Source organism: Mesorhizobium sp. WSM1293 (genome assembly GCF_000513875.1).
Taxonomy (GTDB): Bacteria; Pseudomonadota; Alphaproteobacteria; order Rhizobiales; family Rhizobiaceae; genus Mesorhizobium; species Mesorhizobium ciceri.
Window position 1 is genome coordinate 1 of record NZ_KI911319.1, and the last position, 47,766, is coordinate 47,766.

At 63.2% G+C, this 47,766-nt stretch carries 41 protein-coding genes; 13 read left to right on the forward strand and 28 right to left on the reverse strand.

Going from position 1 to position 47,766, the window contains the following annotated elements:
- Positions 1 to 168, forward strand: a 168-nt coding sequence (locus tag M729_RS1000000138125; RefSeq protein WP_084652770.1) for a DUF680 domain-containing protein, incomplete at its 5' end; no start/stop codon positions are given.
- Between the two features lie 79 nt (positions 169 to 247).
- On the opposite strand, the gene ugpC is transcribed toward M729_RS1000000138125, so the two are convergent.
- The 5 genes from ugpC to M729_RS0130350 form a co-directional block, all read right to left on the reverse strand.
- Positions 248 to 1,360, reverse strand: coding sequence for a sn-glycerol-3-phosphate ABC transporter ATP-binding protein UgpC (gene ugpC, locus M729_RS0130330; protein WP_013528265.1), 1,113 nt, complete (start codon positions 1,358 to 1,360; stop codon positions 248 to 250).
- Between the two features lie 24 nt (positions 1,361 to 1,384).
- A complete protein-coding gene (locus tag M729_RS0130335) occupies positions 1,385 to 3,049 on the reverse strand; it encodes an alpha-glucosidase (RefSeq protein ID WP_027163781.1) in 1,665 nt (554 codons plus the stop codon).
- A gap of 4 nt (positions 3,050 to 3,053) precedes the next feature.
- Entirely contained in the window at positions 3,054 to 4,208 is a 1,155-nt protein-coding gene (locus M729_RS0130340) for a carbohydrate ABC transporter permease (RefSeq protein WP_027163782.1), read from the reverse strand.
- 1 nt (position 4,209) lies between these two features.
- A complete protein-coding gene (locus tag M729_RS0130345) occupies positions 4,210 to 5,223 on the reverse strand; it encodes a sugar ABC transporter permease (RefSeq protein WP_027163783.1) in 1,014 nt (337 codons plus the stop codon).
- Between the two features lie 228 nt (positions 5,224 to 5,451).
- Positions 5,452 to 6,807 carry an ABC transporter substrate-binding protein gene (locus M729_RS0130350; protein ID WP_013528261.1) on the reverse strand — a complete coding sequence of 452 codons (1,356 nt, stop codon included), beginning with the start codon at positions 6,805 to 6,807 and terminating at the stop codon, positions 5,452 to 5,454.
- A 361-nt stretch (positions 6,808 to 7,168) separates the two neighbouring features.
- Here M729_RS0130350 and M729_RS0130355 point away from each other — a divergent pair, with 361 nt between their 5' ends.
- On the forward strand, positions 7,169 to 8,191 hold the full coding sequence (locus tag M729_RS0130355; protein ID WP_027163784.1) for a substrate-binding domain-containing protein: 1,023 nt from the start codon (positions 7,169 to 7,171) through the stop codon (positions 8,189 to 8,191).
- 119 nt (positions 8,192 to 8,310) lie between these two features.
- On the opposite strand, the gene M729_RS0130360 is transcribed toward M729_RS0130355, so the two are convergent.
- Positions 8,311 to 9,219, reverse strand: coding sequence for a LysR family transcriptional regulator (locus M729_RS0130360; protein ID WP_027163785.1), 909 nt, complete (start codon positions 9,217 to 9,219; stop codon positions 8,311 to 8,313).
- Between the two features lie 78 nt (positions 9,220 to 9,297).
- Between M729_RS0130360 and M729_RS0130365 the strand changes: the two genes are divergently transcribed.
- Both M729_RS0130365 and M729_RS0130370 read left to right on the forward strand, forming a co-directional pair.
- Positions 9,298 to 10,116, forward strand: coding sequence for a class I SAM-dependent methyltransferase (locus M729_RS0130365; protein WP_024501949.1), 819 nt, complete (start codon positions 9,298 to 9,300; stop codon positions 10,114 to 10,116).
- A gap of 23 nt (positions 10,117 to 10,139) precedes the next feature.
- On the forward strand, positions 10,140 to 10,649 hold the full coding sequence (locus M729_RS0130370) for a hypothetical protein (RefSeq protein WP_027163786.1): 510 nt from the start codon (positions 10,140 to 10,142) through the stop codon (positions 10,647 to 10,649).
- On the opposite strand, the gene M729_RS0130375 is transcribed toward M729_RS0130370, so the two are convergent.
- The 14 genes from M729_RS0130375 to puuE all read right to left on the reverse strand — a co-directional run bounded on the left by M729_RS0130375 (position 10,646) and on the right by puuE (position 26,985).
- Complete coding sequence (locus M729_RS0130375) at positions 10,646 to 12,082, reverse strand: S8 family serine peptidase (protein WP_027163787.1); 1,437 nt, start codon at positions 12,080 to 12,082, stop codon at positions 10,646 to 10,648. The two genes, M729_RS0130370 and M729_RS0130375, sit on opposite strands and share 4 nt — an antisense overlap.
- Complete coding sequence (locus M729_RS0130380) at positions 12,072 to 12,740, reverse strand: hypothetical protein (RefSeq protein ID WP_027163788.1); 669 nt, start codon at positions 12,738 to 12,740, stop codon at positions 12,072 to 12,074. Before M729_RS0130380 ends, M729_RS0130375 begins: the two co-directional genes overlap by 11 nt.
- Complete coding sequence (locus tag M729_RS0130385; RefSeq protein ID WP_027163789.1) at positions 12,737 to 13,303, reverse strand: sigma-70 family RNA polymerase sigma factor; 567 nt, start codon at positions 13,301 to 13,303, stop codon at positions 12,737 to 12,739. Before M729_RS0130385 ends, M729_RS0130380 begins: the two co-directional genes overlap by 4 nt.
- A 296-nt stretch (positions 13,304 to 13,599) precedes the next feature.
- Positions 13,600 to 14,439, reverse strand: a complete 840-nt coding sequence (locus M729_RS0130390) for an alkaline phosphatase family protein (RefSeq protein WP_027163790.1) — start codon at positions 14,437 to 14,439, stop codon at positions 13,600 to 13,602.
- A gap of 97 nt (positions 14,440 to 14,536) precedes the next feature.
- Positions 14,537 to 16,126, reverse strand: coding sequence for an ABC transporter substrate-binding protein (locus tag M729_RS0130395; RefSeq protein WP_024501943.1), 1,590 nt, complete (start codon positions 16,124 to 16,126; stop codon positions 14,537 to 14,539).
- Positions 16,127 to 16,311: 185 nt separating this feature from the next.
- Entirely contained in the window at positions 16,312 to 17,982 is a 1,671-nt protein-coding gene (locus M729_RS0130400) for an ABC transporter ATP-binding protein (RefSeq protein ID WP_027163791.1), read from the reverse strand.
- Entirely contained in the window at positions 17,982 to 18,806 is an 825-nt protein-coding gene (locus tag M729_RS0130405) for an ABC transporter permease (RefSeq protein ID WP_027163792.1), read from the reverse strand. The genes M729_RS0130400 and M729_RS0130405 overlap by 1 nt, the downstream gene beginning before the upstream one ends.
- A gap of 9 nt (positions 18,807 to 18,815) precedes the next feature.
- On the reverse strand, positions 18,816 to 19,775 hold the full coding sequence (locus tag M729_RS0130410; protein ID WP_027163793.1) for an ABC transporter permease: 960 nt from the start codon (positions 19,773 to 19,775) through the stop codon (positions 18,816 to 18,818).
- A gap of 15 nt (positions 19,776 to 19,790) precedes the next feature.
- Complete coding sequence (locus M729_RS0130415; RefSeq protein WP_027163794.1) at positions 19,791 to 21,377, reverse strand: ABC transporter substrate-binding protein; 1,587 nt, start codon at positions 21,375 to 21,377, stop codon at positions 19,791 to 19,793.
- A 154-nt stretch (positions 21,378 to 21,531) separates the two neighbouring features.
- Positions 21,532 to 23,517 carry a CocE/NonD family hydrolase gene (locus M729_RS0130420; protein ID WP_027163795.1) on the reverse strand — a complete coding sequence of 662 codons (1,986 nt, stop codon included), beginning with the start codon at positions 23,515 to 23,517 and terminating at the stop codon, positions 21,532 to 21,534.
- 82 nt (positions 23,518 to 23,599) lie between these two features.
- Positions 23,600 to 24,193 carry a nucleoside deaminase gene (locus tag M729_RS0130425; protein WP_027163796.1) on the reverse strand — a complete coding sequence of 198 codons (594 nt, stop codon included), beginning with the start codon at positions 24,191 to 24,193 and terminating at the stop codon, positions 23,600 to 23,602.
- On the reverse strand, positions 24,190 to 24,696 hold the full coding sequence (locus M729_RS0130430) for an ureidoglycolate lyase (RefSeq protein WP_027163797.1): 507 nt from the start codon (positions 24,694 to 24,696) through the stop codon (positions 24,190 to 24,192). The genes M729_RS0130425 and M729_RS0130430 overlap by 4 nt, the downstream gene beginning before the upstream one ends.
- Positions 24,693 to 25,556 carry a bifunctional allantoicase/(S)-ureidoglycine aminohydrolase gene (locus tag M729_RS0130435; protein ID WP_027163798.1) on the reverse strand — a complete coding sequence of 288 codons (864 nt, stop codon included), beginning with the start codon at positions 25,554 to 25,556 and terminating at the stop codon, positions 24,693 to 24,695. The genes M729_RS0130430 and M729_RS0130435 overlap by 4 nt, the downstream gene beginning before the upstream one ends.
- Positions 25,557 to 25,566: 10 nt before the next feature.
- Positions 25,567 to 26,985 (reverse strand): allantoinase PuuE, encoded by a 1,419-nt coding sequence (gene puuE / locus M729_RS0130440; RefSeq protein WP_024501938.1) that lies wholly within the window; start codon positions 26,983 to 26,985, stop codon positions 25,567 to 25,569.
- A gap of 203 nt (positions 26,986 to 27,188) precedes the next feature.
- Between puuE and uraH the strand changes: the two genes are divergently transcribed.
- The 4 genes from uraH (at position 27,189) to xdhC (ending at position 32,549) form a co-directional block, all read left to right on the forward strand.
- A complete protein-coding gene (uraH, locus tag M729_RS0130445) occupies positions 27,189 to 27,563 on the forward strand; it encodes a hydroxyisourate hydrolase (protein WP_013528242.1) in 375 nt (124 codons plus the stop codon).
- Between the two features lie 3 nt (positions 27,564 to 27,566).
- Complete coding sequence (gene xdhA, locus M729_RS0130450) at positions 27,567 to 29,048, forward strand: xanthine dehydrogenase small subunit (RefSeq protein WP_027163799.1); 1,482 nt, start codon at positions 27,567 to 27,569, stop codon at positions 29,046 to 29,048.
- 190 nt (positions 29,049 to 29,238) lie between these two features.
- Positions 29,239 to 31,593: a xanthine dehydrogenase molybdopterin binding subunit gene (xdhB, locus tag M729_RS0130455; RefSeq protein ID WP_027163800.1), complete on the forward strand. Its 2,355-nt coding sequence runs from the start codon at positions 29,239 to 29,241 to the stop codon at positions 31,591 to 31,593.
- A 74-nt stretch (positions 31,594 to 31,667) separates the two neighbouring features.
- Positions 31,668 to 32,549: a xanthine dehydrogenase accessory protein XdhC gene (xdhC, locus tag M729_RS0130460; protein ID WP_027163801.1), complete on the forward strand. Its 882-nt coding sequence runs from the start codon at positions 31,668 to 31,670 to the stop codon at positions 32,547 to 32,549.
- 12 nt (positions 32,550 to 32,561) lie between these two features.
- Here the strand turns inward: xdhC and M729_RS0130465 are convergent, their stop codons facing one another.
- The 3 genes from M729_RS0130465 to M729_RS0130475 form a co-directional block, all read right to left on the reverse strand.
- A complete protein-coding gene (locus tag M729_RS0130465) occupies positions 32,562 to 33,812 on the reverse strand; it encodes an LLM class flavin-dependent oxidoreductase (RefSeq protein ID WP_027163802.1) in 1,251 nt (416 codons plus the stop codon).
- Entirely contained in the window at positions 33,809 to 34,816 is a 1,008-nt protein-coding gene (locus tag M729_RS0130470; RefSeq protein ID WP_027163803.1) for an LLM class flavin-dependent oxidoreductase, read from the reverse strand. Before M729_RS0130470 ends, M729_RS0130465 begins: the two co-directional genes overlap by 4 nt.
- A gap of 124 nt (positions 34,817 to 34,940) precedes the next feature.
- Positions 34,941 to 35,861: a LysR family transcriptional regulator gene (locus tag M729_RS0130475; RefSeq protein ID WP_013528236.1), complete on the reverse strand. Its 921-nt coding sequence runs from the start codon at positions 35,859 to 35,861 to the stop codon at positions 34,941 to 34,943.
- Positions 35,862 to 35,992: 131 nt separating this feature from the next.
- Here M729_RS0130475 and M729_RS0130480 point away from each other — a divergent pair, with 131 nt between their 5' ends.
- The 4 genes from M729_RS0130480 (at position 35,993) to M729_RS0130495 (ending at position 40,487) form a co-directional block, all read left to right on the forward strand.
- On the forward strand, positions 35,993 to 37,210 hold the full coding sequence (locus tag M729_RS0130480) for a urate hydroxylase PuuD (RefSeq protein ID WP_027163804.1): 1,218 nt from the start codon (positions 35,993 to 35,995) through the stop codon (positions 37,208 to 37,210).
- A 1-nt stretch (position 37,211) separates the two neighbouring features.
- The gene (guaD, locus tag M729_RS0130485) at positions 37,212 to 38,528 is read left to right on the forward strand and encodes a guanine deaminase (RefSeq protein ID WP_027163805.1); all 1,317 of its coding nucleotides are present in this window, start codon (positions 37,212 to 37,214) and stop codon (positions 38,526 to 38,528) included.
- A gap of 193 nt (positions 38,529 to 38,721) precedes the next feature.
- A complete protein-coding gene (locus M729_RS0130490) occupies positions 38,722 to 39,225 on the forward strand; it encodes a heme-degrading domain-containing protein (RefSeq protein WP_027163806.1) in 504 nt (167 codons plus the stop codon).
- Positions 39,222 to 40,487, forward strand: a complete 1,266-nt coding sequence (locus M729_RS0130495) for a glycerate kinase (RefSeq protein WP_024501929.1) — start codon at positions 39,222 to 39,224, stop codon at positions 40,485 to 40,487. The genes M729_RS0130490 and M729_RS0130495 overlap by 4 nt, the downstream gene beginning before the upstream one ends.
- Before the next feature lie 62 nt (positions 40,488 to 40,549).
- On the opposite strand, the gene M729_RS0130500 is transcribed toward M729_RS0130495, so the two are convergent.
- The 4 genes from M729_RS0130500 to M729_RS0130515 form a co-directional block, all read right to left on the reverse strand.
- Complete coding sequence (locus M729_RS0130500; RefSeq protein ID WP_027163807.1) at positions 40,550 to 42,007, reverse strand: UdgX family uracil-DNA binding protein; 1,458 nt, start codon at positions 42,005 to 42,007, stop codon at positions 40,550 to 40,552.
- 2 nt (positions 42,008 to 42,009) lie between these two features.
- Entirely contained in the window at positions 42,010 to 43,245 is a 1,236-nt protein-coding gene (locus tag M729_RS0130505) for a putative DNA modification/repair radical SAM protein (protein WP_027163808.1), read from the reverse strand.
- Positions 43,246 to 43,325: 80 nt separating this feature from the next.
- The gene (locus tag M729_RS0130510) at positions 43,326 to 44,732 is read right to left on the reverse strand and encodes a glutamine synthetase family protein (RefSeq protein WP_084652771.1); all 1,407 of its coding nucleotides are present in this window, start codon (positions 44,730 to 44,732) and stop codon (positions 43,326 to 43,328) included.
- A gap of 11 nt (positions 44,733 to 44,743) precedes the next feature.
- Complete coding sequence (locus tag M729_RS0130515; RefSeq protein WP_027163810.1) at positions 44,744 to 46,123, reverse strand: aspartate aminotransferase family protein; 1,380 nt, start codon at positions 46,121 to 46,123, stop codon at positions 44,744 to 44,746.
- A gap of 157 nt (positions 46,124 to 46,280) precedes the next feature.
- On the opposite strand from M729_RS0130515, the gene M729_RS0130520 reads away from it, so the two are divergent.
- Positions 46,281 to 46,733, forward strand: a complete 453-nt coding sequence (locus M729_RS0130520; RefSeq protein WP_027163811.1) for a hypothetical protein — start codon at positions 46,281 to 46,283, stop codon at positions 46,731 to 46,733.
- A 6-nt stretch (positions 46,734 to 46,739) separates the two neighbouring features.
- Here the strand turns inward: M729_RS0130520 and M729_RS0130525 are convergent, their stop codons facing one another.
- Positions 46,740 to 47,714 carry a WD40 repeat domain-containing protein gene (locus M729_RS0130525; protein ID WP_027163812.1) on the reverse strand — a complete coding sequence of 325 codons (975 nt, stop codon included), beginning with the start codon at positions 47,712 to 47,714 and terminating at the stop codon, positions 46,740 to 46,742.
- Positions 47,715 to 47,766 lie beyond the last annotated feature (52 nt).

Below are 47,766 nucleotides of genomic sequence, written 5' to 3' on the forward strand. Positions count from 1 at the left end.
TCCAATGGTGCCAATCAGCCTGCCGCCACGACTTCGGTCGACAGCACGCGCACCTCTTCGGTACGCAACACCGGTTCGCCGGTTTACAAGCTGCTGAACTCGTCGGGTGACACCACCCAGAAGTCTGCTCCGCAAGGTGCCGACCGCAACCTCTTCGGCAACAACTAACAACCGAAGTCGATCTCCAAGTCAAAGNGNGGCGGGCCCGGCCCGCCGCNCTTTTTTGTGCCTGACACGGTAATTGCGGTTAAGCCGCCTTTGCTTCCACTTCATGCAACGCGAAAGAACGTCCATCCGCGTCGAAGATATGCAGGTCCTCGCCATTGGCGCTCAGCCGCAATGTCGAGCCGCGCTTGACCTCGACATTGCCGGGCAGCTTGGTCACCAGCGGCAGATCGGCGCGGCCGATGTCGACATAGACAAGCTGCACCTCGCCGAGTTGCTCGACATAGTCGACCGTCCCCTCGAACAGATAGTCCGCGCCGCTGGCGATGATCAGGTCCTCCGGCCGCACGCCAAAGCTCACCGCGGCGCCCTTTGCCGAAGCCGGCGTCGCAATCGGCACGGTCGCCTTGCGTCCGCCGACATGGCTGACGACGGTCGGGTTTCCGGTCTTTTCGATGGTCGCCGGCAGGATGTTCATGGCCGGCGAGCCGATGAACTGGGCAACGAACAGATTGCCGGGCTTCTTGTAGAGGTCCATCGGCGTGCCGACCTGCTCGATATGGCCGTCCTTGAGCACCACGATGCGGTCGGCCAGCGTCATCGCCTCGACCTGGTCGTGGGTAACGTAGATCATGGTCGTGTTGGGCATCGATTCCTTGAGCTTGGCGATCTCGATGCGGGTGGCGACGCGCAGCGCGGCGTCGAGGTTCGAAAGCGGCTCGTCGAACAGGAACACCTTCGGATTGCGCACGATGGCGCGGCCGATGGCGACGCGCTGGCGCTGGCCACCCGACATCGCCTTGGGCAGGCGGTCGAGATATTTGGTCAGCTGCAGGATCTCGGCGGCCTGGCGCACGCGGCGGTCGATCTCGGCCTTGTTCTCTTTGCCGATCTTCATCGAGAACGCCATGTTGTCGTAGACGGTCATGTGCGGGTACAGCGCGTAGGACTGGAACACCATGGCGATGCCCCGCTTCGACGGCGGCACGTCGTTCACCACTTCGCCGGCTATTCTGAGTTCGCCGGAGGTGATTTCCTCGAGCCCGGCGATCGACCTCAGCAATGTCGACTTGCCGCAGCCCGACGGGCCGACGAAGACGATGAACTCGCCCGACTTAATATCGAGGTCGATGCCGTGGAGAATGTTCAGATTGCCGTAGGACTTCTTCACTTGTCTTAGCGTGACATCGGCCATTGGTTTCCTCCAGTGATTGGAAATTCAGTCGAGACGCCCGAACCAGGCGCCGTAGCCGCCAAGCTCGATGGAACCGCTGCTCGCCTGCCCCGAAAATCCGTGCCCGGGCAGAGGTTGCAGCGATCGGCCGCCAAGGTCAACCTTGGCCCGCCCGGCTCCCAGATTGAAGACGCAGACGATCTGCTCGTTGCCTGCGCGGCGCGTGAAGGCGACGGTATCTCCCTCACTTTCGATGAAGGTGATGTCGCCCTTGGCCAGCGCCGGATGGGCACGCCGGAAGCTGAGAAAGCGCCGGTAGTGCTCAAGCAGCGAAGCCTCGTCGCCCTGCTGGACATTGACCGCTTGCGCCAAATGCTTGGCCGGCACCGGCAGCCAGGGTTTTGCCTGGGAGAAGCCGCCATTCTTGGCGCCGCCGTCCCACACCATCGGTGTGCGGCAGCCGTCGCGGCCCTTGAATTCAGGCCAGAAGCGGATGCCGTAGGGATCCTGCAAATCCTCGAACCGAAGGTCGGCCTCGCCGAGCCCAAGTTCCTCACCCTGATAGATGCAGACCGAACCGCGCAAGGACATCAGCAGCGCCGAGATGACCTTGAGGTAGGCGGTCGGGTCGGGCTCATTGGCGGCCCAGCGCGAGGCCGGGCGCATTACATCGTGGTTGGAGAAGGCCCAGCACGACCAGCCATCGCTGGCGACCTTGCCGAAGGATTCCAGCACCGAGCGGACCTTGCCCGCGCTGATCTTTTCCGGCGCCAGGAAATCGAAGGAGTAGCACATGTGCACGCGCTTGCCGCCGGCGGTGTAGGCGGCCACCACTTCAAGCCCACGCTGCGAATCGCCGACCTCGCCGACCGCTGCCGTTGCCGGATATTCATCGAGCAGGGCACGGAACCGTTCGAGGAAGCCGAGATTCTCGGGCCGGCTCTTGTCGTAGAGATGGTCCTGGTAGTTGTAGGGGTTGACCGCCGGCGCGGTCTGGTCGTTGCGCTCTTCCGGCGGCAGCGGCGGGTTGTTTTCCAAGCCCTGGCTGTGGAAGTAGAAATTGATGGTGTCGAGCCGGAAACCATCGACGCCGCGCTCCAGCCAGAAGCGGGTGACGTCGAGCAACGCGTCCTGGACTTCGTGGTTGTGGAAGTTGAGGTCGGGCTGCTCGGCCAGAAAATTGTGCATGTAATATTGCTGGCGGCTGGTGTCCCATTGCCAGGCCGAGCCGCCGAAGATCGACAGCCAGTTGTTGGGCGGCGTGCCGTCCGGCCTGGCGTCTGCCCAGACGTACCAGTCGGCTTTCGGTTTGCTGCGGCTCGACCGGCTTTCCTTGAACCATGGGTGGTTGTCGGCGGTGTGCGACAGCACCTCGTCGATCATCACCTTCAAGCCCAGCCTGTGTGCCTCGGCGGTCAGCGCGTCGAAGTCGGCCAACGTGCCGAACATCGGATCGACGTCGCAGTAATCCGACACGTCATAGCCGAAATCCTTCATCGGCGACTTGAAGAACGGCGAAATCCAGATGGCGTCCGCACCGAGTGCCGCGATGTAGGGTAGCCGCCCGATGATGCCCTTGAGGTCACCGATGCCGTCGCCGTTCGAGTCCTGGTAGCTGCGCGGATAGATCTGGTAGATCACCGCGCCCCGCCACCAGTCGCGATCGATAGCGAGGTCAGGCTTCGAGCTGGCCTTCAAAGCGGATTGCATCGTCTCAGCCTCCTTTCACCGAGCCGGCAAGCAGCCCGCGGACAAAATAGCGCTGCAGCGAGAAGAACACGATCAGCGGCACGATGATGGTCACGAAAGCCGATGTCGTCAGAATCTCCCAGTCGCCGCCGCGTGAGCCCAACAGCGCGTTGAGCTTGGCGGTCAGCACAATCTGGTCTGCCTCTGTGCCGAGGAAAACCATCGCCACCAGCAGATCGTTCCATACCCACAGGAACTGGAAGATGGCAAACGAAGCCAGCACCGGAAACGACAGCGGCAAGACGATCTTGACGAAGATCTCGAAATCGCTGGCGCCGTCGATGCGCGCCGATTCCATGATTTCGCGCGGCAGGCCGGCAATGTAGCTGCGCAGCAGGTAGATGGCGAAGGGTAGGCCGAAGCCGGTATGCGCCAGCCAGATGCCGAGATAGGTCTTCGACGGCATGCCGAAGAAAGCGCCGACGCCGTTGTAGAGTTTCAACAGCGGGATCAGCGACATCTGCAACGGCACCACCAGCAAGCCGATGATGACCGCGATCAGCAGCGCCCGGCCGGGGAACCGCATCCACGCCAGTGCATAAGCGGCAAAGGCGGCAATCAGGATCGGGATGACGGTCGCCGGAATGGTGACGGTCAGGGAATTCATGAATGACCGTCCGATGCCTTCGGAGAACAGCACGGTTCTGTAGTTGTCGGTGGTGAATTTCGGTGGCGCCGACGAAGCATAGTAGATGCGCTGGCCGCGATCGCCTTCGAACGCTTTCGGGGACTGCATGACGAAGCTGCCGTCGGCATTGAGCTGCAAGATCACGCCGTCGCCGAGATCGGCTGTGGTGCCGGCGGGATACTGCGTCGGTGCCGCCGATTTGACTCCGAAGGCACTGATGTCGCGCTTGGCGCCGTCGCCGAAGATATTGCCCTCGAGCACGAACTTGCCGTCCTTCTCGACTTGCGCCGAGGCGGGCGGCAGCCGGCCGGCTTCGGTCTGGGTGGAACTGGCGAACGAGTTCCACCAGCCCGAGGCGATGATCTGGTTCTTGTCGCGCAGCGACGAAACCAGGATGCCAAGGGTCGGTATGGTCCAGATGGCGACGAAGATGAGCACGGCGATGTGGACGCCAAAGCGGCTGGCAAAGGAATTTCCGGTCGCGACTGCCATCTCAATGTCCTCCCGTCTCTTTGTTCGCCTGGCGGATGTTCCAGACCATGATCGGAATGACCGCAATCATGATGATGATGGCGATGGTGGCGCCGCGGCCGAAATCGCCGCCGCCGCGGAACATCCAGTCGAACATCAGATTGGCCAGCACCTGGCTGTTCCACTGGCCGTTGGTCATGGTCAGCACGATGTCGAATACTTTGAGCACCAGAATGGTGATCGTGGTCCAGACCACGGCGATGGTGCCCCAGATCTGCGGCACCATGATCTTCCAGAAGATCTGGAACGGATTGGCGCCGTCGATGACGGCGGCTTCCAGCGTTTCCTCGGGGATGCCGCGCAGGGCGGAAGACAGGATGACCATGGCAAAGCCGGTCTGGATCCAGATCAGGATGATCATCAGGAAGAAATTGTTCCAGAACGGCAGCGATATCCAGACCTGCGGCTGGCCGCCGAAATGCTGGATGATGGCGTTGAGGATGCCGATCTGCGTCTGGCCTTCGCCGCGATACTCGTAGATGAATTTCCAGATCACGCTGGCGCCGACGAAGGAGATCGCCAGCGGCAGGAAGATCAGGCTCTTGGCGATCGTGCCCCACCAGATCTTGTCCGTAAGCACGGCGATGATCAGCCCGAGGAAGGTGCAGGCGGCCGGCACCACCGCCAGCCAGATGATGTTGTTGAGGATCGAGTTGCGGAACTCGCGATCGCCGAAAGCCCATTGATAGTTCGCCAGGCCGACGAAATTGATGCCGCCGCGATCGAGGAACGACAGCCGCAGCGTCTCGACCACCGGATAGATCAGGTAAATGGTGAGGATGATCATCGCCGGGCCGACGAACAGCCATGGCCGGACCAACCCTTGCCGGCGCAGATTGTCGATGGCCGCGGCACCCGCGACGCCGCGTGACGGGAATATCAGGTCGACCAGTCTGTTGGCGCCCCAGAAATAGGCGACGCAACCGCCGACCCCGACGATGATGACGAAAATGGCCGAGAAAATCTGAGCCGCCATGGGTCCCTCTCCCCCTGCGCATGACCCGACAAGGAATGACCTTGGTGACGGGGACCAGGCGCCGATTCAGTTGTTTGGAGCGCGTCATCGGCGGCTTGCGCACATTGCCGATCGCGCTTCATGTCAATGCGCTCATGACGAAAGGCTGCGGCACGGGCCGCCGTCGGATCCGGGCCGGTACGGTCCGGATCCAGTGCGAGAATGGTTGGTCGTCTACGTGCCAGCCGTCTACTTGATGGCGTCCCAGCTCTTCTGGATGTCGGTGGCGACGTCCTGTGCCGACTTGCCGCCGACCAGGTCGATCATGCCGGTCCAGAAGGCGCCGGCGCCGATCTTGCCCGGCATCAGGTCGGAACCGTCGAAGCGGAAAGTCGAGGCATTGGCGAGGATTTCGCCCTGTTTCTTCAGCGCGTCGCTGGCATAGGCATCCTTGTTGACCGACTTGAGTGGCGTCACGAAGCCGCCTTCGGCCATCCAGATCTCGTGGGCGAGCGGCATCTTCAGGAATTCGATGAATGCGCGCGCGCTCTTGCTGTCCTTGGTGATCATCGCCAGCGTGCCGGCGCCGAGCACGGGCGTGCCCAGTTCAGGCTTGGCGGCATAGGGCGGGAAGTAGAAGAAGTCCGCGTCCTGGCCGACCTTGGTGCCTTCCGGGAAGAAGGTCGGAATGAACGATGCCTGGTGGTGCAGGTAGCATTTCGGCGGCACCGAAAAGAGGCCCTTCGGGCTGTCGCGGAAGTCGGTCGCCGCGACCGCCTTGGCGCCGCCGTCGACCATCTTGTCGTCGGTCGCGATCTTGCCGAAAATGTCGATGGCATTGACCACCGCCGGATCGTTGAACGGGATCTCGTTCTTCACCCATTTGTCGTAGACCTCCGGAGGCTGGGTGCGCAGCATCAGGTCTTCGACCCAGTCGGTTGCCGGCCAGCCGGTGGCACCGCCGGAGCCGAGGCCGATGCACCACGGCTTGCCGCCATCGGCGATGATCTTCTTTTCGAGATCGGCGAGTTCTTCCTGGGTCTTCGGCACCTTGTAGCCGGCTTCCTCGAAATTATCCGGCGAGTACCAGACCAGCGACTTCACGTCGGCCTTGTAAGGGAAGGCGAAGAAGCCCGGCTTGCCGTCCTTGTCCTTGAAGGTGCCGAGATCGACCCATGACTGGCCGGCGCCGTAATTGTCCTTGACCCATTTGGCGGTGTCGTCACCGAGCGGCGTCAAAAGGCCCTTCGACGCCAGGTCCTGGATGAGGCCCGGCTGCGGCAGCACGGCGATGTTGGGCGGGCTGCCGGCCTGCGTGTCGATGACGATCTGCTGCTCGTAATTCTCCGAGGAGGAGTATTTGATCTCGACGCCGGTGGCTTCCGAGAAATAGTCGAGAACGCCGCGCACCAGGCCTTCGTCCTCGCCGCGCCACGGTCCGAAGATCGACAGCGTCTCACCCTTGAGGTCGACTTTCTTGAGCTCTTCGTAGTTCGCCCAGTTGAAGCGCTTGTCTTCGCCGGGCTTGAACTTCAGTTCGGCCTGCGCGGGCGCGTTCAGGGCGAACGTGGCAAACGCAGCACCCAGCAAAAGCATTTTCTTCATCGGTATTCCTCCCAGTGGGTCTCACACACCGGACGGAACCTCCATTCCGCCCGCCGACGCCGCAGGACTGTGACTCAGTCGGAAAGGAACCGCAACCTTTCGAAGAGTCTTCCAAAGCGCTTTGGCTTTTTCGATCACGCCATTGAATCGCGGGGAAGTCAAGAGGCTGGCGAATCAATCGATTTAGGTTCGCGCATTTGCGCCCTAAAAGTGCGTCGCAGCACGCTATTATGGCAGTGCAGCAGTAATTTTTGTTTCAAACATGCCCAAACCGCGTCTATGGTTGGGCTTCGTATGGCTCGGCCCCGATGGCACTTGGGTCGATTCAATTTAAAAGCGCTTTGAGGGAATGGAGACTTTCGTGAACCTCAAGCAGCTCGCCCACATGCTGGCACTTTCGCAAACCACGGTAAGCCGCGCGCTGAACGGCTATCCCGAGGTCAACGAGGAGACGCGCAGGCGTGTCATGGATGCCGCCAAGCGCCATGGCTATCGGCCCAACCCGAGCGCGCGCCGGCTGGCGACCGGCAAGACCGGCATGATCGGCTATGTCCTGCCGACCGGTGCGTCCGTCGACATCGATCCGCATTTCGTCGAGTTCCTGTCCGGCCTTGGCGACTATGCTCGCTCGCACGAGCTCGACCTTGTGCTGTCGCCGGCCGACGCCGACGACCAGGAGACGACCTACCGGCGCATCGTCGCCAACCGGCAGGTCGACGCTGTTTATATCTCCTCTCCAAGGCCCGCTGACCGGCGCGTGGCGCTGGTCAACACGCTCGGCATTCCCTTCATCGTCCATGGCCGCAGTGAGGGCTTCGATTTCGACTATGCCTTCACCGACATCGACAATGAGGGCGCCTTCCACGAAGCGGCCAGGCTGCTGATCCAGCTCGGCCATCGGCGGCTGGCGCTGATCAACGGTGACGGCCGCGAGACCTTCGCCATCCATCGCGAACGCGGCGTGCGCCGGGCACTCGCCGCGAGCGGACTGACATTGAGCGAACGCCATGTCTGCTCGGTCGATATGACCGAGGAGAACGGCTATCGCGCCACCAGGCGTTTGCTGGAAGGGGACGATGCGCCGACGGCGATCGCCTGCTCCAGCCTGATCATGGCGCTGGGCGTCGTGCGTGCGGTGCGCGACCTCGGCTTGAGCATTCCGGGCGACGTCTCGCTGATCGCCCATGACGATGTCTTCCCCTGGCTGAGGCCGGAGAATTTCTCGGTGCCGCTGTCGACGACGCGTTCATCGATCCGTCTCGCCGGCGCCCGTGTCGCCGAGCGGCTGGCGGCACGGATTTCAGGACTGGAGGAGGGCGCGCGAGGCGAGGTCTGGCCGGTCGACCTGGTGGTGAGAGGGTCGGTCGCCGGTGCGCCGGCGTAGCTGGAGATCAAAGCCATGTGCTCTGCGGGATCGAGTTGAGACGCGACACTCACGCCGCATCAATCTCGCCCGACGCCGGCAGTAGCGAGACCACCGCAAGGGGGACGGATTCCGATATCTCACGCCGCGGATTTGAGGTGGTCGATGAAGGCGCGCAGCTTCGGCAGGACTTGGCGCTTGCCGGGATGATACAGGAAGACGCCGGGCGTCGTGGCGGCAATGCCGTCCAGCACCGGTTCCAGTTTACCTTCGGCTATCGGAGCTTCAGCGATTGGTCGAGGCGTCTGCGCCAGCCCGACGCCCCGCATCGCGGCCCCGAGCAATGTCGGATAATCGTGCGCTATCAGCGGGCCTGAGAGCATCGCCTCGATCGTCTCGTTGCCGCCGACGAAAGCCCAGGGCGCTATGGCGCCATTCGAACGGCGCAAGCGCAGGCAGGCGTGGTTGCGCAGATCATCGACGCGTTCGGGGCGGCCGTGGCGTTTGAGATAGTCAGGGCTGCCGACGACCACGAACGAAAACGATGGGGTTAGCCGCACCGCGACCATGTCGACCGCAATGAACTGGCCGAGACGGATGCCGGCATCGAACCCGCCGGCCGCGAGATCGACCATCTCGTCGCTCGCGGCGATCTCCAGCTCGATCTCAGGGTAAGCCCGGCAGAACGACGCGATCATCGGCTCCAGGATCAACGGCACGACAGCGCGGGGCACGGACAGGCGCAGCAGACCGGTCGGCCGTTGGCCGATGTCACGCACGGCCTCGCCGGCCGCGACGAGTTCTTCGAAAGCAGGGCCGGCACGATCGAGGAACCGCTGGCCAGGCTCGGTCAAGCCGACGCTCCGTGTCGTGCGGACGAACAGCGCCGCACCCATGCGTGCCTCCAGCGCGCGCACCGCCTGGCTCACGGCGGACGGTGTCACGCCGAGTTGCGCTGCGGCGCGGCGGAAGTTGCGGTGCCTGGCGACAGCCAGGAACGCCTCGATGCCCTCCAGCGCACCATGTCGGACTGTGTAGTTCTGCTTCATAGGTTGTTGTTATTACGCCGGGTAGTCGAATTATGGAAGTGGGCCTAGGTATGAGCTGAACCTAGGAGACATCATGCGATGACCGATGAACTTGAAGGGGTACGCGACCATTATCGCGCGACGGGCCTGACCGAGCGGCTGAAGACGGTGTTGGCCGCCCTCGGCCCGGAGGACCAGCTCCTCACGCCCCAACAATTGGGCGTTCTCGACCAGTTTCACACCCGTGGGCTAGCTGCCACCGCCGAGCTTGCCCAATTGGCGGGGATCGCTGCCGGCATGTCGATACTGGACGTCGGCTCGGGCGTCGGTGGGCCGGCGCGCTTTCTGGCTGCGACCTATGGCTGCCGGGTTACTGGCGTGGATCTCAGCGAGCCTTTCGTGGATGCCGCGCGCTATCTGACCGAGCGCACGGGACAGAGCGGGCAGCTGTCGTTCCAGACCGCCAGCGCATTGGAGCTCCCATTCGACGATGGCCGTTTCGACGCGGTGCTGTTGCAGCACGTGGCGATGAACATCTCTGACCGGACGCTGCTCTACAGCGAGATTCGGCGCGTGCTGAAGCCAGGCGGCAGGTTTGCCACATACGACGTCGTGTTGTCTGGAGGCGAGCCGCACTATCCGCTTCCCTGGGCGAGAACGCCGGCGACGAGCTTTCTCCTAACAGCCGGTGCGACGCGCGAGGCGATCGAACCGGCCAGCTTCCGCATGCTGGCATGGCAAGACGACACCGACGCCGCCAAGGCGTGGTTCGCACAGTTGCGCGCGTCGGGGCCGCCGCCTTCGCCCAATCTCGGCGTGGTGATGGGACCGGACTTCGCTGAGCTTGCGGCCAACCTCGGACGAAATCTTATGCAAGGTCGGCTCGGTATCCTGACCGCAGTGTTCGAGGCCGCATGAACCAATTGTCGAGAGGAGGCCAGATGTCCACCGAAGTCCTATTCCAAATCCATCTTGTTCTGGGCTATGTCGCGTGGTTGCTTTGCTTCGCTACATACGGTTTGCCGTGGCTCAGGTCGATGGACCGGGTCGCGGCGCAGCGCGCTGTTGCCGCTCTGCACAGCTTCCGCTTCTTCGGGCTGGTCTTCCTCGTTCCGGGTGTCGTCAGCCCCGATTTGCCTGCCGGCTTTGCCGTGTTTGCTGCCTACGGCGACCTTGCAACAGGAGTGCTGGCCATGCTGGCGCTGCTCACGGCAAGGATACCTCGGCTCTTCTGGGCGCTCGTCGTCGCCTTCAATCTGGTCGGGGCGGTTGATCTGATCGTAGACTATTACCACGCCATCCAGGTCGGCCTCCCCCAGCGTGCGGGCGAACTGGGCGCCACCTACGCGATCCCGATCATCTACGTGCCGCTGCTGATGATCACGCACATCGTCGCGTTCTATTTTCTGGTGCGTCCTCCGCAAGCCGCGGCTTGGACTGTCGCAGACTAGTCCTTTGCCGCCGCCGCCTTGATGTCCAGCAGGCCGAAGCCGAAATCATTGTCGCGTCCCTTGGGGCCGAGATCCCTGGCCGTTGCCGCGAGCGCCTTTTCGATGTCGTCGGCCGAGCGATCGGGCGCGGCATGGATGAGATTGGCGATGGCGCCGCTCACGATCGCCGCGGCAAACGAGGTGCCTGTGACCAGATCCGAGCCGGCGCCGCTCGGCGCCACCATCTCGACGCCGGGTGCCGAGATGAAGACATAGGCGCCGCGATTGGCCTGCGGCATCAGCCCGTCCTTGGCATCGGTGGCGGTCACCGCGATGACACCATCGAAGGCGGCCGGATAGCCATAGGGCGCCTTCGGCCCGTTGTTACCGGCTGCGGCGACCAGCACCATGCCGAGCGCGCGGGCATTGCGGCAGGCGACGCCGAGCAAATCGTTCTTCGGCCCGACAAAGCTCATATTGATGAGGCGCACGTCCTGTTCCGCCGCCCAGTCGAGCGCCGACAGGATGACGTCCATGGTCGACTTGCCGCCCTCGAAGGCGCGGGCGTGATAGATTTTTGCGCCCGGTGCCATGCCTTCCAGCGCGCCGACGCCGGCGATCAGGCCGTCGATCGACGTGCCGTGATCGCGCTTTTCGATCGGCACGTCGGGCATGGCGTCGAACTGCCCGGCAATGACGCCCGAGAGCGCCGGGTTAGTGTCGTCGATGCCGGTGTCGATCACCGCGATGCGGACGTTTTCTCCGCTGGCTTGCTTGGAATCGAGCGCAATGCGGTCGAACGCATAGTTGACGATGCCGGCGGCCTGCTGCAGCGAATAGACGTGATTGGGCTCGCGCCGCTGAGTGCGGCCGTCGGCGGCCAGTTGCGCCAGCACGACGCCGACGGGCCGGCCGTCGGGAATGCCGAAGCGCACCAGTGTGGTGCCAAGCAGCCGCGACTGGCGCTGCGAGCGCACCTGCAGGCCGAAGGAGGCGGCGATCTGCTGGACAGCGCCGGCATCGCCGTCGACGGTCACCAGCACCTCGTCGGGCACGAAATCGCCAATCACCGCGCGCCGCGGCTGAACGGCAATGAGATCGGTCGGCGAGACGATCGGGCCACCGGGCGGGGGGCCGGCTTGAGTGTCGGCCGGCGGCGTCGCCGGTTCGGGCCGTGGCGTCGGCACAGGGGTCGGGGGCGCCGCCGGGTTGGGAAACAGGTCGACGATCAGGGCCGGCAGGAACACCGCGCCGGATTGCGCCGCATCCGATCCGCCCTCTGTGTCGCTGCCATCCTTGGCGCAGTCGGCGCCTGCCGCATTGGTCCCGTCGCGGCAGTCGATTTTCGTCTGGTCGGGATTGGGATCTTTGGTCTGCGCCGACGCGGGCACGGCGACGATTGTCATCGCCGCCGCAAGCATTGCCGCAAATCGAATGACCGCCTCAGCCGCCATCAAGCGGTTTCCTTCCCTCGATCACAGTCTCCGTGAAAGCCTGGGCGGCAACAAGGCCGATTTGCCTGGTGTAGTCGGCTGCGTTGGCAGCCGGGATGCCAAGCCGGAACACGCCGTCGGCGGTCGGTCCGCCGACGATCTTCAGCCCGTTGCTGCCGAGGAAGGCGGAAATGTCCGACATCTTCGCATCCGGCTTGAACTTGACCAGGGCGAACGGCATTTTCGCCAGATCGTCTTGCGCGCCGGCAATCTCGAAATCATTGCCCTTGCCGCCGGGTTCGACAAACGACTGCACCATGACCAGAGCCAGCAGAACCGCGGCTGCCGCCCAGGCGACGCCGACCGGCACCGCCATGAAGCGGCCCCAGGCCTGCGCCAGCCAGGACGATCCTGCCGGCTTGCGCGCAGGCCCGGCCTCGGCGTCGAGTGCCTTGGCAAAGCGGCTGAGTGCATCGGCCGGCGGCCGGATTGCTTCGTTGGCGGCCGTGACGCCGGAGAATTCGGCTTCAGCCTCGCCAAGGGCGGCAAGTGCGGCCGGATCGCTGGCCAGCCATTCCTCGACCGCTTCCAGATCGGAACCTTCCAGCGAGCCGTTCAGGTAGAACGGCAGCAGCGTTTCCATTTCGTCGCGGCGCGACATCTTTTCAGCGGCGCTCATGGCCACCCCCTGTCGTAACCGGCGGCCTTGAGAGCCTCGCCGAGTTTCTTGCGGGCGTAGAACATCCGGGTCTTGACGGTGGCGACCGGAATGTCGAGCACCTCGCTGATCTCGCTCACCGACTGCCCGTGATAATAGGCAAGATCGATGACGACGCGATGCTCTTCCGGCAAGGCGTCGACGAAGCGCCGCAGGGCGGCCGCCTTGTCTTCTTTCATGGTGACGACTTCCGGCGTGTCGGCGCCGTCGGGCACCGCGGCGGCGGCCTCGTCGTCGATCCAGTCTTCCTTTTTCTTGCGCAGAAAGGACAGCGCCTTGAAACGGGCAATGCCGAGCAGCCATGTCGAGACTTCGGAACGCCCTTCGAAACCGGGCGCTTGGCGCCACAGCTCGAGGAAGACTTCGTTGGCGATATCGTCGGCCATCATTTCCGATCCCGTCTGGCGCGCCACGAAGCGGTAGACCCGCGCGTGGTGACGCATGAACAGGAGCCGCACGGCGGCTCGGTCGCCCTTCGCGACCCGGTCGACAAGCGCGCGATCGGTCTCCGTCGCTGCCGTCATGGCCGGTCGAGCCGCCTGGCTCCTGTCTGCTCTGTCGCTGATCGGCCCAAAAAGGTTCATCCTCCGCCAAGGAATTTTGCGGAGGCTAACCGAAGAGCGCGGAGGTTGCCAGAGGTGCGCCTCTTCCTTCTCCCCTTCTTGTGGGAGAAGGTGGATCGGCGCGTAGCGCCGAGACGGTTGAGGGGTGCGTGGCGGATCGCCGTCCTTGCCAAGCTGGAACACCTCTCATCCGACCTCACTTCGTGAGGCCACCTTCTCCCACAAGGGCAGAAGGGAAGAGCTTCGCGGACCGCTTCTCACTCCAAGAAAGACTTCGCCTTCATCGTCGCGGGCACGGGAACGCCCAGTCGGCTCAGCACCGTCGGCGCCAGCTGCAGCTGGTCGAGTAGTGTGTCCGCATCCGGCCCTTTGCCTTGTCCAAAATAATACAGCGCGAAATCCTGCATCTCGTCGTCATGGCCGCCGTGATGGCCACGATCGGTCTGGCCGTGATCGGCGGTGACGATCACCTCATAGCCGGCTTCGATCCAGCGCGGCAGGAAGGCGGCCAGCATGCCGTCCATCGCATAGACGGCATGGTCCATCTCGTGGCAGTCGTGGCCGAAGCGGTGTCCCATCGAATCCAGCGTGCAGGTGTGCAGGATGCCGTAGTCGATGCCATGGCGTTTCGTCAGCATGGTCAGCGTCGCGAACAGGTCGACATCGCTCGGCGTCATCTGGTTGCGGAGATTGTAACCGGTCATGGTGTGGAAGCGGCCATGCGTGATCGGCCCGCCTGGCTCGTCGAATTCCATGCCCTCCACCAGGTCGAACGGGTAGGCGCGGAAGAATTCCGACCAGTAGGAATGGGTCACCGCCCCCGTCTTGCCGCCTGCCTTGCTGACCTCGGAGAAGATATCGGGCTGCTCGACGCGGAAACGGTTCTCATTGGAGAGAATCCCGTGCAGCTGCGGCGAAACCCCGGTGTGGATCGAGGCATAGCAGCAGGCCGAGGTCGACGGCAGCACCGAGCGCATCTTCCAGACGCGCGCCTCGCCCGATTGCACCCAGCCTTCGAGATTGCCCATCAGCCGGCGCCAGTTCCGGTAAGGCACGCCATCGAGGATGATCAGCAGAAGCTTGGATTTGAGCGCCACGGGCTGCTCCATGCGGTTGGCGGTTGAAACGGGAACGCCGTGTGCCGTCCCGGGCACACGGCGTTCTGATAGATGAAATCGGCCGATCAGGGTCCGCTCAAGCGTTGAGCCAGCACTCGGCAAGCGCGTAGCCGTCCATCATTTCGCCGATAGGGCTCTTGGCATAGCCGCCGATCTTGTTGGTGGCGGCCGCGTCGATGAACTGGTTGAAGAAGGGCACGATCAGCCCGCCTTCGTCACGCATCATCACTGCCATATCGTGGTAGATCGCCTGGCGCTTGGCCTGGTCGAGCTCGCCGCGCGCGGTAAACAGCATCTTGTCGAATTCCGGCCGCTTGAAGCGCGTGTCGTTCCAGTCGGCGGTCGAGACATAGCCGGTGGAATACATCTGGTCCTGCGTGGCGCGTCCGCCCCAGTAGGAGAGCGAGAAGGGCTGCTTGTTCCAGACCTCCGACCAGTAGCCGTCGCCGGGTTCGCGCTTGATCTCGATCTTGATGCCGGCTTTGGCGCAGGACTGCTGATAGAGCTGTGCGGCATCGACGGCGCCCGGGAAGGCGACGTCCGAGGTGCGCAGCACGATCGAGCCGCTGTGGCCTGATTTCTTGTAGGCTGCCGCCGCCTTGTCCGGATCGAACTTGCGCTGTTCGATATCGGCGGAAAACAGCGGATAGGCCTCGTTGATCGGGAAGTCGTTACCCACCGAGCCATAGCCGCGCAGGATCTTTTCCAGCATCTCGTCGCGGTCCATGGCTAGCTTCAGCGCCATGCGCAGATCATTGCTGTCGAAAGGTGCGGTGTCGCAGAACATGTTGAACGGATAGTAGCCCTTGCCCGAGACATTCTCGATGGAAACGCCCGCGATGCGCTTGACCAGATCGACGACCTTGGGTTCGACGCGGTTGATCATGTGCACCTGGCCGCCTTGCAAGGCTGCAAGCCGTGCGGTCGCATCATTGATGACGATGATCTCGACCTGGTCGGCGTGGCCGGCCTTGTCGCCAAGCCAGTAATTGGCGAAACGCTCGCCGCCATGGCGCACGCCTGGCTGGTTGACGCTAACCTTGTAGGGTCCGGCGCTGATGCCGGCATTCGGATCGTCCTTGCCGCCATTCGGCTGGATGACGAGATGGTAGTCGGCCATCAGATAAGGGAAGTCGGCATCGGCGTCGCCGAGCGTGACGATGACTTCCTTGCCGCTCGCCTTGACGCCCTTGATGTTCTTGAGGATGCCGAGTGCTCCGGACTTGGACTTCTCGTCCGCATGGCGCTCGATGGTGGCGGCAACGTCCTCCGCGCCGACCGTCTTGCCATTGTGGAACTCGATGCCATCGCGGATCTTGATCGTCCATGTCTTGGCGTCGGCTGAGGCGCCAATCTCTTCGGCAATCAGGTTGACCAGCTTGTTGTCCGGTGTGAGGCGCACAAGATACTCGCCCCAAAGCTTGCCGAAGCTGAAGGTTACCTGGCTGAGATTCAGCGCCGGATCGAGGCTATTGGTGGATTCCCCGCCCTGCAGGCCAGCCTTGATGATACCGCCCTTCACCGCCGTCTGGGCAAATGCCTTGCCGGCCAGCGCCGGCATCATGGCCGCCGATACGCCGAGCGCGGCGGCGCGCCCAAGAAAGGCACGGCGCGATATCCGGCCGTGACCGGCGAGTTCGGCGAGATAATCGAGTTCAGTTTTCATGTCCTACCCCTGTTTAAAAGTCGTGCGAGCGGCGCTCGTCCCGAAGGACGTGTGGCGCTCTAGTGTTGCATCCGGATGACGGTCGCTGACGCCCCTATGTGGCAGCTTGGTCTGACACAATTTCCAGGGGAAGCGCCTGCCTTTTTCTTCCGGCAGTATTGGTTCCCAGTTTTCCCGGAATTGCTTTAGTTCCCCGCGCTGGCCATGCGCCGTCCCTTGATTGCCTTTTCCAGCCAGCCGATTTCCATCTCTGGAACCGAGGAGAGCAGCAGGTCGGTGTAGGCGTCGAAGGGCGGGCTCAGCACCTTGCCCTTGGGGCCGTAACGCACCACCTCGCCGCGATACATAACCGCGATTGAATCGGCGATCGACTTCACCGTGGCAAGGTCATGCGTGATGAACAGATAGGCGACGTTCTCTTCCTTCTGCAGCTCCAGCAGCAGCTCGAGGATGCCGTGTGCCACCAGCGGATCAAGCGCCGAGGTCACCTCGTCGCAGATGATCAGCTTCGGCTTGGCGGCAAGCGACCGGGCGATGCAGACACGCTGTTTCTGGCCGCCGGAAAGCTCGGCCGGGTAGCGGTCGGAAAATCCCTTGCCCATCTCGATCTTGTCGAGCAGTTCGGCAACGCGTCTGTCGCGCTCACGGCCGCGCATGCCGAAATAAAACTCCAGCGGCCGGCCGATGATGGTGCCGACGGTCTGACGCGGGTTCATCGCCACATCGGCCATCTGGTAGATCATCTGCAACTGGCGCAGATCCTCCTTCGGCCGGTCGGCCAGCCTGTTGGCCAGCGGGCGTCCGTCGAAGGTGACGGTGCCCTGTTCGGGTGGCAAAAGTCCCGTGATGGCGCGCGCCAGCGTCGACTTGCCGGAGCCGGACTCGCCGACCACGGCCAGCGTCTGGCCCGGATAGATGTCGACGGATACGTCCTTCAGCACCTTGATATGGCTGCGGCCATAGGCGGCGGTGACGTTCTTCACCGACAGGAACGGCGACGTGCCGGGCTTCTGCTCCTGGTGTTCGATCTCATGCACCGAGACCAGCGCGTTGGTGTATTCCTGGCGCGGCTCCTTGATGATCTGCCTTGTGCCGCCCCATTCGACCAGCCTCCCATGGCGCAGCACCATGATCTCGTCGGAGACCTGGGCGACGACGGCAAGGTCGTGCGTGATGTAGAGCGCAGCGACATGGGTGTCGCGGATGGCGTCCTTGATCGCCGCCAGCACGTCGATCTGCGTCGTCACGTCGAGCGCCGTTGTCGGCTCGTCGAAGACGATCAGGTCCGGCTCGGAGCACAGGGCCATCGCCGTCATCACACGCTGCAACTGGCCGCCCGAAACCTGGTGCGGAAAACGCTCGCCGATGGTTTCAGGGTTCGGCAAGCTGAGCTTCTTGAACAGCGCAACCGCGCGCTTCTCGGCCTCGGCGCGTGTCGCGGTGCCGTGCAGCAGGGTGGCTTCCACCACCTGGTCCATCAGTCTGTGCGCCGGGTTGAAGGCCGCTGCCGCCGACTGCGCGACATAGCAGACCTCGCGGCCGCGTAATTTGCGGAAGCCGTCCTTGCCGCCCTTGAGGATGTCGCGGCCGTTCAGGATCACCTCGCCGCCTGTGATGCGCACGCCGCCGCGGCCGTAGCCCATAGACGACAGGCCGATAGTCGACTTGCCGGCGCCGGATTCGCCGATCAGGCCGAGCACCTTGCCCTTCTCGAGCGTCAGTGAGACATCGTGCACCAGAACGATGTCCTTCGGCGGTTCGCCGGGCGGGAAGACGGTAGCCTCGATGCGCAGATTGCGGATGTCGAGCAGCAGGCCTGACTTCGGTTGCCCGAGCTTCGCTTTGGTGTCGGCCATCACCCGCGTCCTCCCTTGAGGCTTGTCGTCCGGTTGAGCACCCAGTCGGCAACCAGGTTGACGGAAATCGCCAGCAGCGCGATCGCCCCCGCTGGGATGAGTGCGGCCGCGATGCCGAACACGATGCCGTCTTTGTTTTCCTTGACCATGCCGCCCCAGTCGGCGTCCGGTGGCTGCACGCCAAGGCCGAGGAACGACAGCGTCGACAGGAACAGCACCGCGTAGATGAAGCGCAGACCGAGTTCGGAAACCAGCGGCGACAATGCGTTGGGGAGGATCTCGCGGAAGATGATCCAGCCGCTGCCCTCACCACGCAGTTTCGCTGCCTCGACATAGTCCATGACGTTGATGTCGACGGCGACCGCGCGCGACAGACGATAGACGCGGGTCGAATCCAGAATGCCCATCACCAGGATCAGCGTCACCAGATTGGTCGGCAGCACGGACAGCACGACGAGACCCATGATCAGCGTCGGGATAGACATCAAGAGATCGACGAGGCGCGACAGCAGCGTATCGAACCAGCCGCCGAAGACGGCCGCCGAGAAGCCGAGGATGGCGCCGAGCGAGAATGACAGCGCGGTGGCCAGCACCGCGATGAACAAAGTGATGCGGGCACCGTAGATCATGCGCGAAAGCAGGTCGCGGCCGAGATTGTCGGTGCCCAGCAAATGGGCAGCCGACATCGGTTCCCAGACATCGCCGACGATTTCGCCATTGCCGTGCGGTGCGATCCACGGTGCGAAGACCGCCGCCAGCACGAACAGCGTCGTCAGGATAATGCCGATTAGCGCGGGGATGGGGATGCGTTTGATATCGAGCATATCCGCCCCCTATTTCGGGTGTCTGAGACGCGGATTGGCGACGATAGCCCCGATGTCCGCAATGATGTTCAGGCTGATGTAGACAGCGGCGAAGATCAGGCCGACCGCCTGCACCACCGGCACGTCGCGTTTGGTGACGTGATCGACGAGATACTGCCCCATGCCCGGATAGACGAAGATCACCTCGACCACGACGACGCCGACGATCAGGTAGGCGAGGTTGAGCATGACGACGTTGATGATCGGCGCGATGGCATTGGGGAAGGCGTGCTTGCGGATGACGTTGAAGGCCGACAGGCCTTTCAGTTCCGCAGTCTCGACATAGGCCGACTGCATGACATTGAGGATCGCCGCACGTGTCATGCGCATCATGTGGGCGAGCACGACCAGCGTCAGCGCCGTTGCCGGCAAGGCGATCGCCTGCATCCGCTCGCCAAAAGGCATGCCGTCATAGACGGTCGAGATGCCGGGGAAGATCTGCCACTTCACGGCGAAGAAATAGACCAGCACATAGCCGATGAAGAATTCGGGGAAGGAGGTCGAGGCCAGCGCCAGTCCCGAGATCAGCTTGTCGACCCAGCCATTGCGGTAGCGCACCGCGATCAGGCCGAGGATAATCGCCAGCGGTACCGCGACGACCGCCGCCCAGAAGGCGAGGAACAGCGTGTTCCACAATCGGCCCTTGATCGACGTTGCGATATCCTGGCCGCTCGACATGGCGGTACCGAGGTCGCCGGTCACGACGCCGCCGAGCCAGCGGAAATACCTGATATAGGCCGGATCGTTGAGGCCGAGCTGCTCGCGCAGATTGGCGAGCGACTCCGGTGTCGCCGATTGCCCGAGAATGGCTTGCGCGACGTCGCCGGGCAGGATCTGGGTACCGGCGAAGATCAGGACCGAAACGGCCAACAAGAGGACGATGCCCAGCGCAATGCGCTGGGCAATCAGTTTCAGGATGGGTGAAGACATATCCGCAAAGCCGGCTCAGGCCTGCAGCCAGCACTTCGCCAGGGCGTAGCCGTTCATCAGCTCCTGATGCGGATCGTCGACCCAGCCGTCGACCTTGGCGCCGGTTGCGTCGATGAACTGGTTGAACATCGGCAAGATCAGGCCGCCTTCGTCGCGGACCATGACAGCCATGTCGTGGTACATCGCCTTGCGCTTGGTCTCGTCGAGTTCGGCGCGGGCCGCCAACACCATCTTGTCGAAATCCGGACGCTTGAAACGCGTGTCGTTCCAGTCGGCCGTCGATAGATAGGCGGTCGAGTACATCTGGTCCTGCGTCGAGCGGCCCCCCCAGTAGGAGGCGCAGAAGGGCTGCTTGTTCCAGACTTCCGACCAGTAGCCGTCGCCCGGTTCGCGCTTGATCTCCAGCGTGATGCCGGCCTTGGCCGCGCTCTGTTGATAGAGTTGCGCGGCATCGACGGCGCCGGGGAAGGCGACATCCGAGGTGCGCAGCAGCACGGCGCCGTCATGGCCCGACTTCTTGAAGTGGAACTTGGCCTTGTCGGGATCATATTTGCGCTGCTCGATCTCGCTGAACAGCGGGTAGGAAGCGTTGATCGGGAAGTCGTTGCCGATCGAACCGTAGCCACGCAGGATCTTGTCCAGCATTTCTTCGCGGTCGATGGCCAGCTTCAGGGCCATGCGCAGATCGGCGTTGTCGAAGGGCGCCGTGTTGCAATGCGCGATGAACACATAGTGGCCAGGACCCGCATGGTTGCGGATGGTCACGCCCGGCAGGCGCTTGATCAGGTCGACGATCTTCGGCTCGACGCGGTTGATCATGTTGACCTGGCCGCCTTGCAGGGCCGCCGTACGAGCGGTGGCATCGTTGATGACGATGATCTCGATCTGGTCGGCATGGCCCATCTTGTCGCCCTGCCAGTAGTTGGCGAAACGCTCGCCGCCATGGCGCACGCCGGGCTCATTGGTCGTGACCTTGTAAGGACCGGCCGAGATGCCTGCGTCGGCCTTGTCCTTGCCGCCATTCGGTTGGACGATCAGGTGATAGTCGCTGAGCAAATAGGGCAGATCGGCATTGGCTTCCTTCAGGGTCAGCACGACTTCCTTGCCGCTGGCCTTGATGGTCTCGATGCCCTTCATGTAGCCGAGCGCGCCGGACTTCGATTTCTCGTCGGAATGGCGCTCGAGCGTGGCGGCCACGTCCTCGGCGGTTACCGTCTTGCCGTTGTGGAATTCGACGCCATCACGGATCTTCAGCGTCCAGGTCTTGGCGTCCGGTGTTGAGCCGATCTCCTCGGCGATGCGGTTCTCGAGTTTGCCTTCCGGCGAAAGCTCGACAATCAATTCGCCCCACATCTTGCCGAAGGCGAACGGCACCTGGGTCATGAACAGTGCCGGATCAAGGCTGTTGGTGGATTCGCCGCCGACAAGTCCGGCCTTCAGTGTGCCGCCCTTGACCGGACCTGCCGCGCGTGCAGCGCTTGAAAGCAGCGAGTTGGCGAAGGGCGCGGAGATACCGAGCGCCGCCGCCCGGCCGAGAAAATCACGACGGCTCAGTTTGCCCGACGCGACACGCCGGCTAAGAAATTCCAGTTCGTTCGACATTTTGAGTTCCTCACTCTGTTGGTTCGACTCTGCGGTCGTTTTTCTTGTTTCTTGTGAGGAGAATAATGACCGCAAGGGAAAGCGGTAAGCAAGACCGAATGCGACATGCCGTGGCGTAAATCGTACGTCGCAATTGGACCAATGAAATCGGCGCTCAAAGAAGTGCGCGCGGGACCTTCTCTTCGAAATTGCGCTCGAAGACGAGGGTTTCGCCTTCATAGGCCTCGATTCTGGCGCTGACGATGAAGTTTTGCGCGTCGGATCGCATCTCTGCCGATGTCTCGGTGCGCACCGACCATCCATTTCGCGACAGGGTCTGCGTCCAGTGCGTCTTTCCCGAGGCCGACAGCGGATCGTCGGGATGGATCGTCCAGGTCTCGCGGGCGATGCTGCCATTGGCGAGGCCATGGGCGAGATCGCGCACCTCGCCGAAATCATCCAATATGGAAAGCGTCACCATTCCGGTCTTTTCATCACGATCGACATGGCGCTCGGAACTGGTGGCGCGGATCGTCTCCGTTGCCCAGGGGGTGGCCCCTTCCGGCTCGGCGAACGTTACCTCGTCGCCTGTCGCCAGCGGCCGCAGCGGCAAGCTGAGCGTCGCCGCCGACAAGGTGAGGTGTACCCGCTCCGGCGACGGCCAGATGGCAGGCCAATAGGCGTTCGAAACGGCAACACGCAGCCGGTGGCCGGCCGGCACGCGATAGGCGCATTGATCGAGCACGACGCGCACCGAGACGGTTTCACCCGGCACCAGCGCCTCGGGAAATTCGTGCGAATTGCGGTGCGTCAGATTGAGCACGCCATAGGAGATCAACTCCGAGGCGCCGTCGGGATGCACATCGCAAAGCCGGACCGCGATGTTGGCCTGCGGACGATCAGAGGATAGCCGCAGCTCCACCTCCGGCGCTCCGACGATGTCGATCGGCTCGCTGAGTTCCGGCTGGTCGAAGCACACCGACAGGGCATCGTCGGGACGCTGATCGCCAGGCAGCTCAGGGCCGAAGGTGAAGGGGAAATACTCGCCGCCGGCCAGGCCGCAGCTTTGCGGCGAGGCGACGATGGCGGGTTTTTCCGTTGAGGGGATCAGATCGACCGTTTGCGTCTGGATGGTTGGCGAGGGCCATTGCTGCTCGGCAATCCAGCGGCCGGGACGCTCGGGGTGCCAGCGCGCCGGACGCACGCTGTCCATGACATAGGCGCGGTAGGCGGGGTCGGCCTCGACACCAGTATCGACGCCCTTAAGCCAGCGGTCCCACCAGCGCAACGCTTCCTGCAGGAAGCCGATGGCAGGTTTTGGCCCTGCGTAATGCGGGTATTTGTGGATCCATGGCCCGATGATGCCCTTGACCGGGGCTTCGATGTTGCGGGCCAGATGCGAGACCGTGTTGCGGTAGCCGTCATGCCAGCCGCCGATCGACAGCACGGCGGCTTTGACGGCGGAAAAATCCTCGCAGATCGAGCCGCGCTTCCAGTAGGCATCACGGTGCTGGTGCTTCAGCCACAGCGGCGCCAGGAAGGATTGGTTCTCCAGCCGGGTCAGCCACAGATCGCGCCATCTGTTGTCGCCGGCCAGCAGCGGGTCCGGCGGCCGCGACGAGTAGGAGAGCATGGTCGAGGCCCAGCCGAAATTCTCGATCAGCAGGCAGCCGCCCTTGTAGTGGATGTCGTCGGCATAGCGGTCGACGGTCGAGCACAGGCTGATCACCGCTTTCAGCGCCGGCGGCTGCTTGGCCGCCACCTGCAGGCAGTTGAAGCCGCCCCAGGAAATGCCCATCATGCCGACATTGCCGTTGCACCAGGACTGCGATGCCGCCCAGGCGATGACGTCGCAGGCATCCTGCAATTCCTGCTCGGAATATTCGTCGTCCATCAGCCCTTCGGAATCGCCGTTGCCGCGCATATCGACGCGGATCGAGGCATAGCCGTGGCCGGCGAAATAAGGATGCGTGAGCTGATCGCGAAAGATGGTGCCGTCGCGCTTGCGGTAAGGCAGGTGTTCGAGGATCGCCGGCACCGGATCGTCGCCCGCATCCTCCGGCATCCAGACTCGCGCCGACAGGCGGCAGCCATCCGGCGTGACGATGCCCATATCCGGGAATTCGACGATTTTGCGGGCAAATTCGGTGACGGTTTTCATGGCATGCTCCAGGATCGCCAGATGATGGAACCTGCCGTGCCGCGTCGTGGGCCAGCCAACGAATTCGGCTGGTCAATCCGCGTCAGTTCAGCGGGATATCGTTATCGTCCTTGTTCGCCTGATAGATGTTGGACAATTCATCGTAGCGCGCCGAAATCGCGCCGATACGGGTCTCCAGCCGTCGCCGCTCTGCCTCGGGCAACGCTCGCACCAGCCTGCGGATAGAAAAGCTCTTCCAATAGGCATTCTCGGCATTGTAGCCGCCGGGATCGAGGGTGAAGACCTCTTTCAGGATCTTCAGGTCGTGCGGGATGGCGAAGCTGTCGCGCGAATCCTCGTGGCTGAACAGATAGTAGAAATTATCGAAGCCGGTCCAGGTGATCGCCGACAGGCACAACGAGCAGGGTTCGTGCGTGGCGATGAAGATGGCGTCTTTCGTATCGACGCGCTCAGCCCTGGGCATTTCGTAGAAACGCTTCAGGCAGTGTACCTCGCCATGCCAGAGCGGGTTTTCCATCTCGTTGTTGGTTTCGGCCAGCACCAGCGAACGGTCTTCCTTGCGCAGGATCGCCGCGCCGAACAGCTTGTTGCCGTGGACAACGCCGTCGGCCGTCTTCGGCACGATGTCGTGCTCGATCACATCGAGCAGGCGGTCGATCAGTGAAATATCGGTCACAGGAGGCTCTCGTTGGGCAAGTGGATCTCGTAGGCGTGCGAGAAATGGAACTCTTCGAGATTGGAGCCATCGCCGCCACGGTCGACGATCAGGAAGTCCTGAGCCTCGCCGAGCGGCGTCAGCACGCCATGCCAGAGATTGCGCCGGTAATTGATGCCTTGTCCGGGTGCGGTGATGAAGGCATGCGGCTCGCCCGGCCCCTGCTCCCCGTCATGGCAGACGACGACCAGGAAGGGGCGCGGCGAGAGCGGGATGAAGGCCTGGCTGCCGAAGGGATGGCGCTCGACCATGCTCAATTTCAGGGGCAATTCGTAGGGCGTGCCGCGCACCATCGAGATCAGCACGCGGGCGTTCGGACCGGTTGCTTCGGCGGTAGCCAGATCATGATAGCGCTCGGCCCTGCCGCCATTGATCGGGTAGTGGTTGTCGCCGCCCATGTCGATGACGTCGCCGAATGGGGCAAAGTCCTCGCGGGTCAGTGGCCGCGCAATGATCCGCGTCACGGCGAGCGCTTTGCGATGCCGGCGCCGCCAAGTTTGGCGTGCCGGTTGACGTCTTTGTAAAGCAGATAGCGGAATTTTCCCGGGCCGCCGGCATAGCAGGCCTGCGGGCAGAAGGCGCGCAGCCACATATAGTCGCCAGCCTCGACCTCGACCCAGTCCTGATTGAGGCGATAGACCGCCTTGCCTTCCAGCACGTAGAGCCCGTGCTCCATGACATGGGTCTCGGCGAAGGGAATGACCGCACCGGGTTCCAGCGTGACGATGGTCATGTGCATGTCGTGGCGCAAATCGGCCGGATCGACGAAACGCGTCGTCGCCCAGCGGCCCTCGGTGCCTTGCATCGGCGTCGGCGCGATCTCCTGCTCGTTGGTGAAGAAAGCTTCCGGCACATCGAGACCGTCGACCGCCTCGTAAGCCTTGCGAATCCAGTGGAAGCGCACGGCCGCCCTGCTTTCGTTGCGGACCGTCCAGCCGCTGGCCGGCGGTAGGAAGGCAAAGCCGCCGGGCCGCAACACATGCGTCTTGCCGGCAAGCAGAACTGTCAGTTCGCCTTCGACCACGAACAGCGCGCCCTCGGCGCCGGCATCGGGTTCCGGCCGGTCGCTGCCGCCGCCGGGCGCGACCTCGACAATGTATTGCGAGAACGTCTCGGCAAAACCCGACAGCGGTCGCGACAATATCCAGACGCGGGTCTCGTCCCAGAATGGCAAGGCACTGGTCACGATGTCCTGCATCACACCCCGAGGAATGACGGCATAGGCCTCGGTGAAGACGGCGCGGCCGGTCAGAAGCTCGTTCTGGCCGGAATGGCCGCCATGTGGAGCATAATAGGTTCGCTCGGGCATCCTGATCGTATCCATGGGTTCAAACCTATTGCGGAAGCATGTCCTTGAGGCGGAGCAGTGCGATGCGCTCGACCTGTTTGCAGGCGGTCTCGAATTCCACGCCGCGGCTGTTGCCGATGCGCGCCTCGAACTCCGCCAGGATTTCCTCCTTCGTCTTGCCCTTCACCGCGATGATGAAGGGGAAGCCGAAGGTGGTGACGTAGGCGGCATTGAGCTTGGAAAACAGTTCGCGCTCCTTGTCGGTCAGCGCATCGAGGCCGGCCGAGGCCTGTTCCCTGGTCGATTCCGCCGTCAGCCGTTTGGCCTTTGCCAGCTTGCCGGCAAGGTCGGGATGGGCGTTGAGCACCGAAAGCCGCTCGGTTTCGCTGGCGGACCGGAAGATACGGCAGAGCGCATTGTGCAGGCCGCCTGAAGTGTCATGCGCCGGCCCCAGTTCCAGCTCGTAGGCGCGTTCGGCGATCCAGGGCGAATGCTCGAACACGCCGCCGAAAGTGTGGACGAAGGTCTCGAATTCCATCTTCGATGGTCTGAGTGCCGCCGGCTGATAAGGATTGACCTCTTGCCAGTGTTTGGCGATGTCGATGCGCCTCGCCAGCCAGACCTTGTCGTGCGACTTCACATAGTCGACGAAGCGCTTCAGCGCCGCGACCCGGCCCGGCCGCCCGACAAGGCGGCAATGCAGGCCGATGTTCATCATGCGTGGCCGGCCGGCCTTGCCCTCGGCATAGAGCGTATCGAAGCTGTCCTTCAAATAGGCAAAGAACTGGTCGCCCGAGTTAAAACCTTGCGGCGTGGCGAACCGCATGTCGTTGGCGTCGAGCGTATAGGGGATGATGAGCTGCGCGCCGCCCTCATGCTCGAACCAGTACGGCAGCTCGTCGTCATAGGTGTCCGACACATAGTCGAAGCCGCCTTCTTCCGCCACAATCCGCACCGTGTTGATCGATGTGCGACCCGTATACCAGCCGGTCGGGCGCGCGCCGGTCACTTCGTAGTGCAGCTTGATCGCCGCCTCGAGGTCGCGGCGCTCATCCTCGGCGCTGTGGTCGCGGTAGTCGATCCATCTTAAGCCGTGCGAAGCGATCTCCCAGCCGGCGTCCTGCATGGCCGCTACCTGATCCGGCGAACGGGCGAGCGCTGTGGCGACGCCGTAGCAGGTGATCGGCACTTGCGACTCGGTGAACAGCCGGAGCAGCCGCCAGAAGCCGGCGCGGGCGCCGTATTCGTAGATGGATTCCATGTTCCAGTGGCGTTGACCCACCCAGGGTGCCGCGCCGACGATTTCCGACAGGAAGGCTTCGGACGCCTTGTCGCCATGCAACACGCAGTTTTCGCCGCCTTCCTCGTAATTGACGACGAACTGCACGGCGACATGTGCACCGCCAGGCCATTTCGGGTCCGGCGGATTGGCTCCGTAGCCGCGCATGTCTCTGCTGTAACGCATCGTCCCTCCCGCCGGGCACGGCCCGAAGTATGATCAGAATATCGAAAGGGTGCTTCTCGCATTCCCCCGAAAATTTTTGAAAGTGTTTTTGTCGCACTCCGCTCGACCGGGACTTATGCATCGCCTTTAATTGGCGCACAATTCACTGTTGATACTTGACCGTACCGGGCCAATTCGCTCGTACCGGAAATGGGAGGCGGCCAATGGCAGAAACGTCGAAAGCCGACGGCGGGCGTCTGACGACCCATGTCCTCGACACGGCGACCGGCAAGCCGGCGGCGGGACTGTCGATCGCGCTCTATCACCTCGAGGGCAAGGCGCGGACACATCTGAAGACCGTTCTCACCAATGCCGACGGCCGTTGCGACAAGCCGCTGCTCGCCGGCGCGGAGTTCCGCACCGGCGAATACGAACTGGTCTTCGCCGCCGGCGACTATTTGCGCCAGCAGGGGTTGAGCCTGCCGAAACCCGCCTTTCTCGATGTGATACCGATCCGCTTCGGCATGGCCGAGCCTGTGCACTATCATGTGCCACTGCTGGTCTCGCCCTACGGTTACTCGACCTACAGGGGGAGCTGAGGCATGACCAAAATTAGCATCCGCAACGAAATCCGCTTCATTCTCAATGGCAGGGATGTGGCGCTTTCGTCGGTGGCACCCGACGCGACCTTGCTCGACTGGCTGCGGCTCGACCGTTCGCTGCGCGGCACCAAGGAAGGGTGTGCCGAGGGAGACTGCGGTGCCTGCACCGTGCTGGTCGGCAAGCTGTCGGAGGGCGGCTTGGTCTATGAAAGCGTCAATGCCTGCATCCGCTTCCTCGGCTCGCTCGACGGCACCCATGTCGTGACGGTCGAGCATCTGCGCGGTTCACCCGGCCAGTTGCATCCGGTGCAGCAGGCGATGGTCGATTTCCACGGCTCGCAATGCGGCTTCTGCACGCCAGGCTTCGTCATGTCGCTCTATGGCTTGTGGATGAAGTCGCCTGATCCCTCGAACGCGGATGTCGAAAAGGCTTTGCAAGGCAATCTCTGCCGCTGCACCGGCTACGAGGCGATCATGCGCGCCGCGCAGGCCATCTCCAGCTACGGCAAGGCGGCAAAGGACCCGCTGGCCACGGAACGCAAGGCGATCACCGCGAGGCTCGAGGCCATGCGTGACGGCGCCCGGGTCGAGATCGGAACCGGCAAGGCGCGGCTGGTCGTGCCGGCCGATGTCGACGATTTCGCCGCCGTGCTGGACAAGGAACCCGGCGCTACCATCGTGGCCGGCTCGACCGATGTCGGCCTGTGGGTGACCAAGCACATGCGCGATATTTCACCGGCCATTTTCATCGGCGATCTCGACGGGCTTTGCACCATCTCGGAAGACAAGGGCGTCATTTCGATCGGCGCCGGCGTCACCTACACTGACGCCTTCGCGACATTGGCGAAGCGCATCCCGGCGTTGGGGCCATTGTTCGATCGCATCGGCGGCGAACAGGTGCGCAACATGGGCACCATCGGCGGCAACATCGCCAACGGCTCGCCGATCGGAGATACGCCACCGCCATTGATCGCGCTTGGCGCAAGTCTCACCTTGCGCAAGGGCAAGAAGCAGCGGACGATCCCGTTGGAAACCTTCTTCATCGCCTACGGCAAACAGGATCGGCAGCCGGGTGAATTCGTCGAGGCCGTGCATGTGCCGGTGCCGGCCAAGGAAACGAAGTTTGCCGTCTACAAGATCACCAAGCGTCGCGACGAGGACATTACCGCGGCCCTTGGCGCGTTTTTCCTGGAGCTGGCCAAGGACGGCACGGTGGCCGACATTTGCATCGCCTATGGCGGCATGGCAGCGACACCTAAACGGGCCCTCGGTGTCGAGCACGCCCTGCTCGGCAAATCCTGGACGGAGGCCACGGTCGAGGCGGCCATGGCCGAATACGCCAATGATTTCACGCCGCTGACCGATATGCGGGCAAGCGCCGAATATCGGGCGCTGGCGGCCAAGAACCTGCTGTTGCGTTTTTTTGCCGAGACCAGCGGCACCAAGGCGCCATTCCAGGTCTCACGGCACGAGGCGGCGTGATGCATATCAGCGCCAGCAAACCAATAGCGTCCTTCTCTCCGTTCACGGAGAGAAGATACCGGCAGGCAGATGAGGGGCGGCGCCGTCGTCGATCGGTATCTGCAAACCAGTCACGGTCAGCGTCGCCCCTCATCCGACCCTTCGGGCCACCTTCTCCCCGTGAACGGGGAGAAGGGAAAAGAGGCACTCGATGAACAAGCACGCTGCCCCCAACCTCAAGGCTGAAAAGATCGCTGGCGGCGTCGCCACCGATCAGCGCCACGATTCCGCGCACAAACATGTCAGCGGCGCCGCCGTCTACATCGACGACATGCCGGAACCATCAGGCACGCTGCATGGCTGCCTAGGGCTTTCCGGTGCCACGCATGCCACCATCACCAGCATGGATCTCTCGGCGGTGCGTACAGCGCCCGGCGTTGTCGACGTGTTGACGGCCAGTGACGTGCCGGGCGAAAACGACATTTCGCCGACCGGCCGCCACGACGAGCCGGTGCTTGCCGACGGCAAGGTGCAATTCTACGGCCAGCCTATCTTCTGCGTTATTGCGCAAACTCGCGAGCAGGCGCGCCGCGCCACAAGATTGGCAAAGGTCGAATACAAGGAATTGCCTTTCGTCACCGACATCGGCGCGCTCGATCCGAAGAAGGACAAGCTCGTCACGCCGCCTCTCACCCTGAAGCGCGGCGATGCCACTACGGCGATCCGTCAGGCGCCGCGCCGGCTAAAGGGAAAAATGCGCATCGGCGGCCAGGAACACTTCTACCTCGAAGGCCATATCGCCATGGCCGTTCCTGGCGAGGATCAGGACGTCACCATCTATTCCTCGACCCAGCATCCAAGCGAAGTCCAGCACATGGTCAGCCATGCGCTCGGCGTGCCGAGCAATGCCGTCACGGTGGAAATCCGCCGCATGGGAGGCGGCTTCGGCGGCAAGGAAACGCAGGGAAATCAGTTTGCCGCATTGGCCGCGATCGCCGCGAAGAAACACCACCGCGCCGTGAAGATCCGGCCCGACCGCGACGACGACATGATCGCCACCGGAAAGCGTCATGATTTCCTCGTCGATTACGAGGTCGGCTTCGATGATGAGGGCAACATCCTCGGCGTCGATTTCATGTTCGCGGCGCGCTGCGGTTTTTCGTCGGATCTGTCCGGCCCGGTAACCGATCGCGCGCTGTTCCACTGCGACAACACTTATTTCTGGCCGGCGGTGCATGCGCAGTCGGCGCCGCTCTACACCAACACCGTGTCGAACACCGCCTTTCGGGGGTTCGGCGGCCCGCAAGGCATGGTCGGCGCCGAGCGCGTCATCGACGAGGTGGCCTTTGCCGTTGGCAAGGATCCGCTCGAAATCCGCAAGAAGAATTTCTACGGCACCAGTAGCGAGGGGGGCCGCAACATCACGCCCTACCACCAGACGGTCGAGGATAACATCATCCAGCGCATCGTCGCCGAGCTGGAGCAAAGCGCGAGCTATGCGCGGCGGCGGCGTGAAATATCGGCCTTCAATGCCAACAGCCGTTTCATCAAGCGGGGCCTCGCTCTGACGCCGGTCAAATTCGGCATCTCGTTCACCGCCACGCATTACAATCAAGCCGGCGCGCTGGTGCATGTCTACACCGACGGTTCGGTGCATCTGAACCATGGCGGAACCGAGATGGGGCAGGGCCTCTACGTCAAGGTGGCGCAGGTGGTGGCGGAAGAGTTCCAGATCGATCTCGACCAGGTGAAGATCACCGCGACAACGACCGGCAAGGTGCCGAACACTTCGGCTACGGCAGCGTCGTCCGGCTCCGACCTCAACGGCATGGCGGCGCAGAATGGCGCGCGCCAGATCAAGGATCGGCTGACCGATTTCGCCGCCGAAAAATATCAGGTGCCGCGTGATCAGGTGCTGTTCCTGCCCAACCGGGTGCGCATCGGCAACCAGGAAATCGCCTTCGCCGACCTCGTCAAGCAGGCCTATATGGCCCGCATCCAGCTGTCGGCGGCTGGTTTCTACAAGACGCCGAAAATCCACTGGAACCGCGACAAGGGCGAGGGCCGCCCCTTCTATTATTTCGCCTATGGCGCCTCGTGCTCGGAAGTCTCGGTCGACACGCTGACCGGCGAATACATGGTCGAGCGTACCGATATTCTCCATGACTGTGGCCGCTCGCTGAACCGGGCGATCGATATCGGCCAGATCGAGGGCGGCTTCATCCAGGGCATGGGCTGGCTGACGACGGAAGAACTGTGGTGGGACGCCAAGGGCCGGCTGCGCACGCATGCGCCGTCGACCTACAAGATCCCGCTCGCCTCCGACCGGCCGAAGATCTTCAATGTCACCTTGGCCGACTGGCCGGAAGCCGGCGAGCCGACCATCCACCGCTCCAAGGCGGTCGGCGAGCCGCCGTTCCCGCTCGGCATGTCGGTGCTGCATGCGCTATCGGATGCGGTGGCCAGTGTCGCCGACAACAGGATCTGCCCGCGCCTCGATGCCCCGGCGACCCCGGAGCGGGTTCTGATGGCGATCGAGCGGCTGAAGAAGGAGGCTGGCGCCTGAATCCGGCCCCAGGGTCGGCAATGCGTGCAATCCGGGCCGAAAAAACCTATATTTCCCATTCGGGAACGTGAACCATGAACTCGAAAGTGCAAAGCCTGAAAGCCTTTCTCGCCAGCGCCGGTCGGGTTGCCCTGGTCGAAGTGGCCGGAACAAAAGGCTCGACGCCACGCGAGAAGGGCGCCTTCATGCTCGTCTCGCCGACGGCGATCTTTGGCACCATCGGCGGCGGTCAGCTCGAATATATGACGATCGACAAGGCCAGGCAGATGTTGGGCAAAGAAGCCCGCATCGAGGTTGACGAAGTCTGCGCTACCCTAGGCGTCCCGCTGGGTCCCGAGATCGGCCAATGCTGCGGCGGGCGCGTTGAAGTCTTGATCCGGCTCGTCGATGCTGCGCTTGCCGGCGACCTGGTTGCGGCCGCGGAAGCCGAGGAGGCGCACCTGCCGTACGTCTACATCTTCGGTGGCGGCCATGTCGGCCAGGCGCTGGCATCGGCGATCGCACTTCTTCCCGTGCACGGCATCGTCATCGAGACGCGGGCCGAAGCACTGGAAGGCATGCCCGAAACCATCGAGACACGGCTGACAGCTATGCCGGAAGCGATGGTGCGGAATGCCCCCGCCGGCGCAGCCTTCGCCATCCTGACCCACGATCATGCGCTGGATTTCCTGATCGTCGCGGAAGCGCTGAAACGCGGTGACACCGCCTATGTCGGCATGATCGGCTCGAAGACGAAGAAAGCGACGTTCAGGACCTGGTTCCTGAAATCGGCGGACGGCAGCCAGGTCGAGTTTGCCCGCCTCGTCTCGCCAATTGGCGGCGACACCGTCAAGGACAAGCGCCCTCAGGTCATCGCGGCGCTGGCTGCGGCCGAGATCATGACGGCGTTGGTCAATCACAACGCAGCCTTAAATGCCGACCATCAAATTCCGCATGGCAGGGTGATGGCAGGCTAAGCTGCGCCGCAGCTAAACCGGCCGTTTCAAACCCAGATGGTCGCGCAGCGTGCGGCCCTGGTATTCCGTCCGGAACAGGCCGCGCCGCTGCAACTCCGGCACGACGAGCGTGGCAAAGGCATCGAGTTCCCCGGGGAAATATGAGGGCATGACGTTGAAACCGTCGGCCGCGCCACCCTCGAACCGCGCCTGCAGTTCGTCGGCGACTTGGGCCGCGGTGCCGACGATGCGCCAATGGCCCCGCGCGCCGGCAAAATGCCGGGCGAGCTGGCGGATGGAGAGGCCGTCGCGGCGCGATTGCTCGATGACCAGCGCTTGCCTGCTCTTCATCCCCTCGCTCTCCGGCAGTTCCGGCAGTGGCCCATCGATCGGATAGCGCCACAGATTGGAGATGCTGAGATAGCTGGACAGCAGCGCCACGCCGACATCGTCGGGGATCAGCTCCTGCAATTCCTCGTATTTTTCACGGGCCTCCGCTTCGGTCTCCGCCACCACCGGTGCGACGCCCGGCATGATCTTGATGTCGTCCGGCTCGCGCCCGTAGGCCGGCAGACGTCCTTTGAGATCGTTATAGAAGGCCTTGGCTTCCTCGAAGGTCTGCGCCGCCGTGAACACCACATCGGCGGTGCGGGCGGCAAGGTCGCGGCCGACATCCGAGGCGCCGGCCTGAACCATCACCGGCGCGCCCTGCGGCGAGCGCGGCAGGTCGAGCGGATCGCGAACCGAAAAGCTCTGGCCGTTATGGCCGGAAGCCTTGCCGTGCCACAGGCCGGCCACCACCTCGGCAAACTCGCGCGCCCGTTCGTAGCGGTCGGCATGGGGCTTGAGGCCCATCGCGCCGAAATTGGCTGCTTCGATGGGGCTGGCCGAGGTGACCAGATTCCAGCCGGCCCGGCCGCCGCTCAGATGGTCGAGCGACAGGAAGGTTCGTGCCAGCCCATAGGGCTCGTTGTAGCTTGTCGACGCTGTCGAGACGAGGCCGATGCGGCTGGTCTGGACGGCGAGCGCCGAGAGCAGGCTGATCGGCTCGAAACCGATCGAGCGCGACGTCTGGCTGGCAATGCCGATATTGGCTTCACGCAGGCCGGCGGCGTCCTCGCAGAACACCATGTCGAATTTTGCCGTCTCCGCCGTGCGCGCCAATGCGATGTAATGGTCGATGTCGATGCCGGCGGTGACGTGTGCCTTGGGATGGCGCCAGGCGGCGATGTGGTGGCCTGTCGCCCACAGGAAGGCGCCCAGCCTCATCTGGCGAGCGGTCATCGGTCACCTCCGCCGGCAAGCCCGAGATGCGAGCGCAACATTTTTCCGCGATAGCTTTCTCGAACCAGGCCACGCCGCCGCAGTTCCGGCAGAACCAAGCCGACGAAATCGTCGAGCGCTGAAAGCTGTGCCGGCATCAGGATGTTGAACCCGTCGCAGCTTTTCGCCAGGAATTCCTTTTCCAGCCTCTCGGCGACGGCAGCCGGCTTACTATCGGCGATAAGCGCGACGTTCGTCAGCACTTTCACAGCATCGGGAGTGCGTCCGCACGCCGTGACACGGCGCCTGATATCGTCATAGCGTTCGGTCGCGCCCTCCACCAGTCCGCCGTCCAGCAGGATGACATCGGCGGTGCGAGTGGCAATATCGAAGTCGGATTCCTGCAGGCCCGACAAGACGAGCACTGGCGTATCCTGCGGCGACCGGGCGACGTTCAGCGGTCCGCGCACGGAAAAGAATTCGCCCTTGTGCTCCAGCAGGTGCATCTTTTCGAGGTCGTGGAAGCGGCCGCCGCGCTGGTCGAACAGCAGCGCGTCCGCATCCCAGCCCTGCCACAGACCTTGCACGATGCCGATATATTCCTCACTGCGACGGCGGAAATCGTTAGGCGAAAATCCTTCGGGCCGGCTGAAATTGGCTGCTTCCCGTGGCGCTTGCGTCATGGTTGCGTTCCAGCCACTGCGGCCGTGACTGATAACGTCGAGCGAAGCGAAACGGCGTGCCAGATTGTAGGGTTGGTGGGCAATTGTCGAGGCAGCCGCAACCAGGCCGATCCTGCTTGTGACAGTCGCCAGAGCGGCCAGTAAGGTCGTCGCTTCGAAGGGCATCCGTTTGTTCGCGGCTTCGCTTTCGGACGCTGGCACGGCATCGGCAAGCAGCACCATGTCCAGCCCGGCTGCTTCAGCCTTTTGCACGAAACCAGCCAGGCGGCTGAATTCCAACCCAGTCTCGAGGGATGGATCGGCGAGCGAAACGGCAAGATGCATTGTGGCGCCGGTGTCCATCGAGGGTTCCTATGAGATGAAATGCCACCCCGAACTATGTTCGCCACATCCTGGGATGGCAACCGCCGGCGCTGGGCCAAACCGCCGCTCACCTACCGGCCAGTTCCTATTTGCCGGCCAGCCTTTATTTGCCAGCAAGCAGATCGTTGATCAGCCGCTGGCAGCGCTCGGCCATGAAGTCGAGCAGCAGCCGCACTTTTGGATCCTGCAGCTTCTTGTGCGGATAGACGGCGGCGAACTGCACCGGTGTTGGCGGCGTGCTGGGCAGGATCACCTTCAGCCGCCGATCGCGGATGAATGGCTCGACCTCGAAGCGCGGCTTGTTGATGATGCCGCGGCCTGAAAGCGCCCAGCCGGTCAGCACGTCGCCATCGTCGGTGTCGTAGGGCCCGTGCACCTCGAATTTCTGCGGGCCGGTGGGGGTCTGCAGCGTCCACACATATTCGCGCGCGCCCGAATAACGCAGCATCAGGCAGTCGTGCTTCTTGCCGATCAGCTCTTGCGGCTCCAACGGTTCGCCGCGCGCCTCTAGATATTTTGGCGCCGCCACCAGCACGCGCTCGCATTCCATGATGCCGCGCATCCTGAGGCTGGAATCCTCGATGATGCCGAGCCGGAAGGCGACGTCGATGCCTTCCTTCATGATGTCGACATTGTGGTCCGAGAGCCTGAGCCGCACCTCGATATCAGGGTATTTGTCGTGAAAATCCGGAATGCCCGAAGCCACCAGCCGGCGGCCGAGGCCGAGCGGTGCCGTGACGCGGATGGTGCCACGCGGCTGGCCGGAAAGGGCAGAGACCGCCGCTTCCGCCTCGGTGATTGCCTCCAGCACCTGCTTGGCGCCCCCGTAAAAAACCGTGCCATGCTCGGTCGGCATCAATTGCCGTGTGGTGCGGTTGAACAGCCGCACGCCAAGGTGCTTCTCCAGTTCCTTGATGCGGTTGGAAGCGACCGCCGGCGAAATGCGCATGTCGCGCCCGGCCGCCGACAGATTGCCGAGTTCAACGACGCGAACGAAGACGGCGATGTTGTCGAGATAGGCCATGCGGAGCACCTTCGCCGGTTTGCAGGATCAACCTAGTATTTTCCATTTTTTTTTGAAAGTCCTCGTGCGCCTCGCCTCTTTCCGTTTGCGCTCCAGCCCGTAAAGTCACCCAATCGGCAGGGACGATTTCAATGATGGATTTCGCGATTTTCTGGGATTGGCTGAGTTTTGCCGTGCGCTGGCTGCATGTCGTCACCGGCATCGCCTGGATCGGCTCGTCGTTCTATTTCGTCGCGCTTGATCTCGGCCTGCGCCAGCGTCCTGGCATGCCCGTCGGCGCCTTCGGCGAGGAATGGCAGGTGCATGGCGGCGGCTTTTATCACATCCAGAAATATCTGGTGGCGCCGGCCGAAATGCCGGAACACCTGACCTGGTTCAAATGGGAATCCTACGCCACCTGGCTTTCCGGCTTCGCCATGCTGTGCGTCGTCTATTATGCCGGAGCCGATCTGTTCCTGATCGATCCGAACGTGCTGCCGATGTCGGTGCCGGTCGGTATCCTGCTGTCGCTGGCAACGATCGGCGTCGGCTGGGTGGTCTACGATCTGCTGTGCCGCTCGCCGCTCGGAAAAAGCGACACCGGCCTGATGCTGGTGCTCTATTGCGTGCTGGTGTTCATCGCCTGGGGACTGACCCACCTGTTCACCGGCCGTGCCGCCTTCCTGCATCTGGGCGCCATCACCGCCACGATCATGTCGGCCAATGTCTTCATGGTCATCATCCCCAACCAGAAGATCGTCGTCGCCGACCTCATCGCCGGCCGCAAGCCCGACCCGAAATACGGCAAGATCGCCAAGCAGCGCTCGCTTCATAACAATTACCTGACGCTGCCGGTGCTGTTCCTGATGCTGTCGAACCACTATCCGCTGGCGTTCGGCACTGAGTTCAACTGGGTCATCGCCTCGCTGGTGTTCATCATCGGCGTGCTGATCCGGCACTATTTCAACTCGGTCCATGCGCGCAAGGGCAATCCGACCTGGACCTGGATGGCGGCACTCGTCCTGTTCATCGTCATCATTTGGCTGTCGACCGCGCCGAAGGTGCTGACCGGCGAACCCAAGGAATCCGCGTCGGCGCAAATCTATGTCGCTTCAGCGCATTTCCCGGCGGTGCGCGACACCGTGCTCGGCCGCTGTTCAATGTGCCACGCGGCGGAGCCGGTCTATGAGGGCATCTATCATGCGCCCAAGGGCGTGATGCTCGACACCGATGCCGATATCGCCAACCACGCCCGCGAAATCTATCTGCAGGCCGGCCGCAGCCACGCCATGCCGCCCGCCAACGTCTCTCAGATCACCGACAAGGAACGGGCGCTGCTGGTGGCCTGGTTCGAAGGCGCAGGGAAATAGCATGAATTCGACACTTCTGCGCGGCCGCACGCTGTCCTTTGTGCGCTGGCCGCAAACTCTCGAAGACCATTCCGCCTGGCGCTACGAGGAGGATGGCGGACTGCTGATCCGTGACGGCAGGATCGTCGCCGCGGGTACTTATGCCGATGTTGAAAAGCAAGCCGACGAGACGGTGAAAAGGATTGACCACCGGCCGCATCTGCTGCTGCCCGGCTTCATAGATGCGCATGCGCATTTTCCGCAGATGCAGATCATCGCCTCCTATGGCGCCGAACTGCTCGACTGGCTGAACACCTACACTTTTCCGGAAGAAACGAAGTTCGCCAACGCCCAGCACGGCCGCCGCATCGCGCGGCTGTTCCTCGACGAAATGGTGCGCCACGGCACCACGACGGTCGCCGCCTACTGCTCGGTGCACAAGGCCTCGGCCGAAGCCTTCTTCGCAGAATCGCATGGCCGCAACATGCTCAACATCGCCGGCAAGGTGATGATGGATCGCAATGCGCCCGACGGCGTGCTCGACACCCCGCAATCCGGCTATGACGACACAAAGGCGCTGATCAAGGAGTGGCACGGCAAGGGCCGCCAGCACTACGCCATCACGCCGCGCTTCGCCATCACCTCGTCGCCGGAGCAGATGGAGATGGCGGGCGTGTTGTGCCGCGAACATCCCGGCCTGCACATGCAGACGCATCTGTCGGAAAACCACGCCGAGATCGCTTTCACGCAGGAACTCTACCCGTGGGCGCGCGACTACACCGACGTCTACGAGCATTACGGGCTGTTAGGCAAAAAGAGCCTGTTCGGCCACTGCATCCATTTGTCGGAGCGCGAAGCGGATGCGCTTTCGGACTCGGGCTCGGTGGCGGTGTTCTGCCCGACCTCGAACCTTTTCCTCGGCTCCGGCCTCTTCGATTATCAGCGCTTTCGCCGACGCGACAAGCCGATCCGCATCGCCGCCGCCACCGATGTCGGCGGCGGCACCAACTACTCCATGCTGCGCACCATGGATGAAGGCTACAAGGTGATCGCGCTGAATGGCGAAAAGCTCAACCCGTTCCAGTCCTTCTGGCAGACGACGCGCGGCAATGCCGAGGCGCTGTCGGTGGTGGAAAAGATAGGCACGCTGGACGAAGGCAGCGACGCCGACATCGTCGTGCTGGACGCTAGGGCAACGCCGGGAATGCGGCTCAGGATGGAGACGGTCGAGACGCTGGCGCAGGAACTATTTCTCCTGCAGACGCTGGGCGACGACCGCTCCGTCCGCGAAGTTTATGTGGCGGGGCGGCCAGCCAAGGCTGACATGAGCGCGGGGTAAGACCCCCTCACCCGGATTGCCAACCGAATTGCGAAGGCAATTCGGGGCAATCCGGCCTCTCCCCGAGGGGAGAGGAGGAAGCCGAGGCCCGTGCTCGTCTCTTCTCCCCTCGGGAGAAGGTGGCCACGCCACGGAAGCTTGACCGAGCGGAGCTTGTCGTACACACGACGTGTGACGATTTCGGAGAAAGAAAATGGCCGTTGCTGACGACATCGCTCTGATCAAGAGACAGGAAGAGACCCTTGTCTTCGCGACCTTCGACGAGGCCGTCGCTTTCAAAATCGGCTCCGCCATTCGCGATCGTGCAATCGCCGAAGATCTACCCATCATAGTCGACATCAGGCTGTGGGACCGGCCGCTGTTCTACGCCGCGCTGCCGGGCTCGAACGCTTCCAATCCCGACTGGGCGCGGCGCAAGATCAATGTGGTCAAACGGTTCCTGAGAAGCACCTATCGCATGGTGTTGGAACAGCAGCGCCCCGACCTCACCTTCAAGATTGGTGAAGGGCTGGATATTGCCGACTACGTGCTGGCCGGCGGTGGCTTTCCGGTGACCGCCAAGGGCACCGGCGTCATTGGCGTCATCGCCGTTTCCGGACTGCCGGAGCGCGAGGATCACGGCGTCGTCGTCGATGCGCTGTGCGATCATTTGGGCGTCGACAAGCGCGGCTTGGCATTGCCTCGGGAAGGCGAATGACCGTGCTCGACCCCAAATTGTTCCTCGTCTCCATCTTCAACGCCGCCGTTGCCGCCGCCGATCCGGAACGAACCATCAGGGATCATCTGCCGGCCAAGCCCAAGGGCCGTACCATCGTCATCGGCGCGGGCAAAGGCTCGGCGCAAATGGCGGCAGCCTTCGAGAAAGTGTGGGACGCCCCCATCGAAGGGCTGGTCGTCACCCGCTATGGCTATGGCGCGACCTGCGAGCGCATCGAGATCATCGAGGCGGCGCACCCGGTGCCGGACGCTGCCGGCCTTGAAGCCTCGCGCCGGCTGCTGGCGAAGGTGCAAGGGCTGACGGCGGACGATCTGGTGGTGGCGCTGATTTCCGGCGGCGGCTCGGCGCTGTTGCCGTCGCCGGCCGGCAGCTTGACGCTGGCCGACGAGATCGCCGTCAATGAGGCGCTGCTCGCCTCGGGTGCGCCGATCGCGGCGATGAACACTATCCGCAAGCACCTTTCCACCATCAAGGGCGGCAGGCTGGCGGCGGCCGCATGGCCGGCCAGGGTGGTGTCGCTGATCGTCTCCGATATTCCCGGCGATAATCCGGCAATGGTCGCCTCCGGCCCAACCGTACCGGATACAGGCAGCCGCGCCGACGCGCTGGCCTCGATATCGGCCTATGGCATGAAACTGCCGGCCTCGGTGATGGCGCATATCAATTCGCCGGCCGCCGATGCGCCAAGCCCGGATGACGAGCGCTTTTTGCGCAACGAGGTGCATCTGATCGCTTCGGCCGGGGTATCGCTGGAAGCCGCCGCTGCGGAAGCGAAACGGCAAGGCGTCGAGGCGGTTATCCTCTCCGATGCCATCGAAGGCGAGGCGCGCGAGGTTGGCGGTGTCCACGCCGCGATCGCGCGTGAAGTGGCGACGCGCAACAGGCCTTTCTCGAGGCCGGTGCTGATCCTGTCGGGCGGCGAGACAACCGTGACGCTGCGCGCAAAAGGCAAGGGCGGCCGCAATTCGGAATTCCTGCTCGCCTTCGCCATCGGCATCAATGGCGTCGACGGTATCAATGCGCTGGCCGCCGACACTGACGGCATCGACGGTTCGGAAGACAATGCCGGTGCCTTTGCCGATGCTTCGACCGTGTCGCGCATGCGCGCTGCCGGGGTGGACGCCAAGGCTATGCTTGCCGGCAACAATGCCTGGACGGCCTTCAACGCGGTTGACGATCTCTTCGTACCCGGCCCGACCGGTACGAATGTCAACGATCTCAGGGCAATTCTGATCAGATAGCCGCAGCAATTCCAGGAAAACCGTGAAGCGGTTTTCCGTCCGGAATCGCGCAAAACAGACAATCAGGCGGCCATCAGCCGCTTCACCAGCTTCATGTCCTGCAGGAACCGTTCGCGTTCAGCCTCCTTGTCCGCGGGTTCGCGGATGCGCAGGATGAAGGAGGGATGGATGGTGATGAACACGCGCAATCCGCCCTCGCGCTCGATCACTTGTCCGCGCATCTTTGTCACCGGAATCGCCTTGCCGAGCAGCGACATCGCCGCTGTCGCGCCGAGTGCCACGGCGAGGTTCGGCTTGATCAGCTCGAATTCTTGGTCGATCCACCAGCGGCAGGCCTGAATCTCACCGGAATTCGGTTTGGAGTGGATGCGGCGCTTGCCGCGCGGCTCGAACTTGAAGTGCTTGACCGCGTTGGTGACATAGACCTTTTGCCGGTCGACACCGGCATCGTCCAGGATCGCATCGAACACCTTGCCGGCCGGACCCACGAAAGGTTTGCCGGCGAGGTCCTCCTGATCCCCCGGCTGTTCGCCGACGAAGATCACCTTGGCATTGTCAGGGCCTTCACCGAAGACGGTCTGCGTCGCGTCGCGCCACAGCGGGCAGCGGCGGCAGCCTTTCGCTGCCTCGCGCAATTCCGGAATCGTGCTTGCATCATCTTCCGGTGCTTCGACGGGCTGCTTCGGCCAATGCCGTGCCTGCACCTTTGCGTGGTGCGGCGCGGGTGTTGTCGGCATCTTCGCAATCATGTCCTTGGCGGCCTTGTCCGCTCCTGCGATCATGTCTGGAATGAGCGAGGCCTCGGGAAGGTTCCGCCAATATTTCTTCGGCATCTCCTTCTGCATGGTTTTCACCTTCAATCGTGCCGGGTTGAAGATGTTCTCGAAATAGGTGCGCCAGAGCGCCTCGGTATCGTCCTGATCAGGCGCATCGCCCTTGGCCGCGCCCGGCCCGATCGCCAGCCTTTCGCCATCCCAGTCGGCAGAGGCATAAGGGGTCAGGATCGTCCAGCGTATGCCGGTGAAACGTCTGACGAAGAAATCGGCGTTGCGCTCGACGATGAAATGATCCGGCTCGAACCAGGCGACATAGCGCTCATCGGCACCGTCGCTGACTTTCCGGAAACGTACGAAGGCGTGCATCTTGTGGCTGTCGCGCCGCACCGCCTTTTCCATGGCCTCGAGCCGCCTGGTGTCGGAATCCGACGCGATTTCCAGCAGTTTAGGCTCGTCGCGCAATCGCCACAGCATTCGGTAGAGAAAGGCAAACCGGCCGGGATCGGAATGGCAGAACGCCGTTTCGGCATGCCCGAGGAAGTCGCGCGGCACGACGAGTTGCGCGCCCGCAGGCACTTCAGGCAATTGTGCCTGATCAGAGCCCGGCGCGACATGCCAGTCGACGTCCTCGGGCCTGACCTCATTCAAGGCCAGCCGCCGTGCCGCGTCACGCCAGCCCGCAAAATCCGTCTCGCTGTCGAGCCGAATTCTGTATCTGGCGAGATCGAGTTCCGCCGGCCGCATGATCAGAACAACGACAACTGTTCGCAGGAGGGGGCAATCTTTTCGCGCAGGCCGGCCTTGTCGGTCAGCGCACCAGGCGACCAGCCTTCGGCGATGATGAACGGCCTGAGCTTGGCGATCGACTGGCAGATCTGTCCGACGTCCTCGAGCCGCATGCGCCGGTGCCGGCGCGTCTCCAAAATCTTCGCCACCACCTTGGTGCCGAGACCCGGCACCCGCAGCAGCGCTTCGCGGTCGGCGCGATTGATGTCGACGGGAAACTGCCCCCGGTTGCGCAGTGCCCAGCCCAGCTTCGGGTCGATGGCGAGATCGAGCATGCCGTCGCTGCTGCCGGCGAGGATTTCCGGTTGCGAAAAGCCGTAAAACCGCATCAGCCAGTCGGCCTGATAAAGCCGGTGCTCACGCATCAGCGGCGGCTTCTGCAGGGGCAGCGACGACGACGAATCCGGAATCGGACTGAAGGCCGAGTAATAGACCCGCCGCAGATGGTAGCTGCCATAGAGCCGGGCGCTCGTGTGCAATATGCCGTCGTCGGATGTCTTGTCGGCGCCGATGATCATCTGCGTCGACTGGCCGCCCGGCGCAAAGCGTTCGCGCTTTTTGGTCTTCAAAGTCGGCTCGGCCTTCTCCTCCATCTTCTGGCGCAGCCTGGCCATGGAAAGCCGGATTGTCTCCGGCTTCTTCTCGGGCGCCAGCCGCTTCACACCCTCGTCGGTCGGCAGTTCGACATTGATCGACAGCCGGTCGGCATAGAGACCGGCCTGCTCGACCAGTTCGGCCGAGCTTTCCGGGATGGTTTTCAGGTGGATATAGCCGGAGAACTTCTCCTCCAGCCGCAGCCGGCGTGCCACTTCGACCATCTCGCCCATGGTCCCGTCCGGCGAGCGAACGACGCCCGAGGACAGGAACAGGCCTTCTATGTAGTTGCGCCGGTAGAAATCCATGGTCAGCTTCACCACCTCGTCGATGCCAAAGCGGGCTCGCCGCACGTTGGAAGACGAACGGTTGATGCAGTAGCTGCAATCATAGATGCAGAAATTGGTCAGCAGGATTTTCAGCAGCGAAATGCAGCGGCCGTCCGGCGCGTAGGAATGGCAGATGCCCATGCCCTCGGTGGAGCCGATGCCGCCTGATTCCAGCGAGTCCTTTTTCGCCGCACCCGATGAGGCGCAGGACGCATCGTATTTGGCGGCATCGGAGAGGACAGCCAGTTTTTCACGGACGGTGAGTGCGCTCATCCGTTCATGATATGTTCTTATCCGCCCTTATGCCACCTCATTTGATGGAAACGGCGAAAAAGTGATCGCCCGCCCGGCCCTCAGACTTCGTGCAGATAGAGGTGGTAATCCAGTTCGCTGACCGTGCGTGCCACGCGCAGGTATTCCGACTGTTTGATCGCCACGAAGGTCCGGTGCAGGTCCTCGCCGAGCGCGTTCTTCAGGAAGCTGGACGCCCGGGCCGATTCGATCGCGGCGCGCCAGTCGACAGGCATGGTTGTGCGCGTGACCGCTGCCTCATAGCCGTTGCCGGTCGTTTCGGGCCCCGGATCGAGCCCTTCATCCATGCCCTTGATGATGCCGGCGAGCACGGTTGCGGCGATCAGATAGGGGTTGGCGTCGACGCCCGACGGCCGGTGCTCGATGCGCCGGTTCTTGGCGTCGCCGGCCGGCACACGCAGCGCCACCGATCGGTTGTTGACGCCCCATGTCGGCGCCACCGGCGCATAGGATTGCGAGACGAAGCGCCGCCAGGAATTGGCGTGCGGCGCAAACACCAGCATCGATTCCGCCATGGTCTGGATGAGGCCGCCGAGCCCTTGCAGCAGCGGCAGCGACCAGCTCTCGCCGCCGGCTTCGGCAAAGACGTTTCGGCCGGCTCTGTCCTGCAGCGAAACATGGAAATGCATGCCCGAGCCGGCGTATTTCTCGATCGGCTTGGCCATGAAGCAGGCGGTGACGCCGTGGCGGCGCGCCTGCGCCCGCACCAGCCGCTTAAGCATGACCAGGTCGTCGGCCGCCCGCATCACATCCTTGCGGTAGTTCAGCGTCAATTCGTACTGGCCGGGCGCATATTCGGAAATGACCGTCTCGGCCGGAATGCCTTGCGCCTTGGCTGCGGCATAGATGTCGGAGAACAGCGGCTCCATGCCGTGCAGATGGTCGACGGAATAGACTTCCGTCTTGCCCGAGACGCGGCCGTCGAGCACGGCGCGCGCCGGCTGCACCTTGCCGTCGGCATCGCGCTCATTGGCCAGCAGGAAGAATTCAAGTTCGAAGGCGCCGGCCGGATAGAGGCCCTTGGCCGCCAGGATGTCGACTTGCCGAGCCAACGCCAGCCGCGGATCCGACGACATCGGCCGGCCGTCGAGCATGTACATCGCCATCAGCAGCTGGCCACGCGGCGGGCTCGTGCCGTAGAGCGGCACCAGCGTACCGGGGATCGGCCATGCCCTGAGATCGCCGTCGCCGGTCGTCCAGATCAACCCGGTCTCGTGCACATCCTCGCCGGTGATGTCGAGGCCCAGGATCGAGATCGGCATATGGCGGCCGCCCTCGAAGATGCTTTTCAGCTCGTGCCGACGCACGATCTTGCCGCGACCGACGCCATTGGCGTCGGTCAGCACGATATCGAAGGCCTCGATCTCGGGATGGGCGTCGAGAAAGGCGTGCGCCTCGGCGGATGTCGAGCCCGAAGGTGAGGTCATCATGGCATTGGGATGGTCCATCGCCGCTTGTCTCATGCCGCAAGCTTTGCCGCAACCGCGCCGAAGGCGGTGATCAGCCGGTTGACCTGGGTCGCAGTGGTCGCCGGCGAGATCAGCATCATGTTGTGGAAGGGTGCGATCAGCACGCCGCGATTGACCAGCGCGACATGGATGGCGGCCTCCAGTTCCGGCGCATGCGCCACTTCCGCCTCGGCGCCATTGCGCAGCGGACCGGGCGCGCAGATGAACTCGACGCGGGCGCCGACACGGGAAACATGCCAGGGCAGGCGATAGCGATCGATCACGCCGGTCAACCCGGCATCGAGCCGCCGCGCCAGGTGATCCATGCGGTCATAATTTTCCGGCGTCATCACCTCTTCAAGCGCGGCGCGCATCGCTGCGAACTGCAGCGGGTTGGCCGAGAGCGTCGTGCCCATGCCGGAATAGCCCGGCTCCTTGGTCCTGTTGTAGTACGCGTAGCGCGAGGCGACGTCGTCGCTCATGCCCCAGACACTGGCCGGCACGCCGCCGGCGATCGGCTTGCCCAGGACGAAGAAGTCCGGGTCGAGACCATATTTCCTCGTGTAGCCGCCGGGGCCGGTCGAGATCGTGTGCGTCTCGTCGATCAGAAGCAGTGTGCCGGCTTGGCGTGTCAGTTTGCGCAGGGCGTCATGGTAGCCCGGATCGGCAAGCACCATGCAGGAGTTGGTCAGCACCGGTTCGGCGATGACGCAGGCGACCTCCTTATCCCCAAGCGCGGCTTCGAGTGCTGAGATATCGTTGAACTCGATGACCTTGGCCGTACGGGTCAGGTCGCGGAATTCCCCCGCCAATCCCGGCCGGTTGACGGGCTTGCCGTCGATCAGCCGCACCATCGTCTCGTCGACCGAGCCATGGTAGCAGCCGTTGAAGACAAGGATCTTCTCCCGGCCGGTGACGGCTCGGGCGACGCGCAGCGCAAAGCGGTTGGCATCGGTCGCCGTCGTCGCGATCTGCCAGAACGGCAGGCCGAAGCGCTGCTGCAGCAGCGGCCCGATGGCCAGCGCGTCTTCCGAGGGCAGCATATAAGTCAGGCCGCGTCCGGCCTGGCGGCGGATGGCGCGCGCCACCGGCGGCGGCGAATGGCCGAACATCGAGCCGGTGTCGCCAAGGCAGAAATCATCGAGCTTGTTTCCGTCAATGTCGGTGATTGTGGCGCCCTTGGCGCTGTCGACCAGGATCGGAAACGGCGTCGGCCAGTCGTTCATCCAGTGCATCGGCACGCCGCCGAAGAAGCCGGGCAGGCCGTTGCCGACCTTCGCCTGAGATTGCGGCCGCGCCTTGCGGAAGGCTGCCCCCTCGGTCTCGCGCAGATCGGCAATGCGGTCGCGGCCGATGCCGCCGATGGACGTCTTGGACATATCGCTGTGCATGAAAACCCCTCTGGTCGATTCCTCTTAGCCAATCCGTGTCTGCATCCGCAATTGGCCGCGCATCTGTCCTGCGTTGGCTCAGCCTTTGGCGGCGGCGCTTGACCGTGCTGCCGAAGTCGGCGCCAATATGAGCGGGAATTGAGGGGGGAGGGGTAAAATGAGGACGGTCATCTGTGTGGCGATGCTCCTGTCGTCGGCGAGCGCGGCCTTCGCCTCGGGCGGCATCTGGTGCTCCACCGACGACCCGGCGGCGACATTCGAGGTCGAGGCCGGCGTCACCAGAGGCATGGGCGGGCCGACCTTCAACTTTCGCGGCAACCTCGAAATTCTGAGCCGGCCTGCCAGCGACAGCCTGCGCAAGACCGTGTTTGAGGATTCCAACCTGACGCAGTACTGGCTCGACGGCAAGGAATTGCGGCTGAACATCTATCGTGAGCACGAGGCCGCGCAAAAGATCAACTCGGTCGAACTGACGATCCTGACCAGGACCAGCGACGAAGGCGTCTACGACGGGAGCTATACGCTCTCCATCTACGACGCCGCGGCGGATACGGACCAGGACGGCAAACCGGTTGAAATCAGCGGCAAAGTGTCGTGCGGAGCGGAGTGAGCGGGGTCAGGCCGTGATGTCGATGACGCCGCAGTCGCCTGCCGCGCTGCCAAAGGCGACGCGGCGTTCTTCCTTGTCCCACATCATCGAGGTGATGGCGCCCTTGCCCGGTCGCCGCAACAGCACTTCCTTGGCGTCGGCAAAACGCACCGCCATCACCATGCCGTCATCATAGCCGACGGCGACGACATCCTGGCTCGGGTGACAGGCGACAGCCGTCACCATGGCGTTGCCGCGCGTGCCGAGTTCCAGCGGTGCCTTGCCCATCGGCCCGTCCTTGCCGGAAAACGGCCAGACGATCGCCGCCGGCGCGCCGGAACTCGCCAGCCATTTGCCCTTCACGCTCCACGACAGGCTTTTGACCTTGCCGGGATAGCCGGTCATGCGCATGTGCTTGCCGTCGGCGAGCTTCCACCCGTGCAATGCGTTTTCTTGCATGGTGGTGACGAGGAAGGCGCCATCCGGCGAGAAGGTGATACCGGTATGGGCGCCGGCCCATTCGAGTTCCACCGGCTTGCCCTCGGCGGCCGGGAAATGCAGCGTCGCGCCATTGTAGCGGGCGACGCCGAAGCGCATGCCCTTGGGCGAGAAGGCCAGCCCCTCCACCGAACGCGGATGGACGAATTCCCTGGTCTTGCCGTCGGCGAAGCGCACGAAGGCAGTCTTGCCCGAGGCATAGGCGATGGCGCCTTGCGGCCCGGCGGCAACGCTGGTGATCCACTTCCTGGCCGCGCTTGCCAATTCCGTGGCCTCGCCGCCCGTTTTCACGGCAAACACCTTGCCGTCCTCGCCGCCGGTGATCAGCCGGTCATTGGCCGCATCATGGAAGGCGGCGAGCAGCCCGTCATTGGCCTGAACCGTCTTGTGGCCATGGTCGAGCCGATGGATGGCGCCGTCGGCCATCGCGAAATGCGGCACGTCGCCGAGAAAGACGGCGGCGATGCAATGGCCTTCGAGGTCTAGGGGGGCGACTGTGGGCATCAGGGAACCATTCCAATGAAGTTTGTTGCCATCCCCGGGAAGTCGCCAGCGC

Bases quoted from the DNA above. Each gene is read 5' to 3' on its own strand.
- M729_RS0130340 (WP_027163782.1), bottom strand. From the start codon at position 4,208: ATGGCAGTCGCGACCGGAAATTCCTTTGCCAGCCGCTTTGGCGTCCAC.
- M729_RS0130500 (WP_027163807.1), bottom strand. From the start codon at position 42,007: ATGCGGCCGGCGGAACTCGATCTCGCCAGATACAGAATTCGGCTCGAC.
- uraH (WP_013528242.1), top strand. From the start codon at position 27,189: ATGGCAGAAACGTCGAAAGCCGACGGCGGGCGTCTGACGACCCATGTC.
- M729_RS0130375 (WP_027163787.1), bottom strand. From the start codon at position 12,082: ATGGCGGCTGAGGCGGTCATTCGATTTGCGGCAATGCTTGCGGCGGCG.
- M729_RS0130480 (WP_027163804.1), top strand. From the start codon at position 35,993: ATGATGGATTTCGCGATTTTCTGGGATTGGCTGAGTTTTGCCGTGCGC.
- M729_RS0130435 (WP_027163798.1), bottom strand. From the start codon at position 25,556: ATGGATACGATCAGGATGCCCGAGCGAACCTATTATGCTCCACATGGC.
- M729_RS0130370 (WP_027163786.1), top strand. From the start codon at position 10,140: ATGTCCACCGAAGTCCTATTCCAAATCCATCTTGTTCTGGGCTATGTC.
- M729_RS0130470 (WP_027163803.1), bottom strand. From the start codon at position 34,816: ATGGACACCGGCGCCACAATGCATCTTGCCGTTTCGCTCGCCGATCCA.
- M729_RS0130360 (WP_027163785.1), bottom strand. From the start codon at position 9,219: ATGAAGCAGAACTACACAGTCCGACATGGTGCGCTGGAGGGCATCGAG.
- M729_RS0130495 (WP_024501929.1), top strand. From the start codon at position 39,222: ATGACCGTGCTCGACCCCAAATTGTTCCTCGTCTCCATCTTCAACGCC.
- M729_RS0130505 (WP_027163808.1), bottom strand. From the start codon at position 43,245: ATGAGCGCACTCACCGTCCGTGAAAAACTGGCTGTCCTCTCCGATGCC.
- M729_RS0130510 (WP_084652771.1), bottom strand. From the start codon at position 44,732: ATGGACCATCCCAATGCCATGATGACCTCACCTTCGGGCTCGACATCC.
- guaD (WP_027163805.1), top strand. From the start codon at position 37,212: ATGAATTCGACACTTCTGCGCGGCCGCACGCTGTCCTTTGTGCGCTGG.
- M729_RS0130410 (WP_027163793.1), bottom strand. From the start codon at position 19,775: ATGTCTTCACCCATCCTGAAACTGATTGCCCAGCGCATTGCGCTGGGC.
- M729_RS0130345 (WP_027163783.1), bottom strand. From the start codon at position 5,223: ATGGCGGCTCAGATTTTCTCGGCCATTTTCGTCATCATCGTCGGGGTC.
- M729_RS0130465 (WP_027163802.1), bottom strand. From the start codon at position 33,812: ATGACCGCTCGCCAGATGAGGCTGGGCGCCTTCCTGTGGGCGACAGGC.
- M729_RS0130350 (WP_013528261.1), bottom strand. From the start codon at position 6,807: ATGAAGAAAATGCTTTTGCTGGGTGCTGCGTTTGCCACGTTCGCCCTG.
- M729_RS0130395 (WP_024501943.1), bottom strand. From the start codon at position 16,126: ATGAAAACTGAACTCGATTATCTCGCCGAACTCGCCGGTCACGGCCGG.
- M729_RS0130515 (WP_027163810.1), bottom strand. From the start codon at position 46,123: ATGCACAGCGATATGTCCAAGACGTCCATCGGCGGCATCGGCCGCGAC.
- M729_RS0130520 (WP_027163811.1), top strand. From the start codon at position 46,281: ATGAGGACGGTCATCTGTGTGGCGATGCTCCTGTCGTCGGCGAGCGCG.
- xdhB (WP_027163800.1), top strand. From the start codon at position 29,239: ATGAACAAGCACGCTGCCCCCAACCTCAAGGCTGAAAAGATCGCTGGC.
- M729_RS0130380 (WP_027163788.1), bottom strand. From the start codon at position 12,740: ATGAGCGCCGCTGAAAAGATGTCGCGCCGCGACGAAATGGAAACGCTG.
- M729_RS0130525 (WP_027163812.1), bottom strand. From the start codon at position 47,714: ATGCCCACAGTCGCCCCCCTAGACCTCGAAGGCCATTGCATCGCCGCC.
- M729_RS0130335 (WP_027163781.1), bottom strand. From the start codon at position 3,049: ATGCAATCCGCTTTGAAGGCCAGCTCGAAGCCTGACCTCGCTATCGAT.
- M729_RS0130400 (WP_027163791.1), bottom strand. From the start codon at position 17,982: ATGGCCGACACCAAAGCGAAGCTCGGGCAACCGAAGTCAGGCCTGCTG.
- xdhA (WP_027163799.1), top strand. From the start codon at position 27,567: ATGACCAAAATTAGCATCCGCAACGAAATCCGCTTCATTCTCAATGGC.
- M729_RS0130420 (WP_027163795.1), bottom strand. From the start codon at position 23,517: ATGAAAACCGTCACCGAATTTGCCCGCAAAATCGTCGAATTCCCGGAT.
- M729_RS0130490 (WP_027163806.1), top strand. From the start codon at position 38,722: ATGGCCGTTGCTGACGACATCGCTCTGATCAAGAGACAGGAAGAGACC.
- M729_RS0130385 (WP_027163789.1), bottom strand. From the start codon at position 13,303: ATGACGGCAGCGACGGAGACCGATCGCGCGCTTGTCGACCGGGTCGCG.
- M729_RS0130365 (WP_024501949.1), top strand. From the start codon at position 9,298: ATGACCGATGAACTTGAAGGGGTACGCGACCATTATCGCGCGACGGGC.
- M729_RS0130415 (WP_027163794.1), bottom strand. From the start codon at position 21,377: ATGTCGAACGAACTGGAATTTCTTAGCCGGCGTGTCGCGTCGGGCAAA.
- M729_RS0130475 (WP_013528236.1), bottom strand. From the start codon at position 35,861: ATGGCCTATCTCGACAACATCGCCGTCTTCGTTCGCGTCGTTGAACTC.
- puuE (WP_024501938.1), bottom strand. From the start codon at position 26,985: ATGCGTTACAGCAGAGACATGCGCGGCTACGGAGCCAATCCGCCGGAC.
- xdhC (WP_027163801.1), top strand. From the start codon at position 31,668: ATGAACTCGAAAGTGCAAAGCCTGAAAGCCTTTCTCGCCAGCGCCGGT.
- M729_RS0130405 (WP_027163792.1), bottom strand. From the start codon at position 18,806: ATGCTCGATATCAAACGCATCCCCATCCCCGCGCTAATCGGCATTATC.
- ugpC (WP_013528265.1), bottom strand. From the start codon at position 1,360: ATGGCCGATGTCACGCTAAGACAAGTGAAGAAGTCCTACGGCAATCTG.